Source organism: Myxococcus sp. AB056, assembly GCF_006547365.1.
Taxonomy (GTDB): Bacteria; Myxococcota; Myxococcia; order Myxococcales; family Myxococcaceae; genus Myxococcus; species Myxococcus virescens.
In genome coordinates, this window is record NZ_VHLB01000002.1 from 1 (window position 1) to 57,671 (window position 57,671).

Here is a 57,671-nt window from a genome sequence, read left to right on the forward strand (position 1 = left end):
GCCCCTCACTGCACGTTGACGACCCGCTCCTCGGAGTGGAACACCGTCGCCTCGCACGTGGCGACGCCCGTGCACTCCAGCACCTCGCCGGGCACGGTCGCGCTCAGCGTGAGCAGGTGGGCGGCGACAGGCGTCGTCGGCAGCAGGGTGAAGCGGAGGACCGCCTCTTCCTGCTCCGTGGGAATGGTGGCCGTGGCGCTCCCTCCCTCGCGCAGCAGGGTGGCCGCGGCGCGGCTGGGGACCTCGCCCTCGGGCAGCCACCGGAACGAATACTCCTGGCCGCGCGTGAGCCGGTCCTCGGCGCCGGGGCCCTGGAAGGAGAAGAGGCGCTTGGCCTTTCCGTTCTTCATCACCAGGGTGATGGTGTGCGTCCCGTCCTGGAGGACGATGCGGGCGTCCTCCATGGGCTGCCGCACCCAGACGTTGGGGTCGAAGTCGTAGTAGGCCCGCGTGGGCACGCACACGTCGCGGCCCGCGGTGCCGTCCACCCCGCCCCGCTCCAGTGCCATGGGCTGGCCGTTGAAGGTGGCCGTGACGCCCTCGCGAAGCTCGGTGCACCGGTCCACATCCGCCGCGGGCGAGAAGGTGACGGTGGCGCGGTGGGAGCCCGGCTCGTCCACGCCCTCGAAGATGTCCACGTCCGACTGGGACAGCGTCAGCGTCCGGTCGGAGAGTCCCGCCAGGTCCACGACTTCCGAAGTGAGGCTGCTGCCACAACCCGACAACAGGCCCACCGCGACGAAGGCCCCCGTCGGGATGCGAAGAAGGCTGCGACGAAGAATGGGATTCATGCGGCGCCGCACCCTATACCCGCGCCCCGCCGTCCGCGAGCAGCCCTTCGAGCCGAACCTTCACTTCCGGCCACTCCGTGTCGATGACGCTGTAGTACGCGCTGTCACGCACCACACCGCCGCGCACCAGCTTGTGGTGGCGCAGCACCCCCTCGAAGCGAGCGCCCAACCGCTCGATGGCCACCCGCGAACGCGCGTTGTGCTTGTCCGTCTTGAACTGCACCCGCATGACGCCGAGCGACTCGAAGGCGTGCCGCAGCAGCAGGTACTTGCACTCCGTGTTGATGCGCGTGCGCCACACGCGGCGGCCCAGCCACGTGTAGCCAATCTCCAGCGTCCGGTGGTCGCGCTGGATTTCGAGGAAGCGCGTGGTGCCCACCGGCGCGCCCGTCCGCCGCTCGATGATGACGAAGGGGCGCTCGCTCCCTCGCTCGGCCGCCTGGCAAGCGCTGTCGATGAAGGCCGCTACGTCCGCTTCGGTCCGCAGCACGCTCGAGAACCAGGTGAAGATGTCGTCCTCGCACAGCGCGGCCAGGGCCGGCGCATGCTCCGGACGCAGCGGCTCCAGGCGGACGTCGTGCCCTTCGAGCGTGACGGGCGGAACGACGAGGGGGACGCAGTCACGCCGGGGCACGGCGAAATCGGGAGGGAGGGTGGCGCTCATGGGACGCCCACTCTGCCCACCCGGGCGCGCCGACGACAAGCGGCGCGCCCGAACAGCCGTGACTCAGTAGTACCGCTTGCGCTTGCTGCTGGGGAGGATGCCCAGCACCTCGCGGTACTTGGCCACCGTGCGGCGGGCAATCTCGGTGCCCTGCGAGCGCAGCAGCTCGACGATTTTCTGGTCCGAGTACGGGTTGCGGGCGTCTTCCTGCGCCACCAACTGCTTGATGTGGTGCTTCACCGCCTCGCTCGCGGTGTCCTCACCGGAGACGCGGGCGATGGACGAGTTGAAGAAGTACTTCAGCTCGAAGATGCCCTGCGGCGTGTGCACGTACTTGCTGGTGGTGACGCGGCTCACCGTGGACTCGTGCATGCCGATGTCCTCGGCCACGTCCCGCAGGATGAGCGGCTTGAGGTGGGCAATGCCCTTGTCCAGGAAGTCCCGCTGGAACTTCACGATGCTCTCTGTGACTTTGTAGATGGTCCGCTGCCGCTGGTGGATGGAGCGGATGAGCCACATCGCGCTGCGCAGCTTGTCCTGGATGAAGTCCTTCGTCTGGCCCGGGCCCACCGCGCCCGTCTTCAGCGCGTTCCGGTAGGTGCCGGAGATGCGCAGCTTGGACAGGCCGTCATCGTTGAGCACCACCGTGTAGTCGTCCCCCATCTTGTAGACGAACACGTCGGGGGAGATGTACTGCGCGTCGTCCCCGCTGAAGTTGCGGCCCGGCTTCGGGTCCAGCTTCGGGAGCAGCCGCACCGCCCCCACCACCTCTTCCAAGGTGACCTTCAGGTCCTTGGCGATGGCGGGCAGGTTCTTGCTCTCCAGGTACTTCATGTGCCGCTTGATGATGAGGCCCAACAGCGGCGCGTGCGGCTCCCGGATGCCCTGGAGCTGGATGAGCAGGCACTCCTGCAAGTCACGGGCGCCGCAGCCGCGCGGGTCCAACATCTGGATGCGCCGCAGCGTGCGCTCCGCGACGTGCATGGGCACGTCCGCCTCGTTGGCCAGGCGGATGAGCGGATCCCCATCCACTTCCGGCAGCTTGAGGTAGCCGTCGTCATCCAGGTTGCCCAGGATGAGCATGGCGATGCGGCGCTCGGCGTCATTCAGGCGCAGCGTGCCCAGCTGCTCCTGGATGTGGTCGACCAGGTCCGCCTTCTTGACGAGGTTGGCCTCGAACGACGGCATGTCGTCCGTGGCCACGTTGCCCTTGTTGGAGGCCGTGGTGGGCTCATTGAACTGGTAGCTGTTGAGGTACTGCTCCCAGTCGATTTCCGGGGGGCCCTCCCCGTCCGCCTTGAACTCCGTGGCGGTGTCGCTGGTGGCCGCGGGCAGATCCACGTCCCGCGGCACCTCCATGTTGTCTGCTTCCAGGGAGGCTTCCCCGGGTTCCTTGTCTCCCACATCCCCCGGCGCTTGCTCGTCTGGTTGCTCCAGCAGCGGGTTCTGCTCCATCTCCTCGCGGACCTGCTCGAGCAGTTCCATGCGAGACAGTTGGAGGAGCTTGATGGCTTGCTGCAGCTGCGGCGTCATCACCAGCTGTTGGGCAAGCTTCAGGCTTTGTTTCAGTTCCATCGCCATGAGACGGGGTCTCCCGGGTTGATTCGGTCCCTCTGGACAGAGGACCACCATCAAAGACCGTGCCAACGTAACAAGGAGCCCTGACTTCGTCTAGCCCCGAAACGAGGGTCCCTTGCTTGCATGCTCAGAATTCCACAAGGAATTCGGGGGCTTAAGAGCACTCAGTGTGTCACATGCGCGTTGACAGGTCGACGCAAAAGCGGGGCCAACCCATTCTAAGCACTCCTCTGACAGGTGGCCAGCCGTGCTCAGAGCGCTTGTTGGAGGCGGAACCGTTCCCCCAGGTAGACGGCGCGAGCCTTGGGGGACGCGGCGATCTCCGCCGGGGTGCCCTCTTCCAGGATTCGCCCCTGTGCGATGATGTACGCACGATCACAGATACCCAGGGTGTCCTGGACGTTGTGGTCGGTGATGAGGACGCCCAGCCCGCGTTCCCGGAGGAGGAAGATCTGCCGCTGGAGGTCGCCCACGTTGATGGGGTCCACGCCAGCGAAGGGCTCGTCGAAGAGGATGAAGCGGGGCTGGGGGATGAGGCTGCGGGCAATCTCGGCGCGCCGGCGCTCGCCGCCCGAAAGGTCTCCCCCCAGGGACTCCCCGACGTGCGTGAGGCCGAACTCGTCCAGGAGGGTGTCGGCGCGCTGCTCGCGGGCCTTGGCGTCCAGGTCCTTCTGGAGCTCCAGCACGGCCAGGAAGTTGTCGCGCACCGTGAGCTTGCGGAAGACGGAGGCTTCCTGGGGCAGGTAGCCCACGCCCCGGCGAGCGCGGCGGTGCATGGGCAGGTGCGTGAGGTCCTCGTCGCCAATGCGCACGCGTCCCGCATCCGGAGACACCAACCCCACCACCATGTTGAAGCTGGTCGTCTTCCCCGCGCCGTTGGGCCCCAGCAGCCCCACCACTTCCCCGGGGGCCACGCTGAAGGACACGCCGGCCACCACCTTCTTGCGGCCGCGGAAACTCTTCTCCAGGCCCTCGGCGATCAGCCTCGCGCTCATCGAGCCGTGCCTCCCTGGGCGGAGGGGGCCGTCCCGGAGGACGGGGCCGGCCGAGGCGCGGACTGCCGCCCCTTGCGCCTGGCCGGGGTGGGGTTGGAGGGCAGCGATTCGAAGACGATGACGGCGTTCTCCACCTCCAGCCGCTCGTTGCCCAGCGTCAGCCGGACCTTCGTCCCGCGCATGTGCGTGGTGCCCTGGCGGGCCTCGGGCGAGCCCGTCACCACCAGCACGCCGCTGGGCACGTCGTACTCGGCGCGCTCGCCCTTGGCCATGCGGTCGCCGTCCACGGCATGCACCCCGCCGGTGCACACCACACGCGTCACCTCGCGTTGAGGGGTGTAGTTGGCCGTCATCCGGTCGCACTTCAGGTCGAGCGTGCGGTGCTTCACCTTCACGTTGCCGGTGAGGGTGGCCTGGGACTTCTGGAAGGTGACGTTGTCGCCGTTGATTTGAACGGGCTCCGTCAGCTCCTTGCCGCCCAGGGGGCCCGGGGCGCGAGTCCCAGCGGTGGAGGCAGAGCCCCCCACGGCGGCGGGAGGCGCGCCCTGCGCGGGGGTGGCGGCGACCGCGGGCGCGGGCTGCGCGATGAAGAAGGCCATCACGAGGAACTCAATCACTCTGGCGCTCCCAGCACGGACTCCACCGAGCCCGCGAAGTTGAACGTCTCGTCCGGGAAGAACAGCTCGAAGCGGTCCGCCCTCAGCCGATAGTCAGGTCCCTTCACCGTCACGCCCTCGTTTCCATGCGCCCGCTCCGTGGTGGCGTCGTACGTCAACCGGGGAGTGCGGGCCTCCATGCCCTTCCCGGTGCGGATGATGACACCGCCCGAGGCCACCACCTGCTTGGACGCGAGGCTCCCCTCCATATTCGGGGCGCTCACCTCCACGCCTCCCTCCGTCCCGGGGGGCGCACCCTGGGAAGAGGAACCCGGCGGAATCCGGATGGTGGCGTCCGTGGCCCACACCTCGCCGGTGGTGCGCTGGTAGGACACCTGCCGGGCCGTGCCGGAGCGGATGAGCCGGTCGCCCTCGAAGGACTCCAGGCGTGCGCCGTGCAGCACCACCTCCGGGGGAGGCTGGCCGCCGGACGCACCCTCGCCGGAGCCCGGCTTGCAACCGGGGGCGAATACCAGGATGACGAGGCTGGCGGCGAGCAGGCGAGACACAGGGCTTCCTTATCACCCGGCGGATGCGGGCGCCGCCTCCGGAAGTGGGACGTCCTCGCTCACCGGTGGACGCGTTTTCCAGCGCTGGTGCATCCACACCCACTGTTCCGGCGTCCGCCGGATGGCGGCTTCGATTCGGCTGGACAGGGCGGCGGTGAGGGCCAGGGCGGCCGCCTCGCGGTCCGTGTCCTGGGGCACCGGGACCTCTTCCATGGACAGGCGGTACCCCGCCCCTTCGCGGTGGCAGAAGCCCGTCACCACCGCCGCGCCCGTGCGGATGGCCAGGTCAGCGGCGGCGCGCGGGGTGGCGGCCAGATGCCCGAAGAAGGGCACGAAGAGGGACTGCACCTTCGTGTCCTGGTCGATGAGGATGCCCAGGATTTCGCCGTTGCGCAGGGCGCGCAGCATGGCCCGGGCAGCGCCTTCCTGGCCGCGCCAGATGCTCCGCACCCCGCCGCGGGCCCGGAACTGGCCCACCAGCTCCGTCAGCCGGGGGTCGGTGGTCTCCTTCGCGATGCTCTGGCTGGGGTAGCCGGCGCGCGCCACGCGGCGGGCGAGCAGCTCCCAGTTCCCCACGTGTCCGGACACGAAGACGACGCCGCGCCCCCGGGCCAGGGCCGTCTCCAGCACCTGCCGGTCGGCGTCCGGCCAGGCGACCAGGCGCTCCAGGGCCTCGTCCAGGGCGCCCGTGCAGGCCACCTCCAGCGCGGCGGCGGCCAGGTGGCGGAAGGCGTCGCGGGCCAGGGCCTGCCGGTCTGCGTCAGACTTTTCCGGGAAGGCCACGGAAAGGGACTTGAGGGCCTTGCGGCGCTCCCCTCCGGCCAGGGTGTAGGCCAAGGCGCCCAGGCGCGCGCCCAGGCTCCGGGCGACCCCCAGGGGCAGAGGTTGAAGGAGCAACAGGACGCCACGGATGAGCACGTAGCGGAGGAAACGCTTGAGGCGCTTTGCTAAGGGTGGACGCTCCACGAGGCGTTCAATATCCCATGCGCGAATACAACTTCGACGGGCTCGTTGGGCCCACCCACAATTACGGCGGCCTCTCGCCCGGCAACCTGGCGTCGCAGAGCCATGTCGGTGAGCCCAGCCACCCCCGGGACGCGGCCCTCCAGGGGCTGGAAAAGATGCGCTTCGTGTCCGCCCTGGGGGTGGGACAGGCGGTGCTGCCGCCCCAGCCGCGCCCATCCCTGCACGCGCTGAGGGCGCTGGGCTTCACGGGTTCGGACGAGGAGGTCATCACCCGGGCCGCGCGCGAGGCCGAGCACCTGCTGCGCCTGACGTCCAGCGCGTCCTCCATGTGGACGGCCAACGCGGCCACGGTGGCGCCCAGCACGGACACGGCGGATGGCCGGGTGCACCTGACGCCGGCCAACCTGTCGCAGATGTACCACCGGGCCATCGAGGCGGAGACGACGCACTCGGTGCTGCGCGCCATCTTCTCCAGCGAGAAGCACTTCGCGGTGCACGCGCCGCTGCCGGGCAGCGGGCACTTCGCGGACGAGGGCGCGGCCAACCACACGCGGCTCGCCACGCCAGGGCACGCGGGCGTCCATCTGCTCGCCTGGGGCCGCAGCGCGTGGCAGGACGTGCAGGGGCCCAGCCGCTTCCCCGCGCGGCAGACGCTGGAGGCCAGCCAGGCGCTGGCCCGGCTGCACCAGTTGGACGCGAAGACGGTGCTCTTCCCGCAGCAGCACCCCGAGGGCATCGACGCGGGGGCCTTCCACACGGACGTGCTGGCGGTGGGCAACGAGCGGTTCCTGATGCTGCACGAGCTGGCCTTCGTGGACCACGCGGGGCTGCTGGCGGTGCTGCGCGAGAAGCTGGGCCAGGACTTCCGCGCGGTGGTGGCCACGAATGCGGAGCTGCCGGCGAAGGACGCGGTGAAGGCGTACCCGTTCAACTCGCAGGTGCTGACGCTGCCGGACGGCACCATGGCGATTGTGGCGCCGATAGAGAGCCGGGAGACGCCCGCGGCGCGGCAGTTCCTGGAGCGCGTGGTGGCCGAGGACACGCCGGTGAAGGCCGTGCACTACCTGGACGTGCGCCAGTCGATGAACAACGGCGGCGGACCGGCCTGCCTGCGCCAGCGGGTGTGGCTCACGGATGAGGAGCGCGGGGCCATCAAGGCGGACGTCTTCTACACGCCCGCGCTGCATGACTCGCTGGCCGGCTGGGTGCGGCGGCACTACCGCGAGGTGCTGCGGCCCAAGGATTTGCAGGACCCGCAGCTGGCGCGGGAGACGATGACGGCGCTGGATGAGCTGACCCGGATTCTCAACCTGGGCAGCGTCTACGATTTCCAACGCTGAGGCACGTCGAACGCCCGGCCGCCCTACGCACGGGCGGACGGGCGCTCCGTGGTCGGCTGTAAGCCCGAGTGTGGCAGGCACCCGTGGTCGGACGCGCTGGCGGTCATCACCTTCTTTCTAGAGGAGGTGAGATTCCCCATGATTCCCGAAGCGATACAGCACTATCTGCGCCGCAACGGGGTGCGTTTCGAGCGGTACTGGCACCCGCGTGCCGTCAGCGCTCAAGAAGTGGCCGAGTCGCTGCACGTCTCCGGCTGGCGCGTGGCCAAGTCCGTCATCGTGATGGCGGACCGGCAGCCATGGATTGTCGTCGTCCCCGCGGCGGGCACCGTCGATTTGAACCAGGTCCGAGACATGCTGGGTGCCCGGCACGTCCGCCTCGCGACCGAGCCGGAATTCTCCGGCCACTTTCCCGACTGCGAGGTGGGCGCGGAGCCCCCCTTTGGTGAGCTCTACGGCCTGCCTGTCGCCATTGATGAATCCCTCAGCCTGGCGGAACGACTGCTCTTCCGCGCGGGCTCCCACGAGGAGTCGCTCGAGCTGCGCTTCCAGGACTTCGCCACCTTGGAGTGGCCCCTGGTGGCCTCCTTCATCGAGAAGGAGCAGCAACTCCAGGCCCTCAACAACACCGGCGCGCCCAGCCGCTCCCATGAGGAGGCACACGCCCACGTCTGAACCGGAGCGAGGCCCGGGCGCCTAACGCGCGTCCCGAGCCTCGCCATCCACATTTGGGCCCCGCAGCAGGTACTCCAGCTCCGCCTCGCGCGGGTCCTCCGACAGCGTCTTGCGCCGCGAATCCACGCGCTCGCGCTCCGCGCCTTCCAACCGCGACACCCAGGCCTGTGCCTCGGCCCGCGCGCCCACGGGAAGATGCCGCATGCCCTCGTGGACCGAACGCGCCGCCGCGTCATAGCGACGCAGCGCCTCCTGGGTCCGCGCCACCGCGAAGAACGCATCCGCGCCAGGCACGAGCCGGGCCGCCGTCTGCCGCCGCTCCAGTGCGTGGGAAAGCAACCCCTCGCGCTCCAGGCACGCCGCTTCCATGGCCAGCAACCGCGCGCGCTGGGCGTAGTCCGTGATGAAGGGCGCCAGCGCCTGGAGCGTGTCCTTCGCCCGCCGCGTCAGCCCCGCGTCCAGTTGCTGCGCCGCCAACTGGAAGGACAGCGCCACATTGCCCGGGAAGCGCGCCAACAGCTGCTCCAACGCACGCAGGGCCTCCTCCCGCTTCCCCTGCGCCCGCAGCACTTCCGCGCGCAACAGGTGCGTGTCCAGCGCGTCCGGCGCCAGGCGCTCCACCTGCGCCCGCGCGGCCTCCGCCGTCTCCAAATCTCCTCGCAGGATTCGCAACCGGGCCTCGCGCGCCCACAGCGCCGCGGCTTCCGGCTGACCCGCGAAGTGCTCCCGCGCCCAGCCCGAGTAGTCCAGCGCCAGCGCCAACCGCCCCGGCGTGTTGGCCAGCGCGTCCAGCAGCCGCACCGCGGTCGCGGGCGACCGCGGCGTCAGCACCGTGAGCGACGCCAGGGTCTCCGCTTGGGGCAGGGCCTCACCCAGCAACACGGTGGCATCCCCAGCCTCGTGCGCCAGCCGGTACTCCAGGAAGCCCTGGGCGCTCCGCCCCAACGCCAGCAGCGCCCGCGCCGCCACCCGGTGGGAGCTGGCATCCAACGGCGCCAGGTACAGCGCCCGGTTGACCAGGGCCAGCGCCTCCCCTGCCCCCTCACGCCCTCGCGCCGCGTGCGCCGATGCCACCAGCCGGTACAACAGGTAGTCCGAGGGGTGCCGGTCCACCAGGGCCAGTCCCCGCGCGTGGACCTCCCGCGCGGATGCCCCCGACGTGACGAGCCGCACCAGCTCCGCCTCCGCGTCGCCCAGGCGATGACGTCCGGGCACCAGCGCCACCAGCGCCACCGCCGTGAGCGCCAGCCCCGTCCCCAGCACCGCGCCCGAGGGCCGCGCGCTCCACGCCTTCTCCTCGGCGGCCCGCTCCCGGGGACGCGCCACCGCGCCCAGCGCCACCAACGCCGCCACCGCGCACGCGGGCAATTCCAAGCTGAAATCGAAGAGGTCGTGCAGCGCCAGCGCCGCCACGCCCGCGAGCGCCGCCAGGTCCACCGTCTCCAGCCCCTCACGGCGCAGCAGCCGCAAGAAGCCCCAGACGGCCACCGCCAGCAGCACCAGCCCCAGCGCGCCCAGCTCCGCCGCGACCTGCAGCACCGCGTTCTCCGGGTGCGTGAAGGTGTTGGGATTGGGCTCCGACTGGTAGCGCGGGAACGCCGCCTCGAAGGCGCCGCGCCCCATGCCCAGCACGGGAAACGCCCGCGCGGCGTCCGCCAGCATCGGCCATAGCGCCACCTTGGACTGGCGCAGCTTCTCCACGCTGTCCGCGGTGCGCGCCTCCGCCCACAGGCCGTCCGCCGCCGTGTACGCACCCACCATCAGCACGCCCAGCAGCCCCAGCAGCGCCGCGGCGCTCCGGGCCCAGACCGGGGGCGCCCCTTTACCGGACGCGCGGCGATTGCGAAGCAGGAACAGCGCCAGCAGCGCCTGTCCGAAGGCGAAGAAGGCAATGCCTCCGCGCGACAGCGACAGCACCACGCCCAGCCCCGACACGCCCGCCGCCAGCGCGTATGGCAACGCTCGCGACTGCTGTCCGCGCGTCAGCGCCAGCCCCACGCCCAGCGTGGACGCCAGCGCGAGGAAGCCGGCCAGGTGGTTCGGGTTGCCAAAGGGCGTCACCAGCGTGGGCCGCGCGTGCATCCAGTGCATCAGCCCGAAGAGGGACTTCACGCCCATCAACGCATGGCCCAGCCCCATCACCGTGAGGCCCGCGCCGGTGAAGACCACCGCCGCCAGCAACCGCTCCCGGCTGCTCCGCGAGCGACTCACCTGCACCGTCGCGAGGAAGGCCAGCAGGTAGGCCAGGTGCTTCGCCAGCTCGCGCCAGGTGGCGGACGGGTCCAGCGACACCGGCCGCGCCCGCTCCAGCCCCAGCGGCACCAGCGCGAACTCCCGCAGCGCGGCCGCCTCCGGACTCAGCAGGCGCAGGACACCGGCCGGCAGAGGCACCAGTTGCACCGCGCACAGGCCCGCCCCCAGGGCCAGGGGCACCGCCAACAGCGGAACGCGCAGCGACTGGCCCTGCCGCTTCGCCCCTATCGCCGCCAGCACCGCCGCGGCGCCGGACAACAGCACCAGCGGCCCCAGCAACCACCCCGCGGCGCCACCCAACGCCAGCGGACACACCACGACGAGCGCCGCCAGCGCCGCCTCGGCGAACAGGGTGAATCGAGAGGCACTGCGGGAAGCGCGGAGCATGCGGGGATTGGCCGGGTGAGTATCACAGCACCCGCGCCCCTCGCCCGCCACCCCGCCTCCAGGACGAGCCGCCAGGAGACCGGACGTGCGCGAAAGGTGACATCAGAAGGCGAAGGCGACCAGCGGGATGCCGGCGCGCAGCGTCCACTGCCGCGTCTGCATGGCCCCTCGCGCGTCCCGGCGGGCCTTCACGTCGCGCAGCTCATCCTCCAGGCGGATGCGCTCGCGAACCAGGCTTTCCCTGTGGGCCCGGTTGATACCCGCTTGCTTGGAACCCGTGACGATGCCCGCGATGAGCAGCCCGACCCCCGCGACTCCGCCCAGCGTCGTGCTCACCCCCAGGGCCAGCAAGGTGCCGGCGTCGTCGTCATTCGACGAGCTCATGCCGACGATGATGAGGGGGATGCCCAATAGCAGCAGCGGGGACAGCACGTAGCCCGAGTACGCCATCACCAACGACCCCGCGGGCCAGTTCGTGTCAACGGAGCGAATCTCGCTCTGGAGCATCGCGATTTGCTGCGTCAGCTCGCGAGCGCGGGCGTCCAGGTCCTCTGGCAGGGGCGGCGTGGGCGTCCCAGAGACGTCCGGCGCCTCCTCCGCCGGGGCCTGGGCCACGAGGAGCCGGGCGGACACGGGCCGCTCGGACACGGGCGTCAGAAGTGAGTGGGACGTTGAAGTGGACGCGGTGGCCAGCAACGCAGCGGCGACGATTGACAACATGTGTGGCGTTTCCCCCAGGTGTGGAGCAGGCGGGCGACCCTAGCATCCGCCCAGGCACGAAGGGCTCGAAGCCAGCTTGCATCCAGGGGACCTTCTGGCATGTTCGCCGCAGCCATGCGCCGCTTCATCGTCACCGCCGCCCTCCTCTGTTCCGCCCTGTCCGGCCTCACCGGCTGCAAGGGCGCCTGCCGCGAGCTGTCCGAGAAGCTGTGCGACTGCTCCATCAACTCGGTGGAAAAGGAGCTGTGCCTCCGCCGCGCCTCCCAGGAGGAGAACCGCGTGGAGCCCACCGCCGAGGACGAGGCCGTGTGCGAGGAGCGCCTGGCCGGCTGCGACTGCCGCGCCATCGAGACCGACGAAGGCAAGCGCGCCTGCGGCCTCTCCCGCTGAGGCGCCCCACCTGACCGGAGGCTCCGGGCGTCTGCGCCCCGGACGCCGCCCGTCTCGCCTGACGGCGCCAGCCCGCCGCTCAGGTCCCCGGCACCACCGACTTCACGGGCTCGCGCGGCGCCCCCTCCACCCAGGGCGTCAGCGCGGCGCGGACGCGTGAGCGCAGCGGTGTCTCCACGGCGCGGTGCACCCACAGCGACGCGGGCACGCCCAGCAGCAACACGGTGGCCAGCAGCCCTTCGGGCGTGCGCAGCTCCACCCAGGGCGACGCCCAAACCCCCAGGCCCTTGGCCGCCTCCGACACCGGGTACTGGAGCAGGTAGAGCGCGTAGCTGGCGCCCCCCAACTTCACCAGCGTGGGCCGTGACAGCAGCCAGCCCAGGGCGCCTCCGCCCCGCGCCAGCCCGTACACCAGCAGCCCCGACGCGGGCGCCAGCAGGGCGTTGTGCATCAGCGGGTACGGCACCCTCGAGCCCGCCGCGCCCGCCGCCACCAGAAGCGCCGCCCCCAGCGCCGCCAGCACCGCGCCGGAGCCCTTCGCCCCTCCCGCCGCGCCCTCGCGCACGAAGCACCAGCCCAGCAGGACGCCGAAGAGGAACTCCGGCAGCCGCGCCAACGGGTTGAACTTGAGCGCCATCAGCCAGGGCCCCGACGCATGCACGTCCACGGGGCCCGGGCCGTCCGGCAGGAGCGCCAGGTACAGCAGCGGCGGCAGCAACCCCAGCACCCACGCGCCGCCCAGAGCCGCGGGGAGCCACGCGGGCTTGAGCCGGGGCAGCCCCTTCGCCAGCCGGGGAAAGAGGCCGTAGAAGCAGGCCTCCACCGCCACGGACCAGCCCGGCGGATTCCAGTACAGCGCGAGCCGGGGAACCCAGGCCTGGAGCAGCGCCAGCGTCGCCACCCCGCCCACCGCGAGCTTCGCGGCGGCCACCTTCCAGCCGTTGTCCGCCACGGACGCGGCGATGGTGGTGGGCGCGGACAGGAGGAACGTCAGCGCGTAGACGGGGTACACGCGGGCGACGCGCGCGGCCCAGAAGGCCCGGGGCGACGTCTCCATGCGCCCGTCCGCGTCCAGGTAGTTCCAGGCGAGCACGAAGCCGGACAGGACGAAGAAGACGCCCACCGCGGCGTAGCCCGCGCCCACCCAGTCGCGCAGCGCTTCCGGCGCCGTGCCCAGGCACGGCGCCGCGAAGTGGAACAACACGACGTGCAGGGCCGCGACGAAGCGCAGCCCCGTCAGCGCGTCGAGGGCCCTGCTCCCGCTCACCGCTACCGCCGGCCGATGCCGTAGTACGTGAAGCCCAGCTCACGCATGCGCGCCGGGTCGTACACGTTGCGGCCGTCGAACACGACGGGCGACTTCATCAGCGTCTTCATGCGCTCGAAGTCCGGGTGGCGGAACTCGTTCCACTCCGTCACCACGAAGAGGCCGTCCACGCCCTCCAGCGCCTCGTAGGGCACGGAGGCGTAGCGGATGCGATCACCGAAGACGCGCTTGGCGGTGTGCGGGGACACCGGGTCGTGCGCAATCACCTGGGCGCCCTTGCCGATGAGGCCCTCGATGACCTCGATGGACGGCGCCTCGCGCATGTCGTCCGTCTTCGGCTTGAAGGCCAGGCCCCAAACGCCGAACTTGCGGCCCTCCAGCGAGCCGTAGTGCTTGGTGGCCTTGTTCACCAGCAGCTTCTTCTGGCGCTCGTTGGTGCGCTCCACGGCGCGCAGCAGGTCCAGCTCCAGGCCGTACTCACGCGCGGTGGCCACCAGCGCCTTCACGTCCTTGGGGAAGCAGGAGCCGCCGTAGCCCACGCCTGGGAAGAGGAACGGATAGCCGATGCGCTTGTCCGACCCCAGGCCTTTGCGCACGAAGTCCACGTCCGCGCCCACCTTCTCGCAGAGCGCGGCGATGTCGTTCATGAAGGAGATGCGCGTGGCCAGCATCGCGTTGGCCGCGTACTTCGTCAGCTCCGCCGAGCGCGTGTCCATGAACAGCACCGGGTTCTCGGTGCGCACGAAGGGCGAGTACAGGTCCGCCATCACCTTGCGGGCGCGCTCGGAGTCCACGCCAATGACGACGCGGTCGGGCTTGAGGAAGTCGTCCAGCGCGGCGCCTTCCTTGAGGAACTCCGGGTTGGAGACGACGTCGAACTCGATGTCCGTCACCTTGCGGATGGCCTCGCGCACCTTGTCCGCGGTGCCCACCGGCACGGTGCTCTTGTCCACCACCACCGTGTACTGCTTCATCGCCTTGCCAATCTGCTCGGCGGCGGCCAGCACGTACTGGAGGTCGGCGTCGCCGCTCTCACCTTCCGGCGTGCCCACGGCGATGAAGACGACCTGGGCGTTGGTGACGGCCTCCGTCAGGTCCCGGGTGAAGAACAGGCGCTTCTCGCGCACGTTCTTCTTGATGAGCTCCTCCAGGCCGGGCTCGTAGATGGGCACCTCGCCCGCCTGGAGCATGCGGATCTTCCGCTCGTCGATGTCCACGCACGTGACGTCGTTACCCGAGTCCGCGAAACAGGTGCCCGCGACCAGTCCGACGTAGCCGGTTCCGATGATGGCAATACGCATTGAGGGAGCCCCAGTGAATGTCTCTTGAAGGACTCATACGCCGGGAGGGAGTCCGAAAGAAAGCCCATCCCCGTCACGGGGGCTCCTCTGCGAGCAGCCGAGTCTACTGGCCCGTGAGCAGGCGGCGAACCCGCTCCATCCCCTTGAGGGCCGAGGTCCGGCCGGGGGTGCATACAGGACCCACCACCGTCCGCTCCAGCAACTCCCGCGTCGCCCGGCGCAGCGGCGGCAGCGCGGCGGTGGCGTCCGCGGCGGCGTCCGGGAACAAGCGCGCGACAATCGACAGGGACGTGTAGAGCGCCCGCTCCAGACGCCACTCCGCGGCCCGGGCCAGCAGCACCGGCACATCCAACGGACGCGAGTACACGCCGCCCATCCACTTCGCGCCGGTGACGAGCTCGCGCAGGTCGATGAAGGACAACCACGGCACCGCGTACCCATGGCGCGCATGCTCCAGCGCCACCAGCAGCACCGCGTCCTCCAGCTCCGGGCGGTAGAGCGAGGAGCCATACACGCGCATGGGCTTCGCCCGCTCGAGGATGCCCGCCGTCTGTTCGCGGCGCTGAGGACCCAGCACGTCCGAATAGAGCAGGATGACGGTGCGCCCGTCGGACACCACCTTCGTGGCGCCGCTGTTCTCCGTGTCGGGCTCTGGGACGAACTCGTGGTGGGACAGGAAGCCCGAGAAGCCGTCCACGTCCAGGCGCTTCATCAGGATTTGCAGCTCCGGCACGGGCCGGAAGCCCACGTGTGGATAGAGCGAGTCCGCGAAGGACGCGGCTCCCATCAGCACCAGCTTGCGTCCCTCCAGCGCGCCCACGATGCGCTTGAAGTTCACGAGCTTCATCACGTTGTCGTTGACGGAGCCCTGATAGATGCTGAGCAGTTTGTCCCGCGCCCACTCCGGCGCGTTGCCCGCGCCCAGCCGGTACTCCAGGTTGTAGGCCGCCAGGGGCGCCAGGCCCTGCATGATGGCCCAGTCCACATACTCATCCCAGGGCGCCCCCCGAAGCGCGCCACGCGGCGGGTCGAACGAAGAGAGAACTCGGAAGGTATTGAGAAGACCGGCGGACATGGGGCCCCCTTTAACGGTCCGGACGCATGGCCTGCAACGTCCGGATGGCGTCACGCCCAAGCACCAAGGGTGAACAGCCGACACTGGGCGGCCTTCCGGGGTGGGTCCCCAAACCGAGCCGAGTGAATACCTGGGCCGCCCGGTACGTCGCGGGCCGGGCAGGCTTTCTGGGAGGCGGCATGTCGCAGCAGGGATGGTCGGACGGGCGTCCGGGCCGTTGGCTCACGCTTGGAGCGCTCGGATGGGTGGCGTGCACAGGCACGACACCCGCGGAACCTCCGGCATTCGACAACACCACGGCGGTGGAGTCGGAGGCCCGGTGCGAGGTGCGTCCGCCCTTCGAGCCCCACTTCGAGCCCGAGGTGGAGTGGGCGTGGACGGCCAGTCCCCTCATGCCCACGCATACCAACGCACAGGCCACGCCCGTGGTGGTGGACGTCAACGCGGATGGCGTCCCCGACGTGGTGTTCAACAGCTTCGAGGGCTGGAACTTCAAGACGAACGGCGTGCTGCGCGCCATCAGCGGCGCGGACGGCTCGGACCTGTGGACGGTGACGGACCCGGCGTACCGCACCCGGGGCTCGGCCAGCGTCGCCGCGGGCGACATCGACGGCGACGGCAAGGTGGAGCTGTGCACCGTGCCGGAGAGCGCCCAGGGCATCATCTGTTTCGAGCACACCGGCGCCTTCAAGTTCCGCGCGGACGGGCCCCCGCTCGACTGGGGCGGCGTGTCCCTGGCCGACCTGGACGGGGACGGGTCGGTGGAAATCATCGCCGGCAACCACGTCTACGACAGCAGCGGGACGCTCCGGTGGGTGGGGAGCGACGGCGTGGGCAGCCCGGCCAACGACACCGGACCGCTGGCGTTCGCGGTGGACCTGGACGGGGACGGGCTCCAGGAAGTGGTGAATGGCCGCGCCATCTACCGGCATGACGGCACGCTCAAGTGCAAGGCGGCGGAGCTGGGCCACGGGCTTTCGGGCGTGGGCAACTTCGACGCGGGCCCCGAGGGCGAAATCGTCGTGGTGTGGGACGGCCACGTGTCCTTGATGGACGCGAACTGCCAGGTGAAGTGGACCGTGCAGCACCTGGGCGGCGGCGTGGGCGGACCTCCGAACATCGCGGACTTCGACGGGGACGGGCAGCCGGAGATTGGCGTGGCGGGCGCGTCCCACTACGCCGTGTTCGAGCCGAACGGCACGGTGAAGTGGCTGAGCCCCACGCAGGACCACAGCTCCAACCGCACCGGTTCCTCCACCTTCGACTTCGAGGGCGATGGCCGCGCCGAGGTCGTCTACGCGGACGAGACGGCGCTGCGCATCTACGACGGCGTGACGGGTCAGGTCCGCTTCGAGGCGCCGCACAGCTCGTGCACCGCGTATGAGAATCCGGTGGTCGCGGACGTGGACGGTGATGGCAACGCCGAAATCATCGTCGCGCAGAACACGGCCTGCGGCTACGGCGACTTCCAGGGCATCCGCGTGTACCGGGACCGCAAGGACGGCTGGGTGAACACGCGGCGCATCTGGAACCAGCACGCCTACTCCGTCACCAACGTGAATGACGACGGCACCCTGCCCGCGCGTCCGGTGAGCAACTGGCTGGCGCCGGGGCTCAACACCTTCCGCACCAACAGCCAGGGCACGGGCACCGTGCGGCCCTTCGCGGCGCCGGACCTCGCCGTCGGACAGGTGACGGCCACGTGCACGGGCGAGGGCGCGGTGACGCTCGGCGCGCGGGTGCGCAACCAGGGGGACTCGGCGGCCTCGGCGGGGGTCCAGGTGGCCTTCTACCAGGACGCGGTGGGCGAAGGAGGCACGCTCCTGGGCGTGGCCACCGTGCCCCACAAGCTGAAAGCGGGCGAAGAGGCGTCCGTGGAGCTGGCGCTCAACACCCCGGAGAGTGGCTGGGTGCTGGTCTACGCGGTGGTGGATGACGACGGCACCGGCACGGGACGTGAGCTGGAGTGCCGCGAGGACAACAACGTCGCGTCGGCGCAGTTGAAGCTGGCGTGCGCGCCCAACGAGCTGCCGGTGGCGCTGTGCCAGGACGTCGTCGTGGAGGCGGACGCGCAGTGCCGCGCGTCGGCCAACGTGGACCACGGCAGCCATGACCCGGACGGACAGCCGGGCCCCTTCACGCTGACGCAGACGGCGCCCGGGCCCTTCGGTCTGGGGCGACATGCCGTGACGCTGACGGCCCACGACGGTGAGGACAGCGCCGTGTGCCAGGCCACGGTGAAGGTGGTGGACACGACGCTGCCGTCCATCCTTTGCCCCGCGCCGCAGGTGCTGGAGTGCGTGGCGGGCGGCGCGGAGGCGACCTACACCGCTCGGGCGGAGGACAACTGCGGTCCGGTGTCCGTGACGTGCACGCCGCCGGATGGCTCCCGGTTCCCGCTGGGGCGCTCGGTGGTGGACTGCAACGCGGTGGATGGCTCCGGCAACGCGTGCGGCTGCGCGTTCTCCGTGACGGTGCGAGACACGCGGGCGCCCGTGCCCGGCGCGTCCCTGGGCAAGCGGCTGTGGCCGGCGGACCACCAGTACCGCACGGTGACGCTGGCCGAGTGCGCGGCGCCCGCGAAGGACGCGTGCCTGGGAGACCTGTCGTTGGAGCGGTACGGCCGCATCGTCCGGGTGACGTCGGATGAGTCCGAGGACGTCGCGGGCATCTGCGACGGCGCCACGTGCGACGACATCGACGTGCGGGTGAATGCCACCTCCGTCCAGCTGCGCGCAGAGCGCGACGACGCCGGGGATGGCCGCGTCTACACGGTGCACTACGTGGTGGAGGACCCGTCCGGGAACCGAGCCGACGGGCGCTGCACCGTGGAGGTGCCGCGCGATTCGGCCGGCCAGCAGGTGCACGACAGCGGGCCGAAGTACTGCGTGGGCCAGGGCTGCGCGCCGGGCCTCGGCGGCAGCCCGCTGTGTCCGTGAGGTGAGCGAGGCAGGGGCGTGGAGCGGCGTCGCTCCACGGCCCCTCGCATCAGGCGCCGCGACGCTGGTCCAGCTCGGCGCGCAGCTTCTCCTCTTGGGCGCGCAGCTCCGGCGTGAACTCGGCGCCCAAATCGTCCAACTCGTAGAAGGGGCGGATCTCCAGGTCCGACTCCTCTCCGGGCATCGGGTCCGGGCAACGGCGCGCCCACTCCATCGCCTCCTCCATCGACTTCACCTGCCAGACCCAATAGCCAGCCACGAGCTCCTTCGTCTCGGCGAAGGGGCCGTCGATGACCCGCTTGGTGCCGTTCGAGAACCGGATGCGCTTGCCTGCACTGCTTGGCTTGAGGCCGTCTCCGTCGAGCAGCACCCCGGCCTTCATCAGTTCCTCGTTGAACTTGCCCATGTCCGCGAACAGCTTCTCGCTGGGCATCACACCGGCCTCGGAGTTCTTCGTCGCCTTCACAAGCACCATGACCTTCATCGCATCGTCCTTTCGGTTGGGGGCACCGCCCCGTTCTGAAATGGCGACGAATCAGCCGAACGCGGATCGACACGGCCCCCAGAAAATCGACACGGCGGCCGGGCCCTGAAAAACCCAAGCAGATTCAAGCCTCTACGAAACGGAGCCCAGAAACCCTCTGAACGCGTTCTGTCCGCCCGCGGCGGCATCCGCCGAAATGACCGTGGCCCACGGACCGAATCGCACGGCGGGAGATGTGGCCGCTCCTACATGAGGCAGGTTGGCATGAAGACGCTGACTGGCGAGCTGGCGATGGGCGTGCTGACTGGCTGCGGCGGAGACATGCGCCCCCAGCTCAGCCTGGACGGCGCAGCCTCGCTCGCACGGCGTTCCGGGCTCGCCGGACGCCATACCGCGCCACGGAGCCCATCCGTGGCGCCAGCAGCAGCTTCGCCGCCATCCACCCGGTCCGGCCATCCAGCAGCGACGCCCCCAGCAGCCGCGCGTCAGAGAAAAAACGCCGTGCGAGGACTTGCTGCCAGCGAGGCGGAGCCAGCGCCGCCAGCGCCTCATCCGGCACCGGCGCCGCCAGGAGCCGCCGCGCCACGTCCCACGCATACCAGGCCGCCTGTGGGAAAGCCGTGCCGCGTGCCCGCTCCACCACCATCCGCCAGTCCAGCCGCGTGTCCGCCAGCGCCAGCAGCTTCAAGTCGAAGAGCCACGCCAACCGCTGCAACGCGTGGTTGCTCGCGTGCAACGCCAGGTAGACGGCTTCGTCCTCGGGCCGCAGCCACCGCACCGCCCGGCCATCCACCGCGCCCGTCTCCGCCCGCTCCAGCAGCGCGTCGCCCTCCAGGGCCTCGCCCCATCCCGCGAGCGCGCGGTAGTGCAGCTCCACCAGCCCCGCCGGCCCCGCCAGCTCCAAGTGGTGAGCGTCCTCTTCCCCGTGCCGGGCGCCGTCGTCCCGCCGCACCGAGAGCCCCACCCGGGCCAGCGCCTGGACCGCAGCGCCCACATCCGCGCGCGCCACCAGCAGGTCCACGTCCGTGGTGGCTCTCTGCAACGGGTCCGGATACAGCCGCAGCGCCAGCCCGTATCCCTTGAGCAGCACCGGCACCTGCCCCACCGTCGCCAGTGCGTCCAGGCTTCGCAGCAGCAGCGTCTTCACGCGCAGCGCCCGCGCCGCGTTCCCCAACGCTTCCCGGCGCAGGGATGCACGCGCGGACTCGGGCAGCGCCCAGCCCGCCCGTTCCACCGCGTGCGCCACGAAGCCCACCAGCCCGTGCCCCACCGCCGTGTGGACCAGTCCGTCCGCCTCCGCGCCCTCCGGAGCTGCGCGCACCGGGGCGTCCGGCCACGCCCGCAGCAGCGCATGGAGCGCGCTTGCCCCTGGGGACATCGAACCACCCGGACTGGCGCGAGACGGCGCTCGCCCGTCTGGCATCACTTCCTCATCGCGACCAGGCGTCCGGGCTCGGCGTCGGCCCGGGGCCGGAGCCGCCCGGCGCTCTCCGCCACCGCGTCCGCCACCTGCTCCAGCGCCAGCTCCTCATCGCGGTTGATGGCGGCCCGGCCATCCCTCCACACCAGCAGCATCGCGCCCAGCACCTCGCCGTCGGCCTCCAGGGTGATGCGAACCTCGAATGGCATCCCCGAGCCCGCGGGCCGCTGGGCTTCGAAGACGACGTTGTCCGCGAGCCCCGTGGGACGGACGCGCTGGAAGTGCAGCTCCTGGCGTGACAGGCCCAGGGCATCCGCCAGCGGGCGCACCGCGTTCCACACCGCCTCCAGCGAAGGCGACGCGCGCACCGCGCGGGTGACGTCCTTCACCATGGTCCGCAGCCAGAGGTTGCGCTGACGTACTTGGTGCATGTCCCTGGCGCGGCCCAGGTCCAGGTAGCCCAGCCGCCGCATCAGCAACACGATGAGCACGCCCATGCCACACAGCAGCATGGCGCTCTGCGCGCTGCTGGCGAAGCTCAGCGCCAGCGCCACCAGCATGAAGAGGCCACACAGGCCATACAGCACCAGCACGGTGGCGCGGTGGCTGAGCACCAGGTGGCTCATCAGCCGGTGATGGATGTGCTCCCGGTCGGCGCTGAACATCGGCCGCCCCAGCAGCGAGCGCCGCACAATGGCCAGCAGCGTGTCCATGATGGGCAGCCCCAGCGCCATCACCGGCACCAGCATGGCCACCGCCGTGCCGCTCTTGGTGCTCGTCTTGATGGACACCGCGGCCAGCACGAAGCCCAGGAACATGCTCCCGGTGTCCCCCATGAAGATGGAGGCCGGGTTGAAGTTGAACACCAGGAACCCAAGGATGGCGCCCGCCAGCGCCGCCATCAGCAATGACAGCAGCACGTCGCCTCGCGACAGTGCGAGGATGAAGTTGGTGCCGACGCCGAAGAAGGCCACGCCGCCCGCGAGCCCATCCAGGCCGTCAATGAGGTTGAGCGCGTTGACCACACCCACCACCCACAACACGGTGAAAGGCAGACTCAACGCGCCCAACACCAACTCCGGGCCGAACGGGTTGGCGATGACGTCGATGCGGAACCCCATGGCATACAAGCCGAACGCCACCGTGAACTGGACAGCGAACTTCAGACGGGCGCCCGCGCCCCGCAGGTCGTCGTAGAGGCCCAACGCCACAATCGCCGCGCCGCCCAGGAACAGGCCCGCCACCAGCTCCGTGTGGGAGCGGAAGTGGGCCCCCACGCCAGAGTCCACCAGGAACAACGCGCACAATGGCGCGAAGAATCCACCGACAATGCCCACCCCGCCCAGCCGGGGAATCGGCCGGACATGGACCTTCCGGCTGGAATTCGCCTGGTCCAGCCATCCCCACGCCAGGGCCCGGTCGCGCACCAGCCGCGTCAGCGCCAGTGCCACCAGCAGCGAGACGAAGAAGGCGACCAGGAGCGTAATCATGGGGCGTGCACCGTCCGCGCATCGTGGCGGTCGGCGGCTCCACGCGTCAATGCACGCGGGAGTACGATAGGTTTGTGAAGCAATGGGCGCTTGCGTCCGCCCGCAGTCCGACCAGGCAAGCGCCCTTTCTAGACGGTCCGCGGCGAGCGGAGAAGCGACTCGTAAAGGATTGACGTGCGCTCGGCGATGTCCCGCCACGTCATGTCCCGAACCGCTGCCTGCGCGGCTTCACGCAACCGGAGCAGGCGAGCGCGATCCTCCGCCAGCGAACGCAGCGCCGCCACCTGCGCGGCGACGTCTCCCATCGGCACCAACCACCCCGTCTCGCCGTCACGCACGACCTGGGGCGCCACGCCCACCGGCGTCGACACCGGCGTGAGCCCGCTGGCCATCGACTCCACCAGCGCCATCCCGAAGCCCTCCGAATGGCTGGGGAAGAACAGCACCTCTTCGTCCCGCAGCAGGCGTGGCAGCTCGGCGCGTGGATAACGAGGCACCACGCGCACGTGCTCGCGCGCCCCGGCGGGAAACGCCGCCAGCACCTCCGCCTCCGGGTTGCCCGTTCCATACAACGTCAGCGTGAAGGACACGCCTTCGGCATGCAGGTGGGTGGCGGCGGCCACCATCTCCGCGCGCCCCTTGAGCGCCAGCCAGCTCCCCACACACGCCACCCGCAGCGGCGCACCGGGCGCGGAAGGCGTGGGCGAAGGCAGCCCCTGGAAGGCCACGTCCAGCCCATGGGGAATGACACTCAACTGACGCGCGGGCACGCCCAGCCGCTCCGTCGCGTAGGCGGCATCCTGCGTGTTGAGCAGCACCGCATGGTCCGCGCGCAGCAGGGTCTGGCGCACCTCCCAGAGGCGATAGCCGCCATGGTACAGCGGGTACTTCCAGCTCAGCGACAGGTGCCCCGCACGCGCGTCGGCGCGCAGCCGTTCGGAGAAGGTGTGCTCCAGGCCGTGGCTGCGCGTCACCAGCGCATGGCGGGCCCGCGCCCCCGGACGGCCCAAGCGCATCCAGGGCCACGCATCCCCGGTGGTGATGTCCAGCACGTCGTACCGGCTCGCGGCCCGCAGCAGGTGCGCGGTGAGCATCCAGGGGAACCGCAGCTCGTGCATCGTCGTGTGGTGCCGCAGGCCGGGATAGGCGTCGTCGTAGCTGAAGTAGTCCACCTGGCAGCCCCGCGCCGCCAGCGCCTGCCCCAGCGCGAGCGTCACCCCCGGCGCCCCCATGTTCGCGTTCAACGGATGGTGGATGCCAAGCAAGACGCGCATGGGAACGGAGCGACCCTCTCCTGCCTGCTTTCCAGGGGTGTGCGGCGTGGGCCAGAATGCCACCGTTTCCCGCCCCCATGTCCCTGCATTCCGCTCCCACGTTGCAGGCGAGCCTCGACTCGCGCCGCAACAACCTGGACTTCCTGCGCTTCGCCGCGGCGACGTGCGTATTGCTCAGCCATGCCTTCCCCCTGGGCGAGGGCAAGGGGACGGTGGAGCCGCTGGAGTCCTTCACCCGGGGACAGTTCTCCCTGGGACGGCTGGGCGTCGCGGTGTTCCTCATCATCAGCGGCGTGCTCATCACCCGGAGCTGGGAGCGGACGCCCGACGCGGCGCGCTTCGTCTGGGCCCGGGTGCTGCGCATCTTCCCCGGGCTGGGGGCCATGCTGCTGCTGACGGTGGGGGTGCTGGGGCCGGCCTTCACCCGGCTGTCCCTGGGCGACTACTTCACGGCCCCGGACACGGCCCTGTACCTGCTGGGCAACTTCGCCCTGAACTGGCCCCAGTGGCACCTGCCGGGCGTCTTCGAGGCGAACGCCTACCCCCACGCCGTCAACGGCTCGCTGTGGACGCTGAAATACGAGGTCGGCTTCTACCTGCTGACGCTGGGCCTGGGCCTGACGGGCCTCTTGCGCAAGGGCATGGTCATCTTCGGCCTCGTCGGCGCGGCGGTGGCCACCTTCGCCACCGGACGGCTGGGCTTCTGGCCGGAGCTGTACCTGTACTTCGGCGGCGGCGTGGCGCTGTACCAGTGGCGCGAACACGTGCGCATGAGCCCCTGGGTGGCGGCGGCGTGCGTGGTGGGGTGGCTCATCACGGCCCGGCTCGGATACGGCTGCCGCATCGCCACCGGCCTGCTGGGCGGATACGTCGTGCTGTACCTCGCCTTCCGGCCCATGGGGGCGCTGGCGGACTTCGGGCGCCGGGGCGACCTGTCCTACGGCGTCTACCTCTACGCCTTCCCCGTGCAGCAGGCCGTCTCCACCCTGCTGGGCGGCCCCACGGCGTGGTGGGTGAACGCGGCGGTGGCCTTCCCCTGTGTGCTGCTGCTGGCGGCCCTGTCGTGGCGGTGGGTGGAGCAGCCCGCCTTGCGGCGCAAGGACAGGCTCCCCGCGTGGGTGCGGCGTCCGGCGGCCTCCGTCACAGCGGTTCCGAAGACGCCGTCCCGGCCGGCTGGGCCGCACTGAAGTTGTCGCCCGCCAGCCGGTCATACGTGAGCAGGCGGTAGCGCCGCATCCAGTCCTCCCACGAGCCCGGCTCCTCGGCCTTGGGGAGCTTGTCGCCCGCGGGCAGGTATTCGCCGGAGGCGTTGCGCAGCAGGTCTCCCCGGACCACGGGCAGCACCTTGGACAATTCGGAGACGAAGGCGAAGAAGCCCGGAGGCCGCAGCCCCGCAGTCTCCAGGATGCGCGGCGTGAGCATGCTGATGCTCAGGTGGATGTCCTGCCGGGGCACGGGGAAGTTCGTCCAGAGGACGACGGGGACCTCCGCCATGCGCTCGCGCTGCGCGTCCGTCCATGGCTCCTGGAAGTAGCCGGCCTCGCGATAGGTCGCGTAGTCCGAGCCCAGCATCGGCAGGTGGTCCCCGAAGAGCACCAGCAGCGTCTTGCGTTTGCGCGCCTCCAGCCTGCGCACCAGCCGCTCTACGGCCGAGTCCATCTGCCGCAGCTTGTGCACGTAGTTCTTCAAGAGCAGCCGGTTGTCCGGCGAGAGCTTCTCGCCCTGCACCTCGATCCGCTCCTCGCCGGTGAGCGGCAGGTTGTAGGGGCCGTGGGTGGACATCGTCACGGCCATGATGAACCGCGGCTGACGCTCGTCGGAGAGCTCATGGAGGATGTGGTCGACGACCTCCTCGTCCGACACCCAGGGCCCTTCGAGCCGGGGGGAAGTGAAGTCCGTGAGCGACTGGAACGTATCGAAGCCCAGCAACGGGTACACCACGTCGCGGCTCCAGTAGAACGCGTGGAACGGGTGGATGGCCACCGTCTGGTAGCCCGCGCGACGGAACAGCGACGGCAGCGCGTCCACGGGCCGCATCACGTAGTGCTGGTAGGGAAACGCGCCGTCCGGGGCGAACGACGAGGACATGCCCGTCAGGAGCTCGAACTCCGCGTTGGCCGTGCCGCCACCGAAGGCCGGGCTGATGAGGTTGCCCGAGCTGTGGCTCTCCATGAGCGACCGCACGAAGGGCAGCGGGTCCTCGCTGAAGGGGATGCCCAGCCGCGTCGGGTCCCAGAGCGATTCGGCCATGAAGACGACGACGTCCACGGGCTCCTGGGGCGCGGCGGGCACCACGCCCGGAGGGACACCCAGGGCCGCGTGCACCTGCGCCTGGGAGTACTCACTGCCCGGCTCCAGCCGCAGCCCCTCCCAGTTCCAGAGCATCATCAGCGTGAGCCCGTTCATCTGGAAGTTGGAGCGCTGGTCCCACACCTGGTCGTAGATGCCGAAGCGGTTGAAGACGCGCCGCACGGGCAGGTGCTGCTGGAAGATGATGACCAGCAGGTACGCCACCGCCGCCAGCGCCAGGTTGCGGCGTCCGGCCTTGGGCAACGGGTACCGGGGCGTGCCGCGCGCCACCGCGCGCCACATGACGGCGAGCATGGCCACCAGCAGCAGACACGAGCCGATGGCCGCCACCGCGCCGCCGCCGGGCAGCAGCGTAGGCGCCAGCGACGTCACCTGCCGCCACTCCAGGAAGTCCCAGGGCATCAGCGGCCGGTCGATGAGCTGCACCTTCCGGATGTGCAGGGTGACAGTGAAGAGCATCGCCGCCGCCACCAGGGCTCCGGAGATTCCCACCCGGTTCGTCACCGCCCACAGCAGGCTCGTCACCGCGGAGATGACTCCCACGCTGAGGAGCATGGAGTAGACGTTGCGCTGGGTGATGCCCTCCAGGCCCGCGGACGAGAAGACGGCAATGGTCAGCTCCATGGCCCCGACGAGCACCGCCGAGGCCAGGATGACGCCCACCAACGGCCACAGGTTGGAGGGGGGCCGCTGGAAGAACAAGGTCTTGGGAATCCGTGCGCGACGTGCCAACGACAAGTGCCTCCAGGAGCCGACCAGGGAGCGGGAGGGCGCGGAGACTACCTGACAGGCCCCCGGGCGTTCCATGCGCCTGGGGTCGGGGTTCTGTCACCTGCCACACTGCGTGCGGGCGGGCGTCCGGCGGAGCGCCCCATGCCCTGTGTCCCCAGGCTCACTTCATGGGTGGCTGGGCCAGCAGCGCGGCGCCAATGGCACCGGAAAGTTCTCCCAGTTCCGCGACGCGCACGGGCGGCTGGCGCTCGGGGACGAAGATGTGCGGGCGCATGGCCTCGTGGATGCGGCCGGCGAATTCAGGTCCCAGCCGCGTGCCCAGGCCTCCGCCCAGGACGACTGCCTCCACGTCCAGCAGGTTGATGGCGGAGGCGAGCCCCGCGCCCAGCATCCGCACCGCGCGGCCGATGAGCCACGTGGCCAGTGCGTCCTCCTGCGCCAGCGCCCGGGCCCAGATGCTGCTGGTCAACCGGGTGCGCCCCTTCTTCCGCATCAAGTCGAAGAGAATCGTCGTCTCGCCCTGGCGCACGGCCTTGTGCGCACGGCGCTCCATGGACGCGCGGCCCGCGTAGGCCTCCAGGCAGCCGCGCCGGCCACAACCACACCGGGCCCCGCCCGGCTTCACCACCATGTGGCCCACCTCGCCCGCCGCGCCCCGGCCTCGCCAGGGCACGCCGTCCAGCACCAGCCCACCGCCCACGCCCGTTCCCCACCAGACGCCCAGCAGGGAGCGATATGCGCGGCCCGCGCCCAGCCGGTACTCCGCCGCCACCGCCACCTGGACGTCGTTGCCCAGCACCACGGGCCGGCCCACCCGCGCGCCCAGGTCCCCCGCCACCGGGTAGGGCGTGCTCCAGCCCTGGCCCACGTTGCTGACATGTCCCAGCGTGCCCTCATTGGCGTTGACCGCGCCGGGCGCGCCCACGCCCACGCCCAGGAGCTGACGGGACGTCAGGCCCGCCGCGTGCGCCGCGCCCTCCAAGGCGTCGTGGATGGCGCGCACCACGTCGCCGGGCTCGCCGTCTGCGGGCGTGGGCTGGCGCATCTTCCCCAGGACGGTGCCGGCGCGGTCCACCACCACGGCCTCGATTTTCGTCCCGCCCAGGTCGACGCCGCCCCAGCACTCCAGGGTGTCGCGCTCCGCCGCCTTCCCTCGCGAGCCCACCGCGTTCGCCTCGCGCATGACACGCCTCCCCAACGAAGATGCGCAGTCCGCCACGGACCGGGTGAAGGCGGCGGGAAGGCAAGGGAGCGGCCGGCCCGCATGCCGCCCGGCCTGTCCGTGAGCAACGATTCCCCACCAACGCGTCCACGGCGCCTCGCGGGGCCCGCTAGAAAGGCGCTCCACACGGACGCGCGACAGGAAAGGAGCAAGGGATGGACCTCATCGGACAGCTCTCTCAGCAGCTCGGAGTGAATGGAACGCAGGCCCAGGGGCTGGCGGGCTCGCTGCTGAAGCTGGTGCAGGGCACGGTGCAGGAGAAGCTGGGCCCCGACGCCGCGAACCAGATGGGCCAGGCCATTCCAGAGATGGAGAGCTGGCAGCAGGCCCCCAGCACCACGTCCGCGCCCCAGACGGCGCCGGATGCAGGGGGCGGGCTGATGGGCGCGCTGGGCGGCCTCATGTCCGGCCAGGAGGGCGGCGCGGGCGGAATGCTGAGCGCGCTGGGTGGCGCCGCGGGGCAGGCTGGTGATGTGGCAGCCGTGGTGTCCCTGCTGGGCCGCTTCAACATCGACGCGAGCAAGGCGTCCCTGGTGGCGCCCCTGCTGCTGAACTTCCTCAAGTCGCGCCTGGACCCCGCGCTCGTGGGCCGCATCCTCTCCGTGGTGCCGCTGCTGGCCGGCGCGGGCGGTGGTGGCAACACGCCCGGCGGTGGCGGGCTTGGGGGGCTGCTGGGCGGGTTGATGGGCGGCGGACGCTGAAGCCCGCGCCGTCAGCGGCCCGTCACGCGCTGGCGCAAGGTGGTGGCCAGCGCCCACGGCGGGAAGCCCAGCACGTAGCGCCAGCGCGGCGCCTCCAGATGGAGCGGCAGGCCGCGCCGGTACAGGTCCAGCGCCAGGTCCACGCGGCGCTGGGACAACAACCAGTGCGTCACGTGGCGCAGGCTGTAGAGCAGCATCTCCAGTCGCTCACGCCTGCGGGCCGTGCCTCCCGGGTAGCGCCCCAGGCGCTCCTGCTCCAGGAGATACCGCGTGCCCCGGTAGCCGGACTCCAGTGACGTGGACGTGGAGCCCACGTGCTGCCGGTAGCCCACCACCACGGGCGCGCGCACCCAGGCGAAGCCCGGGTCCGTGCCCAGCCGGTACAGCAAGTCGTAGTCCTCGCCACTGATGCGCAGCGGGGTGAAGCCCCCCACGCGCCGCAGCGCCTCCGTGCGCACCGCCAGCACGCACGCGGTGCGCGGCGTCCGGTCCTCCGCGCTGGCCAGATAGTCCGCGAAGCGCAGCACCTGGAGCGGCTCGCGGCGCATGGTCGCCAGGGTTTCGGCCCGGGAGAACAGCGCCGCCGTGCCCAACACCAGCGACGTCCCTTCCGCCTCGAGCACCTGCCGATACGTGGCCAGCGTCCAGGGGAACCACACGTCGTCACTGTCCAGGAAGGCCACGTAGGTGCCCCGGGCCGCCTGGATGCCCAGGTTGCGCGCGGCGCCAGGACCCGCGTTGCGCTGGCTGAGCACGCGCACCCGTTCGCCATGGCGGGCCAGCGTCTCCAGCGTGTCGTCGGTGGAGCCGTCATCCACGACGAGCACCTCGAAGTCACGCTCCTCCTGCGCGAACACGGACGCGAGCGCCGCCTCCAGCAGCCGCGCCCGGTTGTACGTGGGGATGATGACGGAGAAGAACGGCATGTCACACGCGGGCGCGCAGGCCCATCTGGGAGATGCCCAGGAAGGTGGCCAGTTGCTTGCGGTACTCCGGCAGGCTCATGCGCCCGCGCAGCAGCGTCTGAGTCAACACCGCCGAGTTGTACGGCAACGTCCCCACCAGGATGGCCCGCATGGCCGTCTCGTGCAGCCGGCCGTGGTGCTTGCGGAAGTACGCCAGCCGCGTGCGCCACAGCTCGATGCGCACCTTGTCCGCCCCGGTGTCGGACGGACGGAATGAGCGGCTGGTCAGGTGCGTAATCACCGCCTCCGGGCAGAAGGCCACCTCCCAGCCCGCCTTCCAGGCCCGCACGCACCAGTCGGTGTCCTCGGTGTTGCCCAGCGGGGACATCTGCTCGTCGAGCAGGCCCACCTCCGCGAGCGCCTCCTCGCGCACCACGATGCAGGCACCCAGCACCCAGCTCACGCGGGCCTCGTCGTGGCCGTACTGCGCCGGGTCGATGGCCATCGCCTTGAGGAAGTGGAGGGGACGCGGCAGGAAGACGATGTCGAAGAGCTGCCCGGCCAGCGACATGGGCCGGAAGGTGCAGTTCTGGATGGTGCCGTCCGCGTTCAACAGCCGCGCGCCCGCCATGCCCACGCGCGGGTTGTCATCCATGAAGCGCACCAGCGCGTCGAAGGCGCCCTCGTGGACGATGGTGTCGTCATTGAAGATACAGAAGTGACGGCCCCGGGCCTGGCGCAGCACCTGGTTGTGGTTGGCGGAGAAGCCCTTGCGCTCCGTGTTGAAGAGCCAGCGCACCTGGGGAAAGTCGCGCCGCATGGCGTCCACGCCGCGACCGCCGGTGGCGTTGTCGACAATCCAGACCTCGAAGGAGCTCTCGCGCGTCGTCGCGTACAGCGTGCGCAGACAGTCGTGCAGCAACTCCGGATTGCTGTGATTGACGATGGAGATGACCAGGTCGGGCTTCTTCATCGGGACCTCCGCGTGTCTGCTCACGTCGACGCCGGACTCACCGGAGCTGGCCTCGCGGCCCTCCGTGCCCGGATGAATTCGAGAATCTGCCTCAGCTCGCCCAGGAGTGGCAGCGTCCCCGGCAGCCGTTCACGGGCCCACACCAGGATGGCGAACAGCCCCGCGCCCACCAGCGCCTGCGCCACCACACCCTCCTCCACCAGCCGCGGCGCCGCCAGACACGCCCCCAGCAGCACCAGCCCCAGGGTGATGAAGGGCTCCACCACCTGCCGCACCAGCCCTCGCATCGACGGGTTGAGCCGCTCCACCAGCCACGCCGTCACCCACACCTCGGCCAGTCCCACCACCACGCCCGCGGGGCCCATGCCCTCCAGGCCGAAGCGTTGGATGGCCCACGTCCCCAGCCCCCACTTCGCCGCACCCACGCCCACGACGACGGCCAGCCGCTCCCAGGGCCTGCCGCCTGCGTTCTGCGCCGTGGCCAGCAGCCCCACCAGGGTGGTGAGGATGCACTCCATGCTGAACCACTGCACCAGCACCACCGCGGGCAGCCACCGCGTGCCGAAGAAGAAGGGCACCGCCACGGGGACGGCCAGCACCGCCAGGGGAATGGCGAGCAGCAACACCGAGGACAGCCGGCGCAGCGACGTGCGCAGGTACTCGGCGAAGCCCTCCGGGTCATCCTGCAACCGGCAGTAGGCGGGGAAGGCCACGCGGTTGAGCACCACGCTCAGCATCATCGGCGTGGAGGCCAGCGCCCAGGCCCAATTGACCAGCCCCACCGCCTCCTTGCCCAACACGTGCCCCACCACCAGCGGCACCCAGCCCGCCACCATCGCCGCCACCAGGGGCGGAAGCTGGAACGCCAGCCCGAAGCCCAGGAGCCGCCGCAACACGTCCACGCGGAAGCGCCCCTGGGGACGCCAGGGGGACGCCCACCAGATGCACACCAGCCCCACCCCGCCGCGCACCAGTCCGCCCAGCGCCAGCGCCCAGGCCCCGAAGCCCAGCGCCGCCAGGGAGATGGTGGTGATGACCTGCACCACGTTTTCAATCAACTCGGCGCGGGCGATGACGGGGAAGGCGAGCTGGCGCTCCAGCGCCATCAACGGAATCACGCGCAGCGAGGACAGGAACAGGCCCAGCGCCAGCGCCCACACCATGGGCACCGCGCCGTCGCCCAGCGCATAGCCGCGGGTCAACTGGGGGGCCAGCAGACAGACGGAGGCCACCACGACGGCGGTGAGCGCCTGGTGGCACCAGAAGATGGTGAAGGTCTCATCCCGCGTGGGCTCGTGCGGCTGGCGGACCAGCGCCGCGCTCAGGCCCAGGTCCCCCAGGAACACGCCCAGGGAGGCCGCGTAGGACACGATTCCGAACAGGCCGTAGTCCGACGGGAAGAGCAGCCGGGACAGGAACAGCGCGCTCACCACCCGCAGCCCCTGGGACGCCACGGTCCGCGCCGCCAGGACGAACATGCCCTTCAGGGCACGCGCCTTGACTTCGACGGCGGTGGCTTCGGGCGCTGGGGTCGCGTTCATGGTGCCGAGCGGCCCGCTCCGGGTGTCCTGGGGAGGGCCAGCGCGCGGGAACGCGCGGGAACGGAAATGCTAGCGACAGCGCGCAGGGCCTACAAGCAACGTGCGTTCCCCGCACGGCGGGATGCCCCGCTCGCCTGCCTGGACACCGCGCCAGGGTTGCCCTTCCCGAAGCGCCGGGGCTACGGTCCGCCCACATGCGTCCCGGTGGAAACATCTTCCAGTTCCTGAAGCGCGAAGTCCTCGTGGGTGAGCACGAGGTGCTCCACCGCACGCTGAAGGAGGCGCTGGTCGGCATCTGTGACAGTGTGCTGGACATCGGCTGTGGCTCGCGCTCGCCACTCCACAGCTTCTCGAACCTGCTCCCACACACGGTGGGCGTGGATGGACACCCCACCAGCATCGAGCGCAGCCGGGCCGCGGGCATCCACCGCGAGTACCACTGCATGGACCTGATGGAAGCGGGCCAGCGCTTCGGTCCAAAGAGCTTCGACGCCGTCGTCGCGCTGGACGTCATCGAGCACTTCGACAAGCCAGACGGGTTCCGGCTGCTGGAGATGATGGAGTCGCTGGCGCGCAAGCGCGTCATCATCTTCACGCCCAATGGCTTCCTCCCCCAGGACGAGTGGGACAACAACGTCCACCAGGTGCACCGCTCCGGCTGGGAGGTCTACGACTTCGAGCTGCGCGGCTACCACGTCACCGGCATGAGCGGCTGGAAGCCCCTGCGCGGTGACTACGCCCTGCCGCGCATCCGGCCCTTCCGGCTGGGCAGCCGCCTGTCCATCCTCACCGAGCCCTTCGCCACGCGCTGGCCCCGTCACGCCTTCCAGCTCCTCGCCATCCGCGACATGGAAGTGTCCTGACGCCGCGCCATGCCTCCTTCGCGCACCGCTCCCGCCTGGCATGTCCTCACCGGCGAGTACCCGCCGCGGCCCGGCGGCGTCGGTGACTACACCCGGCAACTGAGCCGCGCGCTCGCCCGTGCCGGGCAGGAGGTCCACGTCTGGGCTCCCGGTGAAGGCGGTGTACGCGACGAGGACGGCGTCACCGTGCACCGTGCCCCCGACCTCCTGACGCCCAGGGGACTGCCGGGCCTGTCACGCGCTCTGGATGCGTGCCCGGGGCCCCGGCGCCTGCTGCTCCAGTACGTCCCCCATGCCCTGGGGTTGAGGGCGATGAACGTCCCCTTCTGCGCGTGGTTCGCCGCGCGGCGGCACGATGCGCGCTGGGTCTACATCCACGAGGCGGTGCATCCGTGGAGCCCGCGCGGCCCCTGGCGCCACCACATCCTGGCGGGCACCACGCGGCTGATGGTGCGTCTGGTGGCGAGCGCCGCCAACCGCGTGTTCGTCTCCATTCCCCAGTGGGCGGAGCACCTGCCCGCGCGCGTCCGGCCCCATGCGGCCTGGCTGCCGGTTCCCAGCAATCTGCCCGTCGATGTCTCCCGTGACGCGGTGGACGCGCTCCGCGCGGAATTGGGTGAGGGGCCCTGGCTGGGACACTTCGGCACCTTCGGACGTCTCACCGCTGAGCCCCTGGAGGCCGCGCTGGTGCCGTTGCTGCGCGGTGAGGGAACGCGCCGGGCGTTGATGCTGGGCAGAGGCAGCCGCGCCTTCGTCGAAGGCGTGGAGACGCGCCACCCCGAGCTGCGAGGCCGGCTCGTGGCCAGGGACTCGCTCGCGCTGGACGACATCGCTGTGCATCTGACGACGTGTGACGTGCTCCTGCAGCCCTATCCGGACGGCGTGAGCACCAGACGCACCACGGTCATGGCGGGCCTGGCCCTGGGGCTTCCTGTCGTCACGAACACCGGACACCTCACGGAACCGGTGTGGCGCGAACACGGCGCCGCCGCATTGGCCGAAGGCACGGCGCCCGCCGCGCTGGTGGAGCGCGCCGAGGCCTTGCTGTCGAGCGCGGACACGCGGCGGGAGCTGGGCCAGCACGCGGCCCGAATCTACCGCGAGCACTTCGCGCTGGAGCGCACGGTGGATGCGCTGCTGCGCGTCGGCCCGACATGACGCCCCGCCACGCGACACCCCAGACCGCGGCCCGGCTGGCGCTGCTGATGGACCCGCGCGAGGAGGGCTGGCCCAGCATGGACCTGGTGGGCGAGGCCCTCCTGGCGGGGCTTGCCGCGCATCCCTCCGAGGTCCACGCGACGGCCGTGCGGCCAGCCATGCCCGCGGTGCTGCGACGGATTCCCCGAGCAGGCGCGCGCAACGCGGCATTCAACGCGGACCGGCTCCTCACCCGCTTCGGCCTCTACCCGGGCCGCGCGCTGCTCGCCCGGAGGCGGCACGACGCCTTCCACGTGGTGGACCACACCTACGCGCAGCTCGTCCACGCGCTGCCCGCGTCGCGCACCGGTGTCTATTGCCATGACCTGGATGCGTTCCGCTCCGTGCTGGAGCCTCGGCGCGAGCCGCGTCCAGCGTGGTTCCGCGCCATGGCCCGTGCCCAGCTCGCGGGACTGGAGCGCGCGGCCATCGTGTTCCACAGCACCCAGGCGGTGCGCATGGAGCTGCTCGCGCATGGCGTGGTGCCGGAGTCGCGGCTCGTCTGGGCGCCGTATGGCGTGTCCCCCGAATACCGCCCGGAACCCACGCCCGGAACGCCCGATGCCAGCGAAGCCGTGCTCGCACCGCTGGGGGGCCGGCCCTACCTGCTCCACGTCGGCAGCGCGATTCCTCGCAAACGCCTGGACGTGCTCTTCGCCGTGTTCGCCGCGCTTCGCGCGCGCTACCCGGAGCTTCGGTTGGTGCAGCAGGGCGGCGCACTGAACGGCACACAGCGCGCGCAGGTGGAGGCGCTGGGCATTGGCGATGCGTTGCTTCAGCCTCCTCGGCAGGAACGGGCCACGCTGGCGGGCCTCTACCGGCACGCGACGGCCGTGCTGGTGACGAGCGAGGCGGAGGGCTTTGGACTCCCCGTCATCGAGGCGCTGGCCAGTGGTGCCCCCGTGGTGGCCAGCGACCTGCCCGTGCTTCGGGAGGTCGGAGCAGCAGCCTGCACCTACTGCCCCGTGGGGGACGTGCCGGCGTGGGTGGAGTCCGTGGCCGCGCTGCTCGCCGGCCATGACGCCCAGCCCTCGCGCGAGGCTCGGCTGACCCGCGCCTCGCGCTTCACCTGGGCCGCGCATGCGCGTACGGTGCTGGACGCCTACCTGCGGCTGCTCGGTGCCTCCACGGCGTGAGTTCGACAGGTTTCACCCCACCCGGAGCATTCCGCTCGCCCTTGGCGATACGGACATGCGCAGGGTCATCGCGCGAACACAGTGCGCGGCGGCGTTGCCAGGGCCTCAAGCCCCAGCAACGTGCCTTGACCCGAGGAGAGGTGTTTGCTTCGGTCCACCCGCCGTGCGCCTCCTCTTCCTCAATCCCGTGGGCATCCTTGGTGGAGCCGAGCGCGCGCTCCTCGATTTGATGGCGTGCCTGAAGCAGCAGGACTCAACGCTGTCGCTCCACCTGCTGGCCGGAACCGCGGGGCCGCTGCTCGACGAAGCGCGCGCGTTGGGCGTGGATGCGCGGCTGCTGCCGTTGCCAGAGCACCTGTCCACGCTGGGCGACTCCGCATTGAGAGGCCACGGCCCGCTGGAAGCGCTGCGCTTCGCCCGTCGGCTGGCGCCCACACCCGGACTGCTGGTGGACCATGGACGCGCGCTCCGCCGGGACGTCGCCGACATCAGCCCCGACCTGGTGCATTCCAACGGCATCAAGACGCACCTGCTCAGCGCCGCCACCGCGGGACTGCCCTTGAAGCGGGTGTGGCACATCCACGATTTCCTGGGCGAACGGCCCCTGGTCCGCCGCGCGCTGAGGCTGCTGTCGCCCCTCGCATCGGCGGCCATCGCCAACTCGCGGGCGGTGGGCGACGACACGCGCGAGGTGCTGTTCCGAGTGCCCGTGCACGTCGTCTACAACGGCGTGGACACCACGCACTTCTCCCCCGGCCCCGCGGACGGCGCGCAACTGGACCGGCTGGCCGGCCTCCCCGAAGCCCCCGAGGGCACGCTCCGCGTGGGACTGGTGGCCACCTATGCCCGATGGAAAGGCCAGGACGTCTTCCTCGAAGCCGCGGCGACGCTGACGCGCCTGTACCCCGCCCTGCCCGTGCGTTTCTACCTGGTGGGCGCGCCGCTGTATCAGACGCCCGGCTCGCAGTTCTCCGAGGATGAACTGCGCCGCCTCACCGCCTCACGCGGCCTGGCGGAGCGCGTGGGCCTGGTGCCCTTCCAGTCCCATCCAGCCTCCGTGTACCGGGCCCTGGACGTCTTCGTTCACGCCAGCACCCGCCGGGAGCCCTTCGGCCTCACCATCGCGGAGGCGCTCGCCTGCGGGCGGCCCGCCATCGTCTCCAGCGCGAGCGGCGCGGCGGAGGCACTCACGAATGGCACGAACGCGCTGCTGATACCTCCGGGCAATGTGCACGCGTTGGTCCAGGCGATGCGAACGCTGTTGGAGGATGCAGCCCTGCGAGCCCGGCTGGGCACGGCCGCGCGACTCACCGCGGCGGCGAGCTTCTCGCGCGAACGCTACGCGAGCGAGGTGCTCACCCTCTACCGCACGCTCGTGCGGAGCAGTCCCTCATTTGAAAGCCGTGGAGCCCCCATCCCTTGAAGCAGTCACGCCGGCTCATCACCCTCTCCCACTCCTACGTCGTCGGCCTCAACCGGCGCCTCGCCAACGAGATGGTGCGCGTGGGCGCGGGTGCATGGGATGTCACCACGGTGGCACCCCGCTTCTTCCACGGCGACCTGAGCCCGCTCGCCCTGCAGCTCGAAGCGGACGAGCCCGCCAGGACGGAAGGCGTGCGCGCCTTCTTCAGCCGCTCGCTCCACACCTTCCTCTACGGTCCGGAGGTGCGTGCCCACCTCGCGCGCGGCGCGGACCTGGTGCATGTGTGGGAAGAGCCCTATGTGCTGGCCGGCCTGGAGCTGGCATTGCTCACGCCGCGTCGCATCCCGCTCGTCTTCAGCACCGCGCAGAACCTGTCCAAGCGTTACCCGCCGCCCTTCGCCCAGGCGGAGCGCTTCGTCGTCCAGCGCGCTTCCGGCTGGGTGGCCTGGGGTGAAACCGTGAGGGACAACCTCCTCACCCGTCCCGGCTATGCGGAGCGTCCCGCGCGCGCCATTCCCATGGGCGTGGACGCGGACCTGTTCCAACCCAATCGCGCCGCGGGCGAGTCCTTGCGGCGCGAGCTCGGGTGGGAGACATCCGGCCCACCCGTGGTGGGGTTTCTCGGTCGCTTCGTCCCGGAGAAGGGCGTGCCCCTGCTGATGGCCGCGCTCGACGCGCTCGACACCCCGTGGCGCGCGCTCTTCGTGGGCGGGGGCCCGATGGAAGGTGCGTTGCGTGACTGGGCGGCCCGGCACCCCCACTCGGTGCGAGTCCTCACCGGCGTGCCCCACTCAGGCGTGCCACGCGCGCTCAACGCCATGGACATGCTGTGCGCCCCCAGTCAGACGACGCGCCAATGGCGGGAGCAGTTCGGCCGCATGTTGGCGGAGGGCTTCGCGTGTGGCGTGCCCGTGCTCGGCAGTGACTCGGGCGAAGTCCCGCGCACCATGGACGACGCGGGCATCGTGCTGCCGGAGGCGTCTGTGTCCGCCTGGACGCAGGCGATCGCCAACCTGTTGGAGAGTCCCCAGCGCAGAGAAGAACTGGCCACACGGGGCCGAGAGCGCGCCGTCACCCGCTTCTCGTGGCCGGTGGTGGCGAAGGCACACCTGGACTTCTTCACCGAGGTCCTGGAGCGGCGCGGCTGACGAAGCAGGCGCCTCAGCCCTCGCGCTCCACCGTGTCCACGATGGCCTCGGCCATGGTGTCCCATGTCTGCGCCCGGAGCGTCTCCGACAGCGCGGCCACATGAGGCGCCCAGGCCGCGGCGTGCTCGCGCCAATCCTCCAGGCGCCGCACCAACGCGTCCACGTCCTCCGGCGCGTCCAGCAGCAGGCCCGACAGCGCCGCCGGGTAGCGCTCCGCCACGCCCGCCGAGCGGCTCACCAACGCAGGCAGCCCGGCACACAGCGCCTCGTGGACGTTCAGCCCATACGCGTCATACCGCGTGGGCGACACCAGCACGTCCGCCGCCGACAGCAAGCGCGCCACGTCATCACGGAAGCCGAGGAACTGGATGCGCTCCCCCAGTCCTCTGTCCGCGGCTTCGCGCTCCCACGCATCCCGCTGCGCGCCCGAGCCCACGACCTTGAGGTCCACGCCCCAATCCGCACGTGCGCACAGCCGCAGCCACGCCTGGAAGAGGGTGTCGAAGCCCTTGCGGCGGTCGCCCAACGCGCCCACGAAGAGCGCCACGGGCCGGGACTCCGGCCACCCCAGGGACGCGCGGACCTCACGGCGCGCCTCGGCTGTTACCGGGCGAAAGCGCTCCGCATCCCCACCGAGATAGATGACGCGCACCCGGGACGCAGGAACGCCCGTGGCAGCCACCACGTCATCCCGCGTGCGCTCCGAGTTGGCGATGATGACGCGCGCGCGCCGCAGGGCCTGCCGCTCCGAACGTACGTAGTACCGGTGGCTCACGTGGCCCTTGAGCTGGCGCAGCACGCCGCCGCTGGGCTCGGAGGCATAGGCGCCGTGGACGTAGTGGACCCAGTTGGCGGACGCCACCGGACAGTTGCCACCATTGGCCACCACGCGGCCTCCCTCGGCGCGAGTACGCAGCGCCCAGACCCGGCCCACCGTGCTCAGCAGCGGTTCGCCGAGCAGATACGCATTGCCGGGCTTGGGCACTCGCACGAAGCGCACCTTGGGATGGCGAAGGAGGACCTCCGCCACGCGGTGTGCCACCAACCGGACGGGGTGCCCCTGCTTCGCCAGCCAGAGCGCCAGCGCCAGGTTGGCCCGGTCCATGCCTCCGGTGTCCACGAAGTCACCGGCGATGAGGGTGTACGGTCTTCGCATGGGCCAGGGCGCCGAAGAGCGCCGCGTTGAGCAACCAGAACTCCATGCCCGTCTGGCTCATGAAGAACGGATAGCTGAAGGTGAGCGCGAAGGCGCCCAGGTTGTACGCGAAGAGGACGCTGCCCCACAGCCAGAACTCGTCCTGCGGACCGTCCCGTCTGCGAGCGACCCGGAAGGCCCACAGCAGCGACATCAGCACGCCCAGCGGGTAGAACAGCACGCCCAGGATGCCGCCGTCGTAGACCCAGGCGGTCCACTGGATTTCCGCCCACAACGGCGGGCGCTCGCGGTCGCTGTTGTCGCCGAAGTAGGCATTCGTCATGCCGTAGCGGCCCAGTCCCGCGCCCAGCGGATACTCAGGCAGCACGTCCGCGAAGGTCCCCGTCAGGAAGTAGCCGCGGTTGCGGTGGTACACCTCGTCGGGGCTGGCCGCGAAGAGCGAGGCCCAGCGATTCATCACCGCGTCGCCGCCCACCGCCACGGCCCAACCGAAGGTGGCCACGCCCGCGGTGCCCACCACCGCCAGCAGGGCCAGGAACCGTCCCACGCGGCCACTCACCAGGAGCACCGCCGCCAGGGCCACCAGACACACCACCAGCATGACGGCGGTGGCGCGCACCTGCGACAGGTAGATGCCGAAGAGCCCCACCAGGATGCCGCCCACGCTCAACACGCGCGTCAGCCCGCGACGGGATGACAGCAGGAAGCCGCCGCCCAGCAGCACCGCGTAGAAGCCGCCAGTGGACGCGCCGCCCGGAATGTCCGTCAGGCCCATGGGACGGAACACGCGCACGCCGTCCGAGGTCTCGAACTTGAGGCTGCTCACATAACCTTCGCCCTGGCCCTGCACCGCGGCTGACAGCGCGGGCTGGAAGCGTCCGGGGAAGTAGACCTGCAGCACGCCCACGCCCGCGCTGGCCGCGTTGAAGAAGAAGAGCAGCGCGAGCGTGCGACGGAACGTCTTCGGGTCGATGGCCAGCCGGGTCACCCACAGCAGTGGCGCGGCGATGGCGAGCTGGATGCCCAACTGCGCCAGCGCCGCCAGCGGGGCACCGGTGCCAGGATTGAAGAGCTGGAGCGCGGTGATGCCCAGCGCGGCCAGGATGAAGGGAAGCGCCGGGTGCTTCAGACTCCGTCCCCGCACCAGCGCCAGCAGCACCAGGCTGACGCCGAAGGCCAGCACGCGCACGGCCACGCGGAGCGGCGCGATGGCTTCCACCAGCAGCGCGAGCTGGCAGCAGATGAGCAGACCGACGAAGAGCGGCACCAATCGACTCGACGCCAGCAGGCCGCCGCCCATGCGCGCACCTCGAGCGACGGGAGCGGTGGGCGAGCCACCCTCCGGAACCGCCTCCAGCGCGGCCCCCGGTGCGCGGCGCACGTACCGGCGCTTCAGCACGCCGGGGCCCTGAAGCTGGGGCGCCCTCACACCGGCACCGCCTGCTCGGACAGCGCGCGCAGCGCCTCCTCCATGCCACGAAGGAAGCCTCCCGCATCGCTCAGCGCCGCGGCACGCGCGGGCCCCGCCGCGCCCAGCCGGACACGCGCCTGGGGGTCCTCGATGAGCCGTCCCAGGGCCAGGGCCAGTGACTCCGGCTCCGGGCGGACGAACACCCCGCAGGAGGCATCCACGATTTCCAGCGCGCCCCCCATCGGCGTGGTCACCACGGGCAGGCCCGCCTGGAGCGCCTCCACGAAGACCAGACCGAACGCCTCCGGCCTCGAGTTGGGCTGACAGTGGATGTCCGCGGCGCGCAGCAGTCGCGGCACGTCCGAGCGCTGCCCCAGGAGTCGCAACCGCCCCTCAATCCCCAGGTGCTTCGCCTGCGCCCGCAGCCCCTCCAGATAGGCTTCCTCGTCGGGACGCTGAGCGCCGCCAGCGAACCAGACGCACCAGCCCGGCACCGCTCGCAGCCGGCCCAGCGCCTCCAGCAACAAGCGCTGGCCCTTCCCCTCCTGCATCCGGCTGGCGTGGAAGATGACGGCGTCCCCTTCGGAGGCCCCCAGCTCCGTGCGCACGCGCGCGCGCTCGGACGCCCCCAGCGCCGGCGGTGGCATGGGCAGCGGACAGTGCGTCACACGCCAAGGCACCTGGGGATAGACGGACACCAGCGTGCCCGCGGCGAAGCGGCTGTTGGTCAGCACCAGGTCGGGCGGCGTGACACGCGCCCACCGCTCCAGCCAATGCTGGCCCGTCAGTGCGTCATGCTGGAAGAAGGCCAGGGGAACGCCAGCGGTGCGCACCACGGGCCCGAACAGGGCCTGAGGCCAGATGGCGTGGCAGATGACGACGTCGTAGCGCCCGCCGCGCAGCAGCTCGCGCAGGACGCTCCGCGCGCGCCACACGGACCAGGGACGGCCTGTCTTCGCGGGCCCCAGCACATGCACCTCCACGCCCGCGTCGCGCAGCTCCCGAGCCAGCCGGCCCTCGAAGCAGAGCGCGAAGGCATGTGACAGCGACGGGCGAAGGTTCCGCTCGCGCGCCATCGTGTGCAGCAGCGTCTCGATGCCACCGTAGAGGTTGCCGCTGGAGATGTGCAGCACGCGCAGGGGATGGCTCATACGCTCCCCGTCAAGCGCAGCAGCGCCACGTCGGGCGCCATCACCGGCGCGGGCCGGCCCAGCGCCTCCGAGTACAGGGACAGGCTGCGCCAGGCCATGACGTCATGCCGGAACTCCGCCACGGCCCGCTCCCGGGCCTCGCGCCCCAGCCGCTGCGCCAACCCGGGCTCCTCCAGGAGTCGCCGCGCCGCCGCCGCCAGGGCCTCCGCGTCGCCGACCGGCACCGTCAGCCCCGTCTGCTCATGCAGACTCACCCACGCGACGCCCGAGTGCGGAATCGCCGTGTTCAGCACGGGCAGACCGCTGGCCATGGCCTCCACCTGCGACAACCCATACGCCTCGCTGCGGGCATTGCCACAGAACCAGAGCGCGGTGGCCGCGTGCAGCGCGCCGACCAGCGAATCCGGAGGCAGATAGCCCGCCCACGTCACCCGGTCCGCGACGCCCAGAACGCGCGCCCGGCGTCGAGCCTCCGCCTCCAGCGGCCCCTGCCCCACCACCACCAGCCGCCCCGGCACCCGGCGCAGGGCCTCCAGCGCGGTGAACAGGCCCTTGTAATAGACGAGCCGCCCCACCATGAGCCACAGCGGCGCGCCCGCGGCCTGTGCCCGCCAGTGGGCCTCCGCCTCCCGCGCGGCGGCGCAGGGATGGAGGTACGGCGCCAGGTCGAGCCCCAGCGGCAACGCCCGCACCTTCCCGCGAAAGGCGCGCAGCAGCGGTGAGCCCGAGACATAGGCCTCGCTGGTGGCCAGCACCCGCCGGGCCCGCGCGTAGAGCAGCGCCTCGAAGGGCTTGAAGAGCGCGCCCGCCACCCTCTGCCGGATGACGTCACTGTGGTGGGTGATGAAGACAGGAGGCAGCCGGCGCACCACGTCCAGGGCCAGCACCCAGGTCGGGTTGGGCGTGTGCAGGTGCACGATGTCCACGCCCCGCGACAACGCGCGTCCCAGCATGCGCGGCAGGTCCGGCATCGCGTCCATGCGCGCGACGGAGGCCAGCCGGCCCAGGCGCGTCACGCGCACCGGTCCGTCCCACGTCTCACACGTGGGGCTTCGGCCCTGGAACTCGTGGCTGGTGCCCGCGCCGTCCGCGGCATGGTTGGCGCACAGCACCTCCACCTGCGCGCCGAGCGCCGCCTGGGCGCGCGCCAGCGTCTGCACGTGGGCCTCCATGCCGCCCGACGCGGGAGGATAGAACTTGCCCAGGTGCAGCACCCGCAAGCCCGCGCCCGCTGATGGCGCTTTCACGACTGCGCCACCCCATCCTTGGAGTCTTCCGCGTACTGCCCGTAGCCCTGGTAGCCCAGATACGAGTCACCGTAGCGCGGCGCCGACAGGTCCACGTCGTTGAGGATGGCGCCGTACATGCGCGCCTGCACGTCCGCCAGCGAGCGCAGCGCACGCCGCGCCGACTCGCGGTTCGTCTTGGCCGCCTTCAGCACCAGCACCACGCCGTCGCACTTCGTAGCCAGCACCGCCGCGTCCGCCACCGCGTTGATGGGCGGGCTGTCCAGGATGACGCGGTCGAAGCGCTCGGAGGCGGCCTTCAGCAGGTCCGTGAAGGCCTGGGTGTGCAGCAGCTCCGCCGGATTGGGCGGCAGCGGCCCGCACGGCAGCACGAAGAGGCCGGGCACCTCGGTGCTCTTCACCGCCGCGTCCAGCGTGCCCTCACCCACCACCAGCGAGGAGATGCCCAGCTCGTTGGGCACTCCGAAGGCGCGGTGCAGACGCGGCCGGCGCATGTCCGTGTCCAGCAGCAGCACCCGGTTACCGCTCTGGGCCATGGCCACGCCCAGGTTGATGCAGGTGGTGGACTTGCCTTCCTGCGGCCCGCTGGACGTCACCACCAGCGTCTTGAACGGGTTGTCCGGCGACATGAACAGCAGGTTGGTGCGGATGGCGCGGCAGCACTCCGCCGCTGTCGACTTGGGTTCGCGGTGGACGTGCAGGTCCCGCTCGCGCGGCGCCTTGCTGCCGTCCAGCCGCGGCATCACGCCCAGGAAGGCCAGCCCCAGCCGCTCCTCCACGTCCGCCTGCGTGGCCACGCTGTTCTCCAGGAGCTCCAGCAGCAACACCACGCCCAGGCCCGCCAGCAATCCCATCACCAGCCCCACCGCCAGGTTGCGGCGCACGTGGGGCTTCACCGGCACCAGGATGGGCCGCGCCGGGTCCAGCACGCGCACGTTGCTGGTGCGCAGCATGCCTGACAGCTCGATGTCCTTCAGGCGCCGAGCCACCAGCTCATAGAGGCGCTGGTTGTTGTCCGAGTCGCGCTTGAGCCGGTCGAACTCGATGGCCTTCTTGTTCACCAGGAAGGCCTCCGACTTCTCCGCGTCCAGCAGGCGCACCAGGTTCTTCTCCTGCGCCACCGACTCCGCCAGCGACGTCTCCGCGCTGCGCACCACGTTGCTCAGGCTCTTGAGGAAGTCCTCGCGCACGACCGACAGCTTGCGGTTGCACTCCAGGAGCTTCGGGTGCTCGGCCAGGTAGCGCTCGCCCAACTCCGCGCACGTCATGCGCAGCTCGGTGTAGCTGCGCCGCAGGTCCTGGATGGGTCCGTCCGAGGTGCCCGACAGCGCCTCCGCCCACGTCTCATCCTCCGGAGATGCCTTGCGCAGCCGGTGGATGGCCTCCACCCGCGCCTGCTGAGCGGCAATCTGGATGCGCACCTCGGTCAGCTTCAGGTTGAAGCTGTTGATGCGCTCACTGACGATGCTCATCCTCGACTCGAGCGACGTGGACAGCATGTCCGCGTCCTTCTTGAAGTCGTAGACGGCCAGCTCGCTCGTCTTGGACTGCGACTCCAGCTCGGCCAGACGAATCTCCAACCAGTCGCGCGCGTCCTCCGTCGTCCGGAGCTTGAGGGCCAGGTTCTCCGCCATGTACGCGGCGGCCACCTCGTTGGCCAGCAGCGCGGCGCGCCTGGCGTCGAAGTCATCCACCGCGATGTTCATCACCCGCGAGTCCCTCGCGGGAATCACCCGGATGCGCGACTGGACCAGCGCCACCGCGTCCGCGCCCTGCATCGCCTGCAGGCGCGCCTTCTCGTCGGTGATGTGCGCCATGCCCAGGAAGTCCGCGTCCGTGGACAGGCCCAGCTTGTCCACCACCCGGCCCGCCACCGCGCGCGAGGTGATGATTTGACTCTGGGTGGCGTAGTACTCCTTGTTGAACCAGTAGTTGCTGCGCTCCTCGCCCATCACCTCCTTCACTTCCCCATCCAGGAAGCGGGGCGCCATCACGTCGATGATGAGCGAGGCGCTGGCCGAGTACACCTTGGGCTGGCGCAACGTGTGGGCGGCCGTGAGCGCCGCCACCACCACCGCCACGCCAAGGACGACCCACTTGCGGCGCCACACCGCGCGCACATACTGCATGAGGCCCGCGGGCGTCAGGCCACCGGCGCCGCCGGCGGGGTCGAAACCGGTTCCATCCACGTCACGTCTCCCTGCTGTCTCCAGAGCGACTCCACGGCCTGGCGGCACTCCGCCGACCTACACCCACACGCTTGGGGACCGCGACGAGCGTGCCGTGTCCCCGCGGGGTTGTCCATCGTTCCGCAGTCGCCTGGATGCCCTCCATCCACGCTTCTTCGCGGGCACTGACGCGCATGGCCGAGCCGGCTGTGCTAGTCAGCCCGGCGTGACGCCACCGCTTTCCTTCGTCCTCCCCTTCTCGCCCGACACCGCGGCTGCCGCTTCCCGCTTCGCCCAAGCGTTGCCTCCTGGCGCGGAGGTCGTCCTCGCTGGAGAGGGCTCCGTCGACGCCGCCTCCTCGCCCAACGTGCACGTCCTCACGGTGCCGGGTGGCAAGGGCGCGGCCATCCGCGCCGCGCTGGAAAAGGTGTCGGGCGCGGTGACGGTGCTGCAGGATCCAGACACCTCGTATTCGCAGGACGTCTATGACGCGCTGGTGCGCCCCATCCAGGCGGACACCGCGGACGCCGTCTTCGGCCTGCGCACGGCGCAGGGGCTGGCGCCGGAGCTGCTGGCGGACCGGGCCCTGGGCCACGTCACCCGCTTCGTCACCGACGTGCCGCTGACGGACCCGCTCACCGGTCTGCGCGCCTTCCGCACCGAGGCGCTGCGCTCCGTCACGCTCACCAGCGACGACGACGCGGTGGACGCGGAGCTGGTGGTGAAGCTGGCCGCGCAGCTGTTCCGCCTCACCGAGGTGACGCTGCCACCTGGCGCGGTGCCTCGCCGGACGCCCGCGGCGCACCTGTCCCGGCTCAAGACGCTGGTCCGCTACGCCACGGTGCGCGACGACGCGGACAACCAGCACGAGGGCTACACCACGCTGGAGCGCATGGACGGCGCCGTCCACTACAACCAGTGGCTGGGCCGCCGCTTCCGCGAGCACCTGGGCCGCCGGGTGCTGGAGATTGGCGCCGGCATCGGCACGATTACCCGCGAGCTGGAGTCGGGCCTGGAGCTGCTCATCGCGCTGGAGGTGGACCGCTTCTACGTGGACCGCCTGAAGAACCTCTTCCGCGGCAAGCCGCACATCCGGCCGTACCTGTCCGACGTGGCCCTGGCGGACTGGGAGTCGCTCAAGACGGAGCGGCTGGACACCATCGTCCTCTCCAACGTGCTGGAGCACATCCCGGATGACGCGTCCGCCGTCCGGCGCTTCAAGCAGATTCTGGCGCCCGGAGGCCGGGTGGTCATCCTGGTGCCCGCGCTCCAGCAGCTCTTCGGCGCCATCGACGAGGCCGTGGGCCACTACCGCCGCTACACGCCCTCTACGCTGCGCGCGGTGCTGGAGGAGAACGGCTTCCAGGTGGAGACCCTGGAGTGGATGAACCTGGCCGGCCTGCCGGGATGGTTCGTCAACAGCCGCCTGCTGCGCCGCCGCTCGGTGCCCAAGCTCCAGCTCAAGCTCTACGACACGCTGGCGCCCCTGATTGCGCGGGCGGAATCGCACGTGAAGCTGCCGGTGGGCATGAGCCTCTTCGCCGTGGCCCGCGCCACCGGGGGCGACGCGTGAGGCACCGCCGCCACGCGTGACACCCCGGCTGTCCATTGAATCGCAGCCGCCTTCCGAGGCGGCCTCGCCCGAGAGCAGGGCCCCGCTGCCATGAACTCCACGCCCTTGCCCGCCGACGCGCCCCCGGAGCCCACCACGGCCCCCACTCCCGAGCGCCAGCCCCTGCCGTCCCGAGGCGCGCCGCGCGCCGTGTGGGCCGCCCTGGCGGCGCTGTACGTGTTGCTGTTCCCGTACCACCCGGGCCTGCGCTCGCCCAACGAGCTGTGCCGGCTGTGGCAGACGCGCGCGCTGGTGGAGTACGGCACCCTGCACATCAACCAGGCGCTGCACGACTACGGCAAGGTCGGAGACCTGTCCGTGAAGGACGGGAAGTACTACCCCAGCAAGGCGCCGCTGCTGTCGTTCGCCGCCGTGCCCCTCTACGCCACGCTGCGCGCGGTGGGCGGCGGCCACCGGCATGCCGTGCCCGAAGTCCCCCTGGTCTTCTTCTCGCGCCTGTTGCTCACCGTGCTGCCCACGCTGGGCCTGCTGTGGCTGGTGCGCCGCTACCTGCGCGCGTCCCTGGAGCCGCTCGTCGCGGACGCGCTCACGGTGACGTATGGGCTGGGCTCGCTGGCCTTCAGCTACTCGCTGCTCTTCATGAGCCACCAGACGACGGCGGTGCTGCTCTTCGCCAGCTTCTACGCGCTGTGGCGCTGCGCGCGTGGCGAATGGCGCGAACGGGGCTATGTCCTGGCGGGCGCCTTCGCGGGCGCCACCGTGGCCGCCGAGTACACTGGCGCGCTGGGCGTGCTCGGCCTGGTGCTGTACGCGGTGCTCACCATCGCCTTCCAGGATGCGCCCGCGCGTGTTCGCTGGGCGCGCCTGGGCCGGGCCGCGGGGCTGGCCACGCTGGGCGCCCTGCCCTTCCTGGTGGCGCTGATGGCCTACCACCAGGTGACGTTCGGCCACCCGCTGACGAGCGGCTACAAGTACCTCAACGACGCGGGCTACCAGCCCTGGCACCTTGGCGGCTTCCTGGGCATCCGCACGCCGGACCCGCGCGCCTTCGCCCTGTCCTTCTTCTCCCCGCTGCGGGGCCTGTTCACCCTGGCGCCCTTCCTCCTGCTGACGCTGCCAGGGCTGGTGCTCGTGTGGCGCCGCCGGAGCCAGTCGCCAGAAGCCCGTGCGCTGGCGTGGCTGAGCCTGGCCCTGCTCCTGGGCTACACGTACTTCACCTCCTCGTTCTCCTATGACTCGTGGGGCTGGACGACGGGGCCGCGTCACCTCACTGGCCTGGTGCCCTTCCTCCTGCTGCCGGCCGGCCTCTTCCTGGAGCGCCTGCGCACGGCCGGTCAGGGCACGTGGGCCCTGGGCGTGGCCGCGCTCCTGTGCGCGGTGTCCATCGTCGCCACCGGCGTGGCCACCTTCATCAACTACATCCCCGATGACGTCTCCAATGCCGTGGGCGCCCTGGCGCTGCCGCTGCTGCGCGCGGGCTACTTCCCGCCCGGCGTGCTGACCTTCCTGGGGCTGCCGGCGGGACTGACGGGTGGGGTGCTGGCGGGGCTGCTGCTGGGCACCGCCGCCTGGGTCTTCGTCAGCCTGGCGCGGAAGCCCGGCCAGACGTGGCCCGCGGCGCCCGCGCTGGGGGCATCCCTGGCGGTGCTGCTGCTGCTGGGCACGGCGCATGTCTTCACCAGCCGGCATGACACCGCGGACCGCAACGCCGTGCGTTTCCTCAAGTCCGTCTGGTTGAACGCGCCGGAACGCGACGTGACGTTCTGGCCTCGCGGGCGCGGCTGAAACACGACGCTCCGTGAGACTGTCACGGAGCCACCACCCGCCTCGCCCTCTGGGATGAGCCTCACGGTCCGTCCCACTTTGTCGCTGACTCGCAAGTTTTGCGAGGTCCGCAATTCGTGTCGTGTGATTCCGTGTCAGGCTTTACCCAGGCCTCTGGCCAAGCGGCTGGATGCATTGACATGGCTGCACCGCGAGAGCGGGCCTGAGGATTGCTGAGACAGACACCTGCGCTTCCCTGCTGCCCTTCAGGGCAAGGAGTCCCCGGTGCGCTGTCATCCGACCCGCAAGCCCGCACACGCCGCTGGCGCGAGGAGAGGGTTCACCCTGCTGCTGGCGCTGGGCCTCATCGCGCTGGTCACCGCGGGCGTGCTCGTGTCCCTCCGCGCGGTGACCACGGAGAGCACGCTCCAATCCCATGAGCGCCGCTCGCGTGAAGCCCTCTTCGCCGCCGAGGCGGGCATGGCTGAAGGGCGCGCCGTCGTCCTGGCGATGATGAACAACCCCGTCGCGGGAGGCGTTGGCAGCTACAGCCAGGACGTCCTGCAGCGCCTGCAGGTCGTGGCCGAGCAGGGCCTGCCCGACGTCGCCGCGGGCGGCGTGCCCTGGCGAGAGCTCATTCCCCAGACGCCGTACACGCTGGCGCGTGGCACGGCCATCGACGACACCGTGCCGGGCGCCTCCGTCGAAATCAACGACGTGGAGGGCGAGCCCATCCGCGCCTACCCGGAGGCTCGCAGCGTCTCCTTCCGCGTCTTCGTCGTGGAGGACGACGACGACGCCGACCGCAACGCCGACGCCAACGGCCGCATCTGGCTGGTGTCGGTGGGCGAGGTCCAACCCCCGGGCCCGGGCCTCCCCTACCGCACCATCGTCCGCTCACTCCTGGAGCACAGCAGCACCCCGGGAGGGCTCGCGTGCGGCTACGGCATGAAGATGGGCTGCCGGGGCAACGGCACCTCCAGCAGCGGCCTTCCGACATTCTGATTCCCAAGCCTTCGACCGCAATCCGTTGCACCTGAATCGGGCGGCCCTGAAGCACCGGCCGCCAGGGGGGACATCATGCGCTGGACTCGAACCTGGATGGCCGCGGTGGCCGTGGCCGCCGCGGGAGCCGTGCTCGCCCAAAGTCCCGGCGGCGACACGGGCAGTGGCGGCACGGATGGCGGCGCCAACAGCCTCGCGCTGTGCATCGACACCACGGACCAGGACAAGCAACCCGACTTCAGCAGGGACGCGGGCATTCCCAGCGCCATCATCGTCACGGATGACAACCCGCCCAAGCTGCGGCTCAACACCAACCTCAACGTCCTGGACCCGGAGAAAATCATCCTGCCCTTCGAGCAGGAGCTCACCGCGCTCATCGTCGATGACCGCGCGGGCAGCGGCGCCTCCAGCACGCTGGGCTGGTTCTATTACGACGAGCTCATCGACGCCGAATACATCGACGACAACGGCACGCGAGAGGACTCCGATGACGACCGGCTGCTGGACAAGAACAACAACGGCGTGCCCGACTTCCACGAGGACCTCTACAACCTCAACCCCACGCGCTACATCGGCGTGGCGCCCCGCTGTCCCAACCGGACGTTCATCCACCGGCGCTGGGGCGACGCGGGGACGGTGACGCTGCGCGAGCCCGAACTGTTGATGGGCCCGTGCAACGCCGGCAGTCGTTACACCGCCGATACGGGCCCTCGAAGGTGGCAGGGGCGCGCTGACTACCCCACTCGGCCCTCGACCGGCGGCGTGGTGGGCCGCCCGGTGCGTGATTTCGCGAACGACCTGCTCGCGTATGACCCCTACCACGGACGCGACAACCTGAGGCAGAGCGCTGTCACCTCCGGCATCATCGACACCTACTTCAGCGACCAGGGGCTGTTCCCGCACATTCCGAACCTGCTGGAGCCCCGGCATGCGCTCAATGGGAACAGAGGCATCGGCAACCTCGTCTTCCTTTCCACGGACGACGACGAGACGTCGTGCCACGAATCGGAATCGGCGGAGTGCTTCGCGCCACGTCAGGGCTGGACGCTCGACGGCAACGGCCAGGTCATGCGCACCGGCACGGCCTGGGACAAATCCGATGAGGCGGACGGCATCCCTGACTACAAGGCCAGCGCGTTCGACAGCGCGGGCCGCCTCATCACCGGCAAGAGCACAACGGCCGCCATCACCAAGGCCGAGGACCAGGTCGTCCCCATGGGACGCCTCGCGGGCCGGCGTGAAATCGTCTTCTTCCTCGTCACCTACGTGGAGCAGGTGTACGGCCCGGCCACGGATTCGTGCTTCATCACCCGTCCGACGACGGATGGGCGCGAGGTGCAGTGTGACCTGTGGATGCACGGCGACATCAACGTCTTCTTCACCAAGACGCCGCTCAACATGGACCTGCACCAGGGCAGCGACCCGCTCGTGGTGAGGCAGAAGAACCTCCGCACCAACTGGCTGAATCCCATGGTGTACCCCCGGCTGGAGAACGACCCGGCCTATGGCGGCGTCGTCTTCCCGTTCGACCAGACGCAGGATGTCCCCTCCGTGAACCGCCGCGCGGCACACACGATTGTGGGCGCGCCGCGTGACAACCCCCTGGTCTGGATTCTGGGCTGGGAAGACCAGAACGCGGGCGGTGACCGCACGTACAGCGACATCGTCATCCTCATCAACAAGCAGAACAACGGCTCCTACCGCTCCGACGTGGTGTCGGACATCTCTCCGGACATCTCCCTGGACTTCACCATCACCGAGGTGACGTTCACCGTGGAGGACCAGCCCTACTACGCGGCGGATGGCGGCGGCGTCGCGCCCTGCTCGCTCTCCGTCAAGCTGCCGGACGGCGGCACGGGCCAGCGCAGGCCGGACATCAGTTATGACGTGGCGCTGGACTGCAAGGTCTGCCAGGAGCCCTGCAACACCTCGAATCCCACGTACATCCTCAACGACAATCCGAACTGGCTCCGGGTCCCCATCCCGGACAGCGACGGCGGCGTGCGCAATGAGACGGCCGTCCTGCAGGACTTCCTGGAGCAGGGCCGCGTGGGAACACAACTGTGCTGGCGCGCGGTGATGGAGAGCCCGGGTGAGTCCTGCCAGCCCACCATCCACAACATCAACGTCTCCTACAAAGCGCAGCGCAGCGGTGAATACGGCCGCGCGTCGCTCATCCCCATGGCCAACGCCGTCATCCACGGCGTCTATGAAACGCCCGGGCGCGCCTGGGTCGCCGACGGAGGCGTGGACCAGGTCTCCATCCGCACCTACGACAACCGTCCGGACACCATCGACCGGGGCCACATCTACCTGAAGAAGCTCTACGAGCCCGCCACGCTGGCACCCTATGAGCCCACCCAGGAAGTCTGGGACTCCGGCAAGTGGATGCGCGACCTGATGCGCACGCTGGAGACCCGCCCCGGCGAGCCGCTCGACACGCGCAGGCTCGTCACGCTCAATCCGGCGAACCAGCAGGCCATCGACGTGAAGGACCTGATGGCGCGCGCCAACACCACCAGCCCCCTCTTCCCAGACACCTACTGCACCCGCCGCAACGGCAGCGTGTACCTGTATGACCTGGACGGCCGCAACGGCTGCACCGCGGATGACCGCGTGGCGCTGCGCGACTGGCTCTACGGCTGGGAGGACCGCCAGTCCTCGGTCATCCGCAACCGGATGCGAACCTGGCCGCTGGGCGGCGTCAACCTGTCCACCGCGGCCGTCATCGGGCCGCCCAACGTGCCCGCGTGGCTGCTCGAAGGCCGCAACCTGGACGCGGAGCGCCGGAAGTTCACGGAGAACTTCAGCGCGGCCAACACGGGCCGCCCCACGGTGACGTACGTGGGCACCACCCAGGGGTACCTCCACGCGCTGGGCACGGGCTACTTCCGCACGGGGGATGACCCCTGCACGCCAGGCCGCGTGGAGTACCAGGGCTACTTCGGCCGGGCCGGCAGTTGCGCCAGCGGCCATGACTACGGCGCGGGCAACGAGCTGTTCGCCTACCTGCCCTTCAAGATGCTGCCCTACTACGTGGAGAACTACCGCCGCGCCAACGACGCGTACTCCACCGAGCGCGCCACGATGGACGCCACGCCCTCCGTGGCGGACGTGGACCTGCGGAGCGACGACTACCGCCCGGACACCGGCCACGACCCTCGGGAGACCGACGAGGCCTGGCGTCCCCGCCCCGCCCGGAACGAGGGCGCGAAGACGGTGCTCGCCAGCGCCACGGGCCCCAAGCAGAGCGTCTTCTTCGCACTCGACGTCACCAACCCCACGGACTCGAGCTACCCCACGCCCCTGTGGGAGTTCGACATGAAGCGGGACCGCTTCACGTCCGCGGGCATTCCGTGCACGGGCAGCGGCAACGGCTGCAACCCGCTGCCGGCGCTCTTCACCGGCGCCACGCCCAAGCCCGACACACGCGGTTCGCGCCATGCGCCCTCACTGGTGCGCATGGACTTCGGCCAGGCGGGTGGCAAGAAGTGGGTGTCCATGTTCGGCACGGACTACTCGCCTGAGTCCGGCACGGTGGGCACCGTCTACCTGATGGACCTCAAGACGGGCCTGCCCGCGCAGGTGACGGGCAACAGCGCGAAGGCGCGGCTGGCGGGCGTCGTCACGCTGGGCACCACCGCGGACGCGAATGAAGGCATTGGCGGAGAGCCCATCCCGTTGGACGTGAATGGCGACGGCAACGTCGACGTCATCTACGTCCCGTCCACCTCGGGGAAGATCTACCGCATCAACCCCACCTACTCGAACACCGGGCCGAACACGCCGCTGGGCAAGGTGCTGGCCTCCTGTGTCGTCGCGGACGCGCAGGCCGTGCCCGGCATCCGCAACCCCACCAGCCAGCGCATCTACTCCACCATCTCCGCGTCGGTGGTGCCTGACAGCGGCTCCCGCCGGGTGCGGCTGTACTTCGGCACCGCCAACAACCCGGACATCGCCAACGAGCCGGACGACACCGCCGACCCGCGGCCCCGCTATCACCTGATGGCCTTCGAGGACCGCGACCCGGTGCCCGCCACGCGTCCAGGCGCCAACTGCCCCGCGCACCTCGAATGGACACGCGAGCTGGGCGCGGGCCAGGTCGTCTGGGGCGGCGTCTCCACCACCCAGGATGGCGTCTTCACCACCAGCGCCGTGGGCCGCGCCGCCAGCGCGTGCGACCTGGACAGCACCACCAGCGGCAGGGTCTACGCCTACAGCACCTCGGGCAATGCGCTCGCGGGCAACGACACCCCCATCGACGGCCACGGCACGCACGCGCCCGTGCTCTATGACAATCACCTGCTCATCGTGAAGAACGGTCAGGTGCGCGCGCTGGGGAACGGGACGTACAACAACCCCACCTCGGAGTCGCCGCGAAGCAGCTCCCGGGTCCTCATCTGGGACGTGCAGTCCGGCTCACGCGTCCAGGAGGTGGTGCCATGAACCGGCGCAGACTCCACGCCCATCCGCGCGGCCTCAGCATCCTGGAGACCATCGCCACCGCCGCGGTGCTCATGCTCGGCATCCTGGGCATCATGCTCACGCTGGGCACCGCGTCCCGTCACAACCGCCGCAACAACAACCTGAGCCAGGCGAGCCTCATCGCCGAACAGGAGCTGGAGCGCGTGGTCAACCTCCGCTGCGTGGGCGAGCCGCTGAACGACCCCTGCGTCAACATCAAGCAGCTCGACAACACGAGGCGCGACGTGTGGTGGTCCGCCAATGGCCGCATGACGGAGACGCCGCCCCTTCCGGGCGCGACGCCGCAAATGGCCTACACGCTGACGCTGGACGTGGACCCACCCTTCGAGGGCGCCGAGACAGGCGAGCCCGCGCTGAACCGCGCCATCCCGCTTCCCCACACCAGCAACCTGGCCCTGCACCAGGTCGTCAACGTCCGCGTCACCGTGAGCTGGATGGAAGAGCCCGGTGCGCCCCGCCGCGCGGTGGCCCTGCAGACCCGGATGGCGCCATGAAGCGACTTCGTTCGACGACGCCGCGCGGCTTCACGCTCATCGAGCTGATGGTGGCCGCATCGATGTCCATGGTGGTGCTCGCCACCGCCATTGGCGTGAGCGTCCACCTCCAGCGCCGGGGCCTGCTGGAAGAGCGCATCATGGAGACACAGAACAAGGGCCGGGCCGCGCGTGACTTGATGGCGTTCGGCGTGCAACGGGCGGGCGCGGGCATCGGCAGCGTCTCCCTCACCGGCGGCCGGACTCCCGCCGGCGAAGCAGACCTGTTCTACGCCGTGTGGGCCCGGCCCCAGGCCACCTTCCCGAATGACGCCACCTTCGTCCCACCCGCCAACGCCGCGCTGCTATCGGATGCCCTGGAGGTCTGGGAGACGGACCCGGCGCGCATGGTGCTGCTGGAGCAGTGTCCCTTGCCGGCAACCGCGGCCTGGTTCGAGGACACGCTGTGCATCGGAGGCCTGCCGCCCGCCTTCCTGGACAATGCGGTCATCGCCGTGGTGTTCCCGGGCACGGAAGACGAGCGGGGCTGGGCCTGCGTGGGGCAGGTGACGAACCTCGTGGCGGAAGGCGTGGAGTGGACGCCCGCCATCCCAGGCCGGCCCGCGCCCGCCGACGGCAACTGTCATCCCGACGCCGTGACGCTTCCCGAGTCGCCCTGGCTTGGCACACGGGGGCCGCGCGAAGGAGGCATGTACCTGCTCCCACTCACCAGCCGCAGCTACCGGGTGAACTGGCCCGGCGGCACGCCCGTGCTGGAGTTGGACGCGGATGGGCCCATGGGGCCCGCGGGCTACACCGCGGTGTCCCAGGACATCGAGCAGTTGCAGGTCCGGCTGGGCGTGAATGCGCCCAACGCGCTCCCCGGCGCCCCCGTGCGCTTCTTCCCGGACGCGGAGACCGGACGCCCCTCGCTGGCCACCTGCACCCAGGCCACCTGCGCCGCGCACATCTCCTGGGCCTGGGACCCGGGCGTGCCCGTTCCGCCGGACCGCGGCCCGGGCAGCGCGGGTGACGAGCTGATGCGCCACATGCGCGTGGTGGAGCTGTCCATCACCGCGCGCTCGCAGCGCGCCGAGCTGACGGGGAACGAAGCGCCCGGAGCGCGAGACGACGACGGCAACCTCCGGGATGGCTACAAGCGCCGGCACAGCGTCATCCGCCTGGCGCCTCGCAACTTCGCGTTCGTGGGAACGGGGGGCTGACATGCGGCCACGCAACCGAGGCATGACGCTGCTGGAGGTGATGGTCGTGGTGGCCCTGGTTGGCCTCTTCGCCACCCTCTCCGTGTCCAGCTTCCAGGGCATGACGGAGCGCCAGCGCCTCAGCGCCGCGCAGCGCGAGTTGGTGCTGATGATGCAGGAGGCCCGTCAGAAAGCACGCGCGACCCACCAGCCCGTGCGGCTGGGCACGCGCGTCATGGATGAGCAGGGCGTCCAGGTGACGCGCATGCGCTGGGAGGCACTGGCATGCAGTGATGCGTGGGGCACGGTGTGTCCCATGCCCGCGTGCCAGGAGAACGCCTGCGGCGTGGGCGGCTGCGAATGCGCGGAGCTGGGGCCGGAGCTGGTCATCCCGCCGAAGCTCGACGTGAACCTGCTGGTGGGCCTGTGCTGGCTGGGCAACCCCGGCGCCGGCGCGCCCGTCGTGGCTCCGCCGGCGCCCGGCGGAAGGGTGTGCGAACAGAACGCCCCGCTGCCCCCGACGGAGCGGCTCATCCTCCTGCGCAACAGGGGGTCGCTCGAAGCGCCGGACTGGAAACCAGAGCTAGTATTCCAGGCGGATGGCCTGACGGCGGCCGTACGCCCCGTGGATTGTGACAAGCACGCCTCCACGGCAGGCTGCCAGTAGGCGGCGTCCGCACCGCCGCCGTCGCGCGTGCGAACGGGCCCCTTCGGCGTATGCTCGGGGGCCCGGGCCCAGGGCCCGGCATGCCGTCCGCGAGGAGCCCCCGACGATGATGAAGCGGCTGGTCCTGGTCCTGAGCCTGGGTGGAGCCACCGGCGCCCACGCGGACGCCGTGGCCGACGTGTGGAAGGCGAAGTGCGCCGTGTGTCACGGCGGTGACGGCAAGGCGCAGACGAAGATGGGCCAGAAGGAGTCCATCGGCGACATGAGCCGGCCCGCCTGGCAGCAGTCCCGGACGGACGCCGACATCCGCAAGGTGATTGCCGACGGCGATCCACGGAACAGCAAGATGAAGCCCTTCAAGGACAAGCTTACCCCAGCGCAGATTGACGCACTGGTGGGATACATCCGCACCATGAAGGCGCCGACGGCCCCTTGAATTTCCGTTCGAGGCCGCGCGTCATCCTCCGCAAGAGAAACGGAGCCCCCCCATGAAGAACCTCACCGTTGCCGTCGTCTTCTGCCTCTCCATGGCCAGCCTGTTCACCTCCCTGCGCGCGGACGCGCTCTCGTCGGTGCACATCGAGAAGGGGGTGTCCCCGGCGCAGTCGCTGTCCCTCCGCCCGGATGACGGCAAGGGCGGTGACGACAAGGGCGACAAGGGCGGCGGTGAGGAGGACGAGGAGGAGTACCGCAAGCGCCGCTACGCCGGCCTGTCCCAGCAGGCGGCCATGGAGCTGGTGGACCCGGGCGCGCTGACGGACGTCATCCGCCTGCAGGCCGCCGTGAAGTTCGGCCAGCGCTAGCAGCAGGCCACGGGCCGGGCCTCAGGCAGTCTTGCCTGGCGGCCCACCCAACGGCCGGGTGACGCGAGGCAGCGTCACCGAGAAGCAGGTCCCCGTGTCCGCCGACGACGCCACGTCCAGCCAGCCTCCGTGCGCCGTGACGATTTGCGACACGATGTAGAGCCCCAACCCCAGGCCCTGGTGCTTCGGCTTCGGCTGACCCGGCTCGGGGGGCACTCCGTGGAACGGCGAAAAGAGCCGCGGGCGCAACGACTCCGGGATGGGCGGCCCACCGTTGTGGACCTCCACGCGCTGGAAGAGCGAGTCCTTCGCCGCCAGCCGCACCCGCACCGAGCTCCCCTCCGGACTGTGTTGAAGCGCGTTGCCCAGCAGGTTCGACAGCACCTGTCCCAGGCGCTCCTCGTCCCAGATGCCGCGTGACTCGCCGTCCACCTCCAACCGGACGCAGCACTCCGGATGCGCGGGCTCCAGCTCGGAGATGATGCGCCGGCACACGTCCTCCATGCACACCTCATGGGGACGCAGCGGGATGCCACCCGCCATGCGGGCGCGCGTGAAGTCGAGCAGCTGTTTCACCAGTCGCGCCATCCGCTCGGCGCTCCCGTCGATGCGAGCCACCACGCGCCGGACCTCCGGGGGCAGCGTGTCCCGGGCCAGGAGGGCCGCGGAGGATAGCCGCACCGCGGCCAGTGGATTGCCCAGGTCGTGGCCCAGCACGCCGATGAAGCGCTCCTGGAAGCGCGCCTCCTCCTCGCGCTCCAGCTCCTGGCGCCGCCGCGCGGTGACGTCCCGGCAGATGGCGAACAGGCCGTACACGGTGCCGTCTCCGCGGCGAAGCACGCCCTTCGTCGTGTGCCAGATGCGGTCCGTCCCCGGGCCGCCTTCCGCCCCTTCGTACGTGGCCGTGTGCCCGGAGCTCATCACCTCGCGGTCGTGCGCCAGCGTCGGCGCGGCCCGGTCTGCGCCCAGCAGCTCCGCGTCCGTGCGGCCCAGGATTTCGCGCGGGGCCCGGTGGAAGGCGCTCGCGGTGGCGGGATTGATGAGGATGTACCGGCCCGACACGTCCTTCACGTAGATGGCGTCGGTGGCGCTCTCGATGACGGCGTGCAGCAGGTCATGGTCGCGCCGCAGGGCTTCTTCCGCGGCCATGCGCTCGGTGAGGTCCTCCAGGAAGAGCACCACGCCGTCGTCACACGGGGACACGCGCGCCAGGAGCCACACGGTGCCCATGGGCGACTGCC

At 70.6% G+C, this 57,671-nt stretch carries 47 protein-coding genes (1 of these 47 running past the window's edge); 20 read left to right on the forward strand and 27 right to left on the reverse strand.

Annotation, left to right across the window (positions count from 1 at the left end; genetic code table 11):
• Positions 1–5 precede the first annotated feature (5 nt).
• The 7 genes from FMP39_RS01195 to FMP39_RS01225 all read right to left on the reverse strand — a co-directional run bounded on the left by FMP39_RS01195 (position 6) and on the right by FMP39_RS01225 (position 6,159).
• Positions 6–791 carry a hypothetical protein gene (locus FMP39_RS01195; protein WP_141588197.1) on the reverse strand — a complete coding sequence of 262 codons (786 nt, stop codon included), beginning with the start codon at positions 789–791 and terminating at the stop codon, positions 6–8.
• A gap of 13 nt (positions 792–804) precedes the next feature.
• The gene (locus FMP39_RS01200; protein WP_141588198.1) at positions 805–1,455 is read right to left on the reverse strand and encodes a GNAT family N-acetyltransferase; all 651 of its coding nucleotides are present in this window, start codon (positions 1,453–1,455) and stop codon (positions 805–807) included.
• 63 nt (positions 1,456–1,518) lie between these two features.
• Positions 1,519–3,036: an RNA polymerase factor sigma-54 gene (rpoN, locus tag FMP39_RS01205; protein WP_140860826.1), complete on the reverse strand. Its 1,518-nt coding sequence runs from the start codon at positions 3,034–3,036 to the stop codon at positions 1,519–1,521.
• Between the two features lie 248 nt (positions 3,037–3,284).
• Positions 3,285–4,028: an LPS export ABC transporter ATP-binding protein gene (gene lptB, locus FMP39_RS01210; protein ID WP_141588199.1), complete on the reverse strand. Its 744-nt coding sequence runs from the start codon at positions 4,026–4,028 to the stop codon at positions 3,285–3,287.
• A complete protein-coding gene (locus tag FMP39_RS01215; protein WP_141588200.1) occupies positions 4,025–4,645 on the reverse strand; it encodes an LptA/OstA family protein in 621 nt (206 codons plus the stop codon). The genes lptB and FMP39_RS01215 overlap by 4 nt, the downstream gene beginning before the upstream one ends.
• Positions 4,642–5,193 carry a hypothetical protein gene (locus FMP39_RS01220; RefSeq protein ID WP_141588201.1) on the reverse strand — a complete coding sequence of 184 codons (552 nt, stop codon included), beginning with the start codon at positions 5,191–5,193 and terminating at the stop codon, positions 4,642–4,644. Before FMP39_RS01220 ends, FMP39_RS01215 begins: the two co-directional genes overlap by 4 nt.
• A gap of 12 nt (positions 5,194–5,205) precedes the next feature.
• On the reverse strand, positions 5,206–6,159 hold the full coding sequence (locus FMP39_RS01225) for a lysophospholipid acyltransferase family protein (protein WP_141588202.1): 954 nt from the start codon (positions 6,157–6,159) through the stop codon (positions 5,206–5,208).
• A 17-nt stretch (positions 6,160–6,176) separates the two neighbouring features.
• Between FMP39_RS01225 and astB the strand changes: the two genes are divergently transcribed.
• Together astB and FMP39_RS01235 are read left to right on the forward strand one after the other, a co-directional pair.
• Positions 6,177–7,499 carry an N-succinylarginine dihydrolase gene (gene astB / locus FMP39_RS01230; RefSeq protein ID WP_141588203.1) on the forward strand — a complete coding sequence of 441 codons (1,323 nt, stop codon included), beginning with the start codon at positions 6,177–6,179 and terminating at the stop codon, positions 7,497–7,499.
• 138 nt (positions 7,500–7,637) lie between these two features.
• A complete protein-coding gene (locus FMP39_RS01235) occupies positions 7,638–8,174 on the forward strand; it encodes an aminoacyl-tRNA deacylase (RefSeq protein WP_194858187.1) in 537 nt (178 codons plus the stop codon).
• A gap of 21 nt (positions 8,175–8,195) precedes the next feature.
• Here FMP39_RS01235 and FMP39_RS01240 read toward each other — a convergent pair whose 3' ends face one another.
• Both FMP39_RS01240 and FMP39_RS01245 read right to left on the reverse strand, forming a co-directional pair.
• A complete protein-coding gene (locus tag FMP39_RS01240) occupies positions 8,196–10,814 on the reverse strand; it encodes an O-antigen ligase family protein (protein ID WP_194858188.1) in 2,619 nt (872 codons plus the stop codon).
• A 102-nt stretch (positions 10,815–10,916) separates the two neighbouring features.
• A complete protein-coding gene (locus FMP39_RS01245) occupies positions 10,917–11,534 on the reverse strand; it encodes a hypothetical protein (RefSeq protein ID WP_141588205.1) in 618 nt (205 codons plus the stop codon).
• Positions 11,535–11,633: 99 nt separating this feature from the next.
• Between FMP39_RS01245 and FMP39_RS01250 the strand changes: the two genes are divergently transcribed.
• Complete coding sequence (locus FMP39_RS01250) at positions 11,634–11,924, forward strand: hypothetical protein (protein WP_011551171.1); 291 nt, start codon at positions 11,634–11,636, stop codon at positions 11,922–11,924.
• Positions 11,925–12,003: 79 nt separating this feature from the next.
• Here the strand turns inward: FMP39_RS01250 and FMP39_RS01255 are convergent, their stop codons facing one another.
• The 3 genes from FMP39_RS01255 to FMP39_RS01265 form a co-directional block, all read right to left on the reverse strand.
• Positions 12,004–13,191, reverse strand: coding sequence for an acyltransferase (locus FMP39_RS01255; RefSeq protein WP_141588206.1), 1,188 nt, complete (start codon positions 13,189–13,191; stop codon positions 12,004–12,006).
• 2 nt (positions 13,192–13,193) lie between these two features.
• The gene (locus FMP39_RS01260) at positions 13,194–14,492 is read right to left on the reverse strand and encodes a UDP-glucose/GDP-mannose dehydrogenase family protein (protein WP_141588207.1); all 1,299 of its coding nucleotides are present in this window, start codon (positions 14,490–14,492) and stop codon (positions 13,194–13,196) included.
• Positions 14,493–14,595: 103 nt separating this feature from the next.
• Positions 14,596–15,567, reverse strand: a complete 972-nt coding sequence (locus FMP39_RS01265) for a nucleotidyltransferase family protein (RefSeq protein WP_194858189.1) — start codon at positions 15,565–15,567, stop codon at positions 14,596–14,598.
• 179 nt (positions 15,568–15,746) lie between these two features.
• Between FMP39_RS01265 and FMP39_RS01270 the strand changes: the two genes are divergently transcribed.
• A complete protein-coding gene (locus FMP39_RS01270) occupies positions 15,747–18,506 on the forward strand; it encodes an FG-GAP-like repeat-containing protein (protein ID WP_141588209.1) in 2,760 nt (919 codons plus the stop codon).
• Between the two features lie 49 nt (positions 18,507–18,555).
• On the opposite strand, the gene FMP39_RS01275 is transcribed toward FMP39_RS01270, so the two are convergent.
• The 4 genes from FMP39_RS01275 to FMP39_RS01290 all read right to left on the reverse strand — a co-directional run bounded on the left by FMP39_RS01275 (position 18,556) and on the right by FMP39_RS01290 (position 23,174).
• On the reverse strand, positions 18,556–18,990 hold the full coding sequence (locus tag FMP39_RS01275; RefSeq protein WP_090485091.1) for a YciI family protein: 435 nt from the start codon (positions 18,988–18,990) through the stop codon (positions 18,556–18,558).
• 334 nt (positions 18,991–19,324) lie between these two features.
• Entirely contained in the window at positions 19,325–20,368 is a 1,044-nt protein-coding gene (locus FMP39_RS01280) for a nucleotidyltransferase family protein (protein ID WP_228557549.1), read from the reverse strand.
• Positions 20,369–20,412: 44 nt separating this feature from the next.
• The gene (locus FMP39_RS01285) at positions 20,413–21,900 is read right to left on the reverse strand and encodes an MraY family glycosyltransferase (protein ID WP_141588210.1); all 1,488 of its coding nucleotides are present in this window, start codon (positions 21,898–21,900) and stop codon (positions 20,413–20,415) included.
• Positions 21,901–22,028: 128 nt separating this feature from the next.
• Positions 22,029–23,174 carry a glycosyltransferase family 4 protein gene (locus tag FMP39_RS01290; protein WP_141588211.1) on the reverse strand — a complete coding sequence of 382 codons (1,146 nt, stop codon included), beginning with the start codon at positions 23,172–23,174 and terminating at the stop codon, positions 22,029–22,031.
• Between the two features lie 56 nt (positions 23,175–23,230).
• Here FMP39_RS01290 and FMP39_RS01295 point away from each other — a divergent pair, with 56 nt between their 5' ends.
• Entirely contained in the window at positions 23,231–24,361 is a 1,131-nt protein-coding gene (locus tag FMP39_RS01295; protein ID WP_141588212.1) for an acyltransferase, read from the forward strand.
• Here the strand turns inward: FMP39_RS01295 and FMP39_RS01300 are convergent.
• Both FMP39_RS01300 and FMP39_RS01305 read right to left on the reverse strand, forming a co-directional pair.
• Positions 24,315–26,216 carry an LTA synthase family protein gene (locus tag FMP39_RS01300; RefSeq protein ID WP_141588213.1) on the reverse strand — a complete coding sequence of 634 codons (1,902 nt, stop codon included), beginning with the start codon at positions 26,214–26,216 and terminating at the stop codon, positions 24,315–24,317. The two genes, FMP39_RS01295 and FMP39_RS01300, sit on opposite strands and share 47 nt — an antisense overlap.
• A gap of 160 nt (positions 26,217–26,376) precedes the next feature.
• Entirely contained in the window at positions 26,377–27,399 is a 1,023-nt protein-coding gene (locus FMP39_RS01305) for an ROK family protein (RefSeq protein ID WP_141588214.1), read from the reverse strand.
• A gap of 194 nt (positions 27,400–27,593) precedes the next feature.
• Between FMP39_RS01305 and FMP39_RS01310 the strand changes: the two genes are divergently transcribed.
• Entirely contained in the window at positions 27,594–28,139 is a 546-nt protein-coding gene (locus tag FMP39_RS01310) for a DUF2780 domain-containing protein (RefSeq protein WP_141588215.1), read from the forward strand.
• A gap of 11 nt (positions 28,140–28,150) precedes the next feature.
• On the opposite strand, the gene FMP39_RS01315 is transcribed toward FMP39_RS01310, so the two are convergent.
• The 3 genes from FMP39_RS01315 to FMP39_RS01325 are packed head-to-tail and all read right to left on the reverse strand — an operon-like array spanning position 28,151 to position 31,558.
• Positions 28,151–29,065, reverse strand: coding sequence for a glycosyltransferase family A protein (locus FMP39_RS01315; RefSeq protein WP_141588216.1), 915 nt, complete (start codon positions 29,063–29,065; stop codon positions 28,151–28,153).
• Position 29,066: 1 nt separating this feature from the next.
• A complete protein-coding gene (locus FMP39_RS01320; protein WP_141588217.1) occupies positions 29,067–30,017 on the reverse strand; it encodes a glycosyltransferase family 2 protein in 951 nt (316 codons plus the stop codon).
• Between the two features lie 20 nt (positions 30,018–30,037).
• Positions 30,038–31,558 (reverse strand): oligosaccharide flippase family protein, encoded by a 1,521-nt coding sequence (locus tag FMP39_RS01325; protein WP_141588218.1) that lies wholly within the window; start codon positions 31,556–31,558, stop codon positions 30,038–30,040.
• Between the two features lie 194 nt (positions 31,559–31,752).
• Between FMP39_RS01325 and FMP39_RS01330 the strand changes: the two genes are divergently transcribed.
• The 5 genes from FMP39_RS01330 (at position 31,753) to FMP39_RS01350 (ending at position 37,325) form a co-directional block, all read left to right on the forward strand.
• Positions 31,753–32,421: a bifunctional 2-polyprenyl-6-hydroxyphenol methylase/3-demethylubiquinol 3-O-methyltransferase UbiG gene (locus FMP39_RS01330; RefSeq protein ID WP_090485111.1), complete on the forward strand. Its 669-nt coding sequence runs from the start codon at positions 31,753–31,755 to the stop codon at positions 32,419–32,421.
• A gap of 9 nt (positions 32,422–32,430) precedes the next feature.
• Complete coding sequence (locus FMP39_RS01335) at positions 32,431–33,579, forward strand: glycosyltransferase family 4 protein (RefSeq protein WP_141588219.1); 1,149 nt, start codon at positions 32,431–32,433, stop codon at positions 33,577–33,579.
• Positions 33,576–34,754, forward strand: coding sequence for a glycosyltransferase (locus FMP39_RS01340; protein WP_141588220.1), 1,179 nt, complete (start codon positions 33,576–33,578; stop codon positions 34,752–34,754). Before FMP39_RS01335 ends, FMP39_RS01340 begins: the two co-directional genes overlap by 4 nt.
• Positions 34,755–34,917: 163 nt before the next feature.
• The gene (locus tag FMP39_RS01345) at positions 34,918–36,177 is read left to right on the forward strand and encodes a glycosyltransferase family 4 protein (RefSeq protein WP_141588221.1); all 1,260 of its coding nucleotides are present in this window, start codon (positions 34,918–34,920) and stop codon (positions 36,175–36,177) included.
• Entirely contained in the window at positions 36,174–37,325 is a 1,152-nt protein-coding gene (locus FMP39_RS01350; RefSeq protein WP_141588222.1) for a glycosyltransferase family 4 protein, read from the forward strand. The genes FMP39_RS01345 and FMP39_RS01350 overlap by 4 nt, the downstream gene beginning before the upstream one ends.
• Positions 37,326–37,338: 13 nt before the next feature.
• Here the strand turns inward: FMP39_RS01350 and FMP39_RS01355 are convergent, their stop codons facing one another.
• The 5 genes from FMP39_RS01355 to FMP39_RS01375 are packed head-to-tail and all read right to left on the reverse strand — an operon-like array spanning position 37,339 to position 44,479.
• The gene (locus FMP39_RS01355; RefSeq protein WP_141588223.1) at positions 37,339–38,481 is read right to left on the reverse strand and encodes a glycosyltransferase family 4 protein; all 1,143 of its coding nucleotides are present in this window, start codon (positions 38,479–38,481) and stop codon (positions 37,339–37,341) included.
• On the reverse strand, positions 38,450–39,910 hold the full coding sequence (locus tag FMP39_RS01360) for a hypothetical protein (protein ID WP_141588224.1): 1,461 nt from the start codon (positions 39,908–39,910) through the stop codon (positions 38,450–38,452). Before FMP39_RS01360 ends, FMP39_RS01355 begins: the two co-directional genes overlap by 32 nt.
• Positions 39,907–41,043 (reverse strand): glycosyltransferase family 4 protein, encoded by a 1,137-nt coding sequence (locus FMP39_RS01365; RefSeq protein ID WP_141588225.1) that lies wholly within the window; start codon positions 41,041–41,043, stop codon positions 39,907–39,909. Before FMP39_RS01365 ends, FMP39_RS01360 begins: the two co-directional genes overlap by 4 nt.
• Positions 41,040–42,290 carry a glycosyltransferase gene (locus FMP39_RS01370; RefSeq protein ID WP_141588226.1) on the reverse strand — a complete coding sequence of 417 codons (1,251 nt, stop codon included), beginning with the start codon at positions 42,288–42,290 and terminating at the stop codon, positions 41,040–41,042. Before FMP39_RS01370 ends, FMP39_RS01365 begins: the two co-directional genes overlap by 4 nt.
• On the reverse strand, positions 42,287–44,479 hold the full coding sequence (locus tag FMP39_RS01375; protein ID WP_141588227.1) for a polysaccharide biosynthesis tyrosine autokinase: 2,193 nt from the start codon (positions 44,477–44,479) through the stop codon (positions 42,287–42,289). Before FMP39_RS01375 ends, FMP39_RS01370 begins: the two co-directional genes overlap by 4 nt.
• A gap of 205 nt (positions 44,480–44,684) precedes the next feature.
• On the opposite strand from FMP39_RS01375, the gene FMP39_RS01380 reads away from it, so the two are divergent.
• From FMP39_RS01380 to FMP39_RS01420, 9 genes are all read left to right on the forward strand, one after another.
• Complete coding sequence (locus FMP39_RS01380; RefSeq protein ID WP_141588228.1) at positions 44,685–46,031, forward strand: bifunctional glycosyltransferase/class I SAM-dependent methyltransferase; 1,347 nt, start codon at positions 44,685–44,687, stop codon at positions 46,029–46,031.
• Positions 46,032–46,121: 90 nt separating this feature from the next.
• Positions 46,122–47,816, forward strand: a complete 1,695-nt coding sequence (locus tag FMP39_RS01385) for a hypothetical protein (protein ID WP_141588229.1) — start codon at positions 46,122–46,124, stop codon at positions 47,814–47,816.
• A 264-nt stretch (positions 47,817–48,080) separates the two neighbouring features.
• Positions 48,081–48,800 carry a hypothetical protein gene (locus FMP39_RS01390; RefSeq protein ID WP_141588230.1) on the forward strand — a complete coding sequence of 240 codons (720 nt, stop codon included), beginning with the start codon at positions 48,081–48,083 and terminating at the stop codon, positions 48,798–48,800.
• Between the two features lie 75 nt (positions 48,801–48,875).
• Complete coding sequence (locus tag FMP39_RS01395; RefSeq protein ID WP_141588231.1) at positions 48,876–53,246, forward strand: pilus assembly protein PilY; 4,371 nt, start codon at positions 48,876–48,878, stop codon at positions 53,244–53,246.
• Positions 53,243–53,779, forward strand: coding sequence for a hypothetical protein (locus FMP39_RS01400; RefSeq protein WP_141588232.1), 537 nt, complete (start codon positions 53,243–53,245; stop codon positions 53,777–53,779). Before FMP39_RS01395 ends, FMP39_RS01400 begins: the two co-directional genes overlap by 4 nt.
• Positions 53,776–54,981: a PilW family protein gene (locus FMP39_RS01405; protein ID WP_141588233.1), complete on the forward strand. Its 1,206-nt coding sequence runs from the start codon at positions 53,776–53,778 to the stop codon at positions 54,979–54,981. Before FMP39_RS01400 ends, FMP39_RS01405 begins: the two co-directional genes overlap by 4 nt.
• Before the next feature lies 1 nt (position 54,982).
• Entirely contained in the window at positions 54,983–55,627 is a 645-nt protein-coding gene (locus tag FMP39_RS01410; protein WP_141588234.1) for a Tfp pilus assembly protein FimT/FimU, read from the forward strand.
• Positions 55,628–55,733: 106 nt separating this feature from the next.
• Positions 55,734–56,063 (forward strand): cytochrome c, encoded by a 330-nt coding sequence (locus tag FMP39_RS01415; protein WP_141588235.1) that lies wholly within the window; start codon positions 55,734–55,736, stop codon positions 56,061–56,063.
• 52 nt (positions 56,064–56,115) lie between these two features.
• Positions 56,116–56,430 (forward strand): hypothetical protein, encoded by a 315-nt coding sequence (locus FMP39_RS01420; RefSeq protein ID WP_141588236.1) that lies wholly within the window; start codon positions 56,116–56,118, stop codon positions 56,428–56,430.
• Positions 56,431–56,451: 21 nt separating this feature from the next.
• On the opposite strand, the gene FMP39_RS01425 is transcribed toward FMP39_RS01420, so the two are convergent.
• Positions 56,452–57,671 carry the 3' portion of a PAS domain-containing sensor histidine kinase gene (locus FMP39_RS01425; protein WP_141588237.1) on the reverse strand. The gene runs 220 nt beyond the window's last position, so only the last 1,220 of its 1,440 coding nucleotides appear in the window; its start codon lies off the right edge, out of view; it ends in the stop codon at positions 56,452–56,454.

Bases quoted from the DNA above. Each gene is read 5' to 3' on its own strand.
- FMP39_RS01195 (WP_141588197.1), bottom strand. From the start codon at position 791: ATGAATCCCATTCTTCGTCGCAGCCTTCTTCGCATCCCGACGGGGGCC.
- FMP39_RS01200 (WP_141588198.1), bottom strand. From the start codon at position 1,455: ATGAGCGCCACCCTCCCTCCCGATTTCGCCGTGCCCCGGCGTGACTGC.
- rpoN (WP_140860826.1), bottom strand. From the start codon at position 3,036: ATGGCGATGGAACTGAAACAAAGCCTGAAGCTTGCCCAACAGCTGGTG.
- lptB (WP_141588199.1), bottom strand. From the start codon at position 4,028: ATGAGCGCGAGGCTGATCGCCGAGGGCCTGGAGAAGAGTTTCCGCGGC.
- astB (WP_141588203.1), top strand. From the start codon at position 6,177: ATGCGCGAATACAACTTCGACGGGCTCGTTGGGCCCACCCACAATTAC.
- FMP39_RS01235 (WP_194858187.1), top strand. From the start codon at position 7,638: ATGATTCCCGAAGCGATACAGCACTATCTGCGCCGCAACGGGGTGCGT.
- FMP39_RS01240 (WP_194858188.1), bottom strand. From the start codon at position 10,814: ATGCTCCGCGCTTCCCGCAGTGCCTCTCGATTCACCCTGTTCGCCGAG.
- FMP39_RS01245 (WP_141588205.1), bottom strand. From the start codon at position 11,534: ATGTTGTCAATCGTCGCCGCTGCGTTGCTGGCCACCGCGTCCACTTCA.
- FMP39_RS01250 (WP_011551171.1), top strand. From the start codon at position 11,634: ATGTTCGCCGCAGCCATGCGCCGCTTCATCGTCACCGCCGCCCTCCTC.
- FMP39_RS01260 (WP_141588207.1), bottom strand. From the start codon at position 14,492: ATGCGTATTGCCATCATCGGAACCGGCTACGTCGGACTGGTCGCGGGC.
- FMP39_RS01265 (WP_194858189.1), bottom strand. From the start codon at position 15,567: ATGTCCGCCGGTCTTCTCAATACCTTCCGAGTTCTCTCTTCGTTCGAC.
- FMP39_RS01270 (WP_141588209.1), top strand. From the start codon at position 15,747: ATGTCGCAGCAGGGATGGTCGGACGGGCGTCCGGGCCGTTGGCTCACG.
- FMP39_RS01275 (WP_090485091.1), bottom strand. From the start codon at position 18,990: ATGAAGGTCATGGTGCTTGTGAAGGCGACGAAGAACTCCGAGGCCGGT.
- FMP39_RS01280 (WP_228557549.1), bottom strand. From the start codon at position 20,368: ATGTCCCCAGGGGCAAGCGCGCTCCATGCGCTGCTGCGGGCGTGGCCG.
- FMP39_RS01285 (WP_141588210.1), bottom strand. From the start codon at position 21,900: ATGATTACGCTCCTGGTCGCCTTCTTCGTCTCGCTGCTGGTGGCACTG.
- FMP39_RS01290 (WP_141588211.1), bottom strand. From the start codon at position 23,174: ATGCGCGTCTTGCTTGGCATCCACCATCCGTTGAACGCGAACATGGGG.
- FMP39_RS01295 (WP_141588212.1), top strand. From the start codon at position 23,231: ATGCCACCGTTTCCCGCCCCCATGTCCCTGCATTCCGCTCCCACGTTG.
- FMP39_RS01305 (WP_141588214.1), bottom strand. From the start codon at position 27,399: ATGCGCGAGGCGAACGCGGTGGGCTCGCGAGGGAAGGCGGCGGAGCGC.
- FMP39_RS01310 (WP_141588215.1), top strand. From the start codon at position 27,594: ATGGACCTCATCGGACAGCTCTCTCAGCAGCTCGGAGTGAATGGAACG.
- FMP39_RS01315 (WP_141588216.1), bottom strand. From the start codon at position 29,065: ATGCCGTTCTTCTCCGTCATCATCCCCACGTACAACCGGGCGCGGCTG.
- FMP39_RS01320 (WP_141588217.1), bottom strand. From the start codon at position 30,017: ATGAAGAAGCCCGACCTGGTCATCTCCATCGTCAATCACAGCAATCCG.
- FMP39_RS01325 (WP_141588218.1), bottom strand. From the start codon at position 31,558: ATGAACGCGACCCCAGCGCCCGAAGCCACCGCCGTCGAAGTCAAGGCG.
- FMP39_RS01330 (WP_090485111.1), top strand. From the start codon at position 31,753: ATGCGTCCCGGTGGAAACATCTTCCAGTTCCTGAAGCGCGAAGTCCTC.
- FMP39_RS01335 (WP_141588219.1), top strand. From the start codon at position 32,431: ATGCCTCCTTCGCGCACCGCTCCCGCCTGGCATGTCCTCACCGGCGAG.
- FMP39_RS01340 (WP_141588220.1), top strand. From the start codon at position 33,576: ATGACGCCCCGCCACGCGACACCCCAGACCGCGGCCCGGCTGGCGCTG.
- FMP39_RS01355 (WP_141588223.1), bottom strand. From the start codon at position 38,481: ATGCGAAGACCGTACACCCTCATCGCCGGTGACTTCGTGGACACCGGA.
- FMP39_RS01365 (WP_141588225.1), bottom strand. From the start codon at position 41,043: ATGAGCCATCCCCTGCGCGTGCTGCACATCTCCAGCGGCAACCTCTAC.
- FMP39_RS01385 (WP_141588229.1), top strand. From the start codon at position 46,122: ATGAACTCCACGCCCTTGCCCGCCGACGCGCCCCCGGAGCCCACCACG.
- FMP39_RS01395 (WP_141588231.1), top strand. From the start codon at position 48,876: ATGCGCTGGACTCGAACCTGGATGGCCGCGGTGGCCGTGGCCGCCGCG.
- FMP39_RS01400 (WP_141588232.1), top strand. From the start codon at position 53,243: ATGAACCGGCGCAGACTCCACGCCCATCCGCGCGGCCTCAGCATCCTG.
- FMP39_RS01405 (WP_141588233.1), top strand. From the start codon at position 53,776: ATGAAGCGACTTCGTTCGACGACGCCGCGCGGCTTCACGCTCATCGAG.
- FMP39_RS01410 (WP_141588234.1), top strand. From the start codon at position 54,983: ATGCGGCCACGCAACCGAGGCATGACGCTGCTGGAGGTGATGGTCGTG.
- FMP39_RS01415 (WP_141588235.1), top strand. From the start codon at position 55,734: ATGATGAAGCGGCTGGTCCTGGTCCTGAGCCTGGGTGGAGCCACCGGC.
- FMP39_RS01420 (WP_141588236.1), top strand. From the start codon at position 56,116: ATGAAGAACCTCACCGTTGCCGTCGTCTTCTGCCTCTCCATGGCCAGC.